This is a genomic window from Methylophaga sp. SB9B (assembly GCF_004832235.1).
In the GTDB taxonomy this organism is placed as follows: Bacteria; Pseudomonadota; Gammaproteobacteria; order Nitrosococcales; family Methylophagaceae; genus Methylophaga; species Methylophaga muralis.
The window spans coordinates 1-51,486 of record NZ_SSXS01000005.1; the positions used below are offsets into that span (position 1 = coordinate 1).

The following is a 51,486-nucleotide window of genomic DNA, read 5'->3' on the forward strand; positions in this document are numbered from 1 at the left end:
GAGCATTACAACCATGTCCGGCCGCATAGCTCACTGAATTACATGCCGCCAGTTGAATACGCTAAACAGGCAGCATAAAGTAGCCAAATCTCATCATGGGACTGGTACTAATTCAGGGGAAAGGTCAATTGTTACTCACAAATACAAGCGCTTCCATTTGAATCGTCTTGTAAAACATATGTAGTGTGAAGCAAATTCATGCGGTAAAACTCTGAATAACATTTTACGATTTATTATTGATCTATGTTCTCTCAGTCAATCTTTCATAAACAGCATGTTTATTGTTTCATTTTAACATTATTGGACATGCTGATTATTATCAGAGCTCATATAGCCTGTATTTATGGGTATGTAATGGACAGCATTATGCAGTGAGCAAGGATTAAACAACCGTTTTACTTTGGGAAGTTTTGAGTAAAAGTTGAGGGTCAGTTATGACCCTCAATAAAGGATGGTGGGCCGTGTAGGACTTGAACCTACGACCAATCGATTATGAGTCGAGTGCTACTAACCATCTGAGCTAACGGCCTTGTTTAAACTTTTTGGTAATATTACCTTACTTTTTGGTAATACTACTATATCTTAACTCTTTGTTTTTAAGTACCTATACAATAAATTGGTAGGTTTAAACTGCCTAAAGGCGCTCTAACCAACTGAGCTATAGGCCCGATTTTGTAATCAGCTGTCGGAATCTAAAAAGCTTCTCAGTTGATCCGAACGTGATGGGTGACGTAATTTACGTAAAGCTTTCGCTTCGATTTGACGAATACGCTCACGGGTAACGTCAAACTGTTTACCGACTTCTTCCAATGTGTGGTCGGTATTCATGTCAATACCAAACCGCATACGCAGTACTTTGGCTTCTCGCTCGGTCAGGCCGTTCAGAACGCCCTGAGTGGCTTCTCTGAGGCCTTCGATGATAGCGGAGTCTGCTGGTGACATAACGTTGATATCTTCAACGAAATCACCCAGATGTGAATCTTCATCGTCACCGATGGGTGTTTCCATAGAAATTGGTTCTTTGGAAATCTTCAGTACTTTTCGTACTTTGTCTTCCGGCATTTCTACGCGTTCTGCCAATTCATCCGGGGTTGGTTCACGGCCCATTTCTTGAAGCATTTGACGGGCAACCCGGTTGAGTTTGTTAATAGTCTCAATCATGTGTACCGGAATACGGATAGTACGCGCCTGGTCAGCTATAGAACGCGTGATAGCCTGACGAATCCACCATGTTGCATAGGTTGAGAACTTGTAACCACGTTGATATTCGAATTTATCAACCGCTTTCATCAAACCAATATTGCCTTCCTGAATCAAATCCAGGAATTGCAGACCACGGTTCGTGTATTTTTTGGCAATCGAGATAACCAAACGTAGATTAGCTTCAACCATTTCTTTTTTGGCACGACGCGCTTTGGCTTCAGCAATCGACATTTGACGGCTGATTTCTTTGATATCTGCAATGGTCAATCCGCGGTCATCAGCAATTTCTGCCAATTTGGATTGTGCCGCCAGAATGTCATCCAGATTCTTCTTGATGGTAGATGAATAGTGCTTTTTAGCCCTAACGAATTTATCGGACCATTCAAGGTTGCTTTCATTTCCCAGGAAGGCATCGATAAAGTCGCGGCGATTCATACCCGCCTGCTCGACAACGATATCCATGATAATTTTTTCTTGTTTACGAACTTCTGTGATGGTTGCTGTCATCAATTCGTTTAAAAACACCAATGTTTTTGGTGTCAATTTGAATTCCATAAACAGGTTACTCGCCTGCTCACGGGCTTCAACCATGGCATCACCTTGTGTTGCCAGGACTTTTTTGTAAGCTTCACGTAATGCGGTAAAACGAGTGCGGGCCTCTTCCGGATCAATTTCACCAGAATCCTCTTCATCATCACTCACGCCACCAACATCATCGTCGTCATCATCGTCGCTATCGCTATCATCACTATCGACGCTGCTGGTCAGATCATCATCTTCATCTTCACTAGCAAGCAGTTCTTCTGGCGCGATAAAGCCCCGAATAAGTTCATTAAGCCTCATTTCACCAGCTTCCACCGCATCGTAGAACTCTAGGAAAGATGAAATGACAGGAGGATAAGTAGACAGCATCAACAGGCTTTCGCGCAGGCCAGCTTCAATGCGTTTAGCGATAACGATCTCGCCTTCACGGGTCAATAACTCAACAGATCCCATTTCACGCATGTACATGCGAACAGGATCGGTGGTACGACCAAACTCACCATCTGAACTTGCTAGAACGGCTGCGGCTTCTTCATCAGAGACTTCGTCGTTTGATGAAACAGCCTCGGCAAGGCGTTCCATCTCATCGGTATCCATGCCATCTTCATGGACCATGATACCCAAGTCACTGAACATACTGACAATATCTTCGACCTGATCCGCATCGACCAAATCTTCTGGAAGGTGGTCATTGATCTCACCGTAAGTGAGATAACCGCGCTCCTTGCCCAGGGCGATAAGTTCTTTAACGCGTGATTGCTGATCTTTCATTCGGCCTCTTTATGCATGGTGACGCTGTTTTTGGCGGTAACACTATATTATAGTGAAAGCACTTCGTTATTGCATCATTTTTGATTACAGAACACTCACTTAAAGGATTTCACTTCCATTTTTTCAGCCTCTGTTAATTGGCTGAGAGGTTTGCTCATCAAATAAGTTAAACGTTCATCTCTTGCTTGCTTGTTTAGACGAGTCACAATCCCTATGAGTTCATGCTCCAGTTGTTCTGGCGACAAATTCAATGGTTGCATCGCGAGCTTTTCCATATAAGGAGCTTGTTGGGTGTCTCGCCAACGCTCCAACAGCTGTGCGGTTTTAAGATGGGGATGCTCACGCATGGTTTCAAGTAGCTGAATTAAAATCGCTAAGCCCGGCATATCCAGCAGACTTAATTTATCTGTATCCGGAACGGCTTCATGCAGTTGCGGATGTTGCAACAGAATCATCACGGCCATGCGCACCGGGGTCATATTGGCCATGGCATTTTGTTTAACGCTTTTAGCTCGTGGTGGCGCTGCTGGCTTTTCCAGATGTTTATTTAACGTGGCAATATTGGTCTTGGCATGGTCTGCCAGCTGCTGCTCCAGCATATCCCGGTATAAACCAGCTGGAATATGCCGTAGATAGGGTTTGGCAATTTCAACCAGCCTGGCACGGCCATCCATTGATTGACTATCCACTCGCGAAAGCAATGTAGCAAAGAAAAATTCGGAATAACTTTGTGCTTGAGCTATACGTTGATGAAAGGCGTCAGCCCCCTGCTCTCTTACCATGGTGTCTGGATCCTGACCTTCCGGCAGAAACATAAATTTCAATTCAAAGTTGCCGCCAAGGATCGGTAAAGCGTTTTCTGCTGCTCGCCAAGCCGCCTCTTTACCTGCACGATCGCCATCAAAACAAAAAACAATTTCCGGCGCGCTACGCGTTAATAGCCGCAAATGTTCGGATGTTGTAGCCGTTCCCAATGTTGCCACGGCATTGTTAATGCCAAACTGCGCCAGGGCGATCACATCCATATACCCTTCAACTATCAGGATCTTTTCCAATCGACGATTGGCTTTACGGGCTTGATACAGGCCATACAGCTCCTGGCCTTTATGAAAGATGGGGGTTTCGGGTGAGTTCAGATATTTTGGTGTGCCATCAGCATCTATAACTCGTCCACCAAAGGCGATAACGCGGCCACGACGGTCACGAATTGGAAACATCAGCCGATCACGAAAACGATCGTAAGTACGCCCCTTGTCATTTTTGATCAGCATTCCGGCTTCGAACAATTGATCCTGGGTTTGCTGATTATTGCCAAAAGTGCGTAAAACGTTGTCCCAGCCGTCCGGTGCCATACCTATATCAAAAGCGGCTACGGTTTCGGGACTCAGACCACGTTGTTGAATATAGTCCTGAAAGGGTTGGCGCTGTGGATGGTTTTGTAGTTGATGCACGTAATAACGACTGACCTTATCCATCAGATCGTAAAGATTTTGTCTGGCAGGAGTCAGGGAAGCTTGTTGTGTTACCGGTACCTGCATACCAACGGTATCAGCTAGCTCCTGAATAGCTTCAGGAAAGCTGAGCTGATCGTATTCCATCAAGAAGCCGATCGCCGTTCCATGCGCACCACAGCCAAAACAATGATAAAACTGTTTATCAGGGCTGACAGTAAATGAAGGGGTTTTCTCGTTGTGAAAAGGACAACAGGCGTGAAGATTTTTACCTGCTTTTTTCAGCGGTACACGCGCATCGATAATATCAACGATATCGACTCGTGAGAGCAATTCGTCAATAAATTGTGGAGGGATTTGTCCGGCCATAAATCAATTATGGCCGAAGTCTGTCATGAATGTTAACCACGTCTGAAAAAAGACCTGGCATGCTGGCTTAGGAACTGAGCGCGGCCTTAACTTGGCTGCTTACTGCGCCCATATCAGCACGTCCCTGAACTTTTGGACGCAACACATTCATCACCGCACCCATGTCTTTCTGGCTACTAGCACCTGTCTCTTGAATTGCATCAGCAATCGCTGCCTGCAATTCTGCTTCGCTCAAGGCTGTTGGCAAGAATTCTTCAATAATCGCCAATTCAGCTTTTTCGATAACGGCTAAGTCATCTCGGCCAGCTTGCTCAAACTGCGACAAGGCATCTTTACGCTGCTTAGTCATTTTGGTCAGCACAACGATGATGTCATCGTCTGACATATCCTGGCGATTATCGACTTCAACTTGCTTGATGGCAGCGGTGATTTGGCGCAATGTACCGAGACGATCTCTGTCTTTGGCGCGCATTGCGTCTTTTACGCTATCTTGAATTCGAGTTTTAAGCGGACTGGCTTCTTGAGGCATTAGAATGAGATTCTAATCAGCAATTAGTACATGCGAACGCGGCTAGCGTTTTCACGAGACAGTTTCTTTTGGTGACGTTTAACAGCGGCAGCTGCAGCACGTTTACGAACCGTAGTTGGTTTTTCGTAAGCTTCGCGGGCACGAGCTTCAGCAACCGTACCGGCTTTTTCACAAGCACGTTTGAAACGACGTAAAGCTACGTCAAATGGTTCGTTTTCTTTAACCTTAACAGATGGCATTCAATACATTCCTAAACAGACAATGACGGAAAAGCCCTTAATTGTACGAGATCTATTTAGGAAAGAAAATACTAAATGCTAATTAGTTGGATGAGACCAGCCCCAGCAAGGCATAATAATCGGCATTAATTTAATGCAGTCAGAATAAATTTATGCGTGTTTTAGGAATTGAATCATCTTGCGATGAAACCGGTATTGCACTCTATGATACTGAAAAAGGGCTGTTAGCTCACGCGCTTTTCAGTCAGATAGAGATGCATGCTGAATATGGTGGCGTGGTGCCAGAACTAGCTTCCCGCGATCATATTCAGAAGGCATTACCCTTAATGCAACAGGTTTTGGATGAGGCCGGACTGCAACGCAATGATATCGATGCGGTTGCCTATACGGCGGGCCCGGGTCTGGTAGGCGCTTTACTAGTTGGCGCCGCAATCGGTCGCAGTTTAGCCTGGGCATTAAACATTCCAGCCTTGCCCATCAATCATATGGAAGGGCATCTTTTATCGCCATTACTGGAAGCCAATCCGCCAGCATTTCCATTTGTTTCTTTATTGATTTCGGGCGGCCATACCTTACTGGTTGATGTTAAGGGCGTTGGTGAATACCAATTAATGGGCGAATCAATCGATGATGCGGTAGGTGAAGCATTCGATAAAACGGCCAAAATGTTAGGGCTGGGTTACCCAGGCGGCCCAGCATTGGCAGCTTTAGCAGAACATGGCCAAGAGGGTGCTTATGTCTTTCCTAGACCAATGACTAATCGTCCGGGTTTGGATTTCAGTTTCAGTGGTCTGAAAACATTTGCTTTAAACACCTGGCATAACAGCGATCAAAGTGAACAGGCGAAAGCCGATATTGCGCTGGCTTTTCAAACAGCCGCGGTGGAAACCTTGGTGATTAAATGCCGCCGGGCATTAAAACAAAGTGGCCATAAACGTCTGGTGGTAGCTGGTGGTGTCAGTGCTAACAAGTCTTTGCGAGCAGCTTTAGATGCAATACCTAAAGTTCAGGTTTATTACCCGCAGTTACAGTTCTGCAGTGATAATGGGGCGATGATCGCTTTTGCTGGAGCTATGCGTGATCAAGCTATGGTTATGGAAACCGAAGCCACTTTTAATGTGCGTTCGCGTTGGCCTTTGGACGAATTAACGGCCCCTGTCTCAGCCTGATTTTTTCTCTTCACCTGCCATTAAGCGCTGGATATTTCCGCGATGTCGCCACAGCAGCAGTATGGCAATGACCAAAATAATCCAGCGGGCAAATGCTGTATCAATCAACCAGATCGCATAAACCGGAGTCAGGGCAGCGGCCGTAATGGCTGATAATGACGAAATCCGGCTAATCACAAACACCATAATCCAAGTCAATAAGGCTGCGCCAGCCAATGCAGGTGAAAGGGCAAGAAATGCACCCAATGCCGTTGCGACACCTTTGCCGCCTTTAAACTGGAAAAAAATGGGGTATAAATGCCCAAGAAATGCGAAGAAAGCGATTAAGGTCAGGATATTGATATCAAAACCTAACATCCGTCCAATTAACACTGGAATGACGCCTTTTAAAACATCTATCAGTAATACTAATGCTGCGAGTTTTTTACTACCCATACGCAGAACATTGGTCGCCCCAGGATTGCCTGAACCTTGAGTCCGGGGATCCGGTAATCCAGCAATTTTGCATAGTATTACAGCGCTCGACAGTGAGCCAATTAGATAGGCGCCGAGTAGTGCAAGCAGCGCGATGGCAGTTAATTCAGGCATGTTATGATGCGACCTTTTAAAATGTAGCGGTATTATTCAGTACCATTACTACTTTTGCCAACATTGAAGCGACATCATGGATAAAATTTTTCTTAATGATCTCAAAGTAGACACCATTATTGGTATTTATGATTGGGAGCGTGAAACCCTGCAAACCCTGCGTTTTGATTTGGAAATGGACTGGGATATCCGTCATGCAGCTAAATCAGATGATATTTCAAATACGTTGGATTATGGCGCTGTAGCCAATGTCTTGGTGGAATTTGTTGCCAACAGCCGTTATCTGTTAATAGAAAGATTGGCAGAAGAGGTAGCACAATTGTTGTTGAAAACCTTTGCTATTCCAAAGCTCAAATTGACCTTGACCAAACCGGTCAAATTGCATGGTCAGAATTACGCACAAATTGTTATTGAGCGCTCTAACGGATGATGCAACGGCAAGGCTATCTGCTTGGACTGGGCTCTAATATTAGTCCGCAGGATAATATGGCTGCCATGGTGACTGCCTTAGTAAGAGAATTTGGTGAACTTAATATCAGCCGCGTACTGAAAATCCCGCCAGTCGGAATGAATAGCTATCGCGATTTTTTAAATACGATAATTTTTGTTGAAACCGACTTGCCCCAAAGTGAACTTAAGGTGTTTTGCAATCAAATAGAAACCCAGTTAGGTCGGGATCGTGACGACCCATTAAGCAAAACTAAAGATCGACCTGCCGATATCGATATTCTCTGCTCACTTAAATTGCCTGACGAAGCTGAAATTACCGTGAGCAGTGTGACTGACGAATATTTTCTTTATCCGATCATTCGTGAGCTATTAGGTTATTTGACTGAAACTGCCGAAGTAACACCACCTGAAGGCGTTTTAATCAAGACATCGCACCTAAGCTTTGGAGAGACGGCGACCACCATCTACTGGAATGGTAGCGCCAGTAATAAAGGGGTTTTCTAGCAAACTTTTGATGGCAAGATAAACTGGCTCAGCACCACCTTCTCGGGCCAATGGGGTTTCAGCCAACATTTTCTGCCGAACCTCTTGACTATGTGATTCGGTAAATAATACCGGCCCCGGCGCCACTGAATTCACTTTGATATTTGGCGCAAGTTTTTTGGCAGAAACCACAGTTAGGTTATGTAACCCCGCTTTAGTTGTGCCGTAGATATCAAACCTCGGGGTGGGGTTTTCTACGTTGATATCAGTGATGTGAATAATATCCGCCGGATCATCTCCCGGGCCTTTTAAAGTCGCAGATAACGCCTGATTGATAAGAAACGGCGCTAACATGTGCACGGTAAAAAAGTGCTGATATTGTTCAGCAGCTTGGTTTAGATCTTCTGACGTCGGAGTAAAAGCTGACGCATTGTGCACAATGCCTCGATACGATTGACTTAACTGCTGCAATTGCTCAATAAACACCATAATGCTACTGGTGTCCTGCAGGTCAGCCTGGATAGTCTGTATGCCTAAATGCCTTAGTTTTTGGACATCATCGGTTTCAGTACGGTAATGTGCCAATACCTCATAACCATCCTGTTTTAGCCTGGAGGCAATATGAAATCCAACCCGCCGTCCGGCTCCTGTTACTAAAATGGGATTATCCACTGAAATTTCCGACTAAATGAAACACACCGCCACGTTACCTGTACCTGACCCTATAGCGCAACAGCATAGCGCTCAGCTGTTGCAACTGATTTATCAGACCATCGAAGATCGCAATGGCTGGCTGAGCTTTGCAGAATTTATGCAATTGGCTTTATACCAAACTGGATTGGGTTATTACAGTAATGGCTTGAGCAAAATTGGCAAAGCAGGGGATTTTATAACAGCACCAGAAATCACTCCGTTGTTTTCCAAGGCGCTGGGCAATCATATTGCTGATGTGCTTAAACAAATCCCTGAAGCTGATTGCCTGGAATTTGGCGCAGGGAGCGGTCAGATGGCCTTCGATCTATTGTTATATTTGGCTGAAATTGATTGTTTACCAAAGCAGTATTACATTATTGAAGCGAGTGCCTACTTACGTGAAATACAGCGTCATAAATTGAAAGAACAATCAGGTGACATATCAAGCTTAGTCATCTGGCTGGATCAATTACCTGTAGAATTTAATGGTGTAATTATCGCTAATGAAGTCTGCGACGCAATGCCGGTGCATCGGGTACAGTTTGAAAATGAGCAGCTTTTAGAAGTAGGGGTGAGTGTTCATAACGGAGAACTTGCATGGCAGACTCAGCCTATAACCAATCCCGAATTAAAAGCTCGTTGTGAAGAAATTCAGCCGCAGCTGGAGCTGTTTCCATATCAGACCGAAATCGCCTTACAGTCGCCAGCATGGTTGAGCACCATTGCTAATCTGCTGAACCATGGCGCTATCTATCTGATTGACTATGGTTATGAAGCCAAAGATTATTTTCATCCTTTGCGTCATCAAGGCATGTTGCGTTGTCATTATCGTCATCAGGCTCATGATGATCCGCTGGTTTTAGTCGGTTTACAGGATATTACTGCTCATGTGGATTTCACCGCGCTGGCTGAAACAGCCCTTGCTGAAGGGCTGCAGGTAGAAGGTTATCAAAGACAAAGCGATTTTCTGCTGGCTGGTGAGATTCTTAATCTTAGTCAGAATAATGCAAATCAAGCCTTTCAGCAGTTGCAGCAAGCTGCAGCATTGAAACGTTTATTGTTGCCAGAACAAATGGGGGAATTGTTTAAAGTGCTTAGCCTGTCAAAAAAGGTTGAGATGCCACGCTCAAAATCCGCTGACCTTCGTTATCGTCTGTAATTGCTCAATAAAAAAGGCGCCGAAGCGCCTAATTTATATAACCCGAATAGGGATTATTGTTTTTCTTCAAGCTGCTGTTTGAGCTGCTCAAGCTGCTCTGACATTTCAAACAGGACTTCTTTGATGTTTGCCACATCGTCAGTCAAATTATCTGTTTGACGTTTAGTTCTGGCAATTTCTTCACGCATTTCAGGTGTTAATGCACCGGTATCCTGACCTTTACGTTCGGCAGCAGTTGCCAATACTGTCGGAATATCAATAATTAACCAGTCTGAACGCTCTGAGCCATCAACTTCATAATAAGACTGCCCATTATCAAGCACTACCTGCGTAGCAGGTCTGGAATCGCTTCTGCGGCTGCCCGGCAACAATGGATTCACCCGACGATCAATATCCTGACCGGTAATTTGGTCTTTATCGCGGTATTCCTGATGTACCAAACCAAAGATAATATTCAGACGACCATTACTATCAATGAACACACGACCACTGTTGGTTTTACGCTCTGCCGCAATTGCGCCGGCATGAACACCTAAAGTGACAAAAGTAATATCTTCATTCGGTTGAGCGCGACTTAAGCCTTGGGCCAGTGTTGAACTCAAGATCTGCAATTCACCTGGCGAGAACAAAGGAACCTGTTGTGTTCTCAATAATACCCGCTGATTGACATACAACGAAGACAGCACTTCTCGCATTTCATCAGAATTTATTGGTAATGGATGCTGGTTGGTACCAGGTTGATCCCGCTCGACCAATCGCACGTATTGCAGATTTGACTCCCACAGTTTCGGACCACTTTGTGACATGACGACTTCATTATCATTGGATGATTTTTTACTGAATGGGTTGCCACAGGCAGACAAGCCGACAGTCATTGCCATACTGAGTGCAATGATGCTGCTGTATTTCACAATGCCTTGCATATAAATTTCCTCAATTAATTCGTATCACGTTTATCCGACTACCGGAGACTCTGCTTTTTGTTCACGACATAATAATGCCTGAACTGATTTGCGCGGATCGTACCCTTCAAACAAGATTTTGCATACCTGCTCGACAATTGGCATCTCAATACCTGCCTGCTGAGCGCGTAATAAAACCTCTCTTGCAGCATGCATCCCTTCAACCGTTTTCCCAACCTTTACAACGGCCTCATCAACGGTAAGCCCTGAGCCAATAGCCAAACCCAATTGACGATTACGACTTTGATTATCAGTGCAGGTCAAAATCAAATCACCCATCCCAGACAAGCCAAACATAGTTTCCGGTTCAGCTCCTAACACACTGGCCAAACGCATGATTTCTGCCATACCGCGGGTGAGTAAAGCGGCTCGCGCATTCGCCCCATAACCCAACCCATCACAAATACCAGCGGCGATAGCCAATACATTTTTCACCGTACCGCCGATCTGTACCCCCAACAGGTCATTGGTGGTATAGGCCCTTAAAGCCGGACCATGAAGTGCATTTGCCAAAGCCTTGGCAAACTCACTGTCCCGCGAAGCCACTGTTAATGCCGTTGGTAACCCTGCAGCTACTTCTGCGGCAAAAGAGGGTCCAGAAACGACTGCCAGCGAATGTCCGACGCCCAGAATTTCAATCGCCGTATCATGCAGAAATTGCCCGGTTTGCGGCGTTAAACCTTTTGTTGCCCAGCTAAGTGGGATGTTTTTTGGCAGAAAAGGTTTAATTTTGTTTAAGGTTTCACTAAACGCCGCACTGGGTACCGAAACCATTACATGCTGGCAATGGGTCAATGCCTTTGCCAAATCCATTTCAATTTTTAAGGACTCTGGCAGAGTAATTTCTGGCAAATAACGACTGTTCATTCGCTCTGTCGCTATTCGCGAAAGCTGTTCCTTATCCCGTCCCCATAACCAGACTTCATGACCATTTCTCGCCATAGCTATAGCCAGTGCCGTTCCCCAGGCACCGGCACCAATGACTAAGGTGGGCATTAAAGTTGAAGCGTTCATTACTGTTTGTTCAAAAATTAATGCGTGGCTTGTGCTGCTTCCATTTGCTGACGAGCTTGATCAATTTGATGTCTGTATACCGCATCGAAATTAACTGGCGCCAACACTAACTGCGGGAAACCGCCTTTAATGACCACGTCTGAAATCACTTCACGAGCAAACGGGAAAATCGTATTCGGGCAGTAGCTGCCAATTAAAGGACCCATTTCTTCTTTGTTGTAACCGGTCAAGGTGAAAATACCAGCCTGTTTCACTTCTGCCAGAAACGCCACTTGATCATTAACTTTAGCGGTAACGGTAACAATCAGAATAATTTCATGGGTGTCTTCATCAAGACGGTTGTATTCATTACCTAACTGCAGATCCAGTTTTGGCTTCCATTCTTCACGGAAAATTGCTGGAGAATTCGGTGTTTCAAAAGAAATATCTTTGGTATAGATTTTCTGAATGATGAACTTAGGTTGTTGTTCTTCTGTTGCTGCTGCATTTTCTTCAGCCATGATTTTCCCTCTCGTTAAAGTTTAATTATTTGTTAATAAAGCATCGAGCTGGCCTGACCGGTCGATATCGACCAAATCGGTATAACCACCTACCGCTTTACCATTAATGAATATTTGTGGAACCGTACGGCGCTGACTTTTTTGCATCATTTCTTCACGTTTTTCAGGATGCTGATCCACCCGGATCTCATCGTAAACAACACCTTTACGATCCAACAGTTGCTTAGCCATAACGCAATACGGGCAATGGCCAGAAGAATAAATGATGACTTTGTTCATATCAGCACGTTCCAGGTCTTAACTGAACAGCGGCAATTTGGCATCTCGCCAAGCGTGTAAGCCGCCAGACAGTACATGAATATTGGTATAGCCACGAGTCTTAAACTGCTTGGCTGCAGATTTGGCGCGTTGACCACTGTCACACACCAGCACTAAAGGTTGTTCTTTCTTTTTCAATGGCTTCAGATTCGCATCAATATCCGCCAGTGGCACATTTACCGAATCGACAATATGTGAACTCTCAAACGCCGCTTTATCACGAACATCCACAAAACAGCCTTTTTGCTGATTTACCAGATTGACCGCCGTCGTTACGTCGATGGTATTAAAACCACTGAGTTTGCGTGTTAATGAATCGGAAAAAACCAACCACAACAATACGACAAACAAGCTGGACAGTATCCAGTGGTTAATAATAAATTCGCCCAGATTTTCCATTAAACAACCCTAAAATTATGAATAATTGATGTATCTTATTTTGCGCAGAACAGTTCACACATCATACTGATCAGCCTTAACAGACGATCATCTTTAACACGATAAAAGATCCTATTCGCATCTCGTCTGGCAGCTAAAATGTTTTTTTCTTTTAATTTGGCAAGGTGCTGAGAGACATTACTTTGCGTGGTGCCTACATGATCTACGATATCCTGCACAGACAATTCTTTATCCCCCAAAGTACAAAGAATTTTCAAGCGCAAAGGATTCGACATTGCTTTCAGCGCAAAGGCAGCGCGCTCAATATCTTCATCAAGAGCCTGCGCCTTCATGTTTCCAGCCTGTGAGATGATGTTCGTCAATGCGATGGCAACTGTAATTGATTACAAAAGCCCATATAATACACAGCATTGTTGTTGATTTGCAGTGCTCACTGTTTTTGGCAAGCAAAGATGACGTCGCAACCTGTGATTAAAGGATAAATCCATGAACCACATGCACCGCCCACTTGCACTAATCATTCTTGATGGTTGGGGTTATAGTGAAGACCCTCAACATAATGCCATTATGGCTGCCCATACGCCTGTTTGGGATCATTTGTGGAATGATTACCCGCACACATTGATCAATGCTTCTGGCGCTGGCGTAGGCTTGCCCGGAGATCAAATGGGAAACTCGGAAGTGGGGCATCTCAATATTGGTGCAGGTCGCGTGGTGTATCAGGAATTCACCCGCATCAGCCGCGCAATCCGTACCGGTTCATTTTTTAGCAATCAAACTCTGACAGATGTTGTGGATGATGTGGTCCGCAATGACAAAGCGTTGCATATCTTAGGTTTGTTGTCTGATGGCGGGGTACATAGTCACGAAAGCCACATTCACGCAATGGTCAAGCTCGCCGCAGATCGTGGCGCCAAAAAAATCTATTTACATGCATTTCTGGATGGTCGTGATACGTCGCCCAAGTCAGCTCTACAATTTGTCGAAAATATGCAAGCAAGTTTTAACGAAACTGGCGAAGGACGCTTTGCCAGTGTGATTGGTCGTTACTATGCAATGGATCGTGACAAGCGCTGGGATAGAGTCCAGCAGGCTTATGGATTGATTACCAATGCCAATGCTCTTTATCAGGCAGACAATGCTTTGCAAGCCATCAATGATGCTTATGATCGCGGTGAAACCGACGAATTTGTTAAAGCCACGCAAATTGGTGAAGCGGTGCCAATTGAAGATGGCGACAGCATCGTCTTCATGAACTTCCGTGCGGACCGAGCACGTGAACTGACCCAGACGTTTATTGATCCGGACTTTAATGATTTCGTAAAACCACGAACACCAAAATTGTCTCAATTTGTCACACTAACTGAGTATAAAAAGGATTTTGTGGTTCCGGTAGCGTTCCCGCCGGAAAAACTCAATAACCTGTTGGGTGAGTGTATTTCTGCCGTTGGTTTAAAACAGTTACGCATTGCCGAAACCGAAAAGTATGCGCATGTCACTTTCTTTTTTAATGGTGGCCGAGATGCTCCCTATGAAGGCGAAGATCGGATTTTGGTCCCATCCCCTAAAGTCGATACCTACGATTTACAACCCGAGATGAACGCACCAGAAGTGGCCGAAAAGTTAGTCAAAGCCATTCATAGCAACCAATATGATGTGATTATCTGTAATTTTGCCAATGCCGATATGGTTGGACATACCGGAAACTTTGACGCAACCGTTAAAGCCATCGAAACATTGGATAATTGTCTGGGCAAAATCTGGTCTGCATTGAAAGAAAGCGGTGGAGAAATGTTGGTTACTGCAGATCACGGCAATGCTGAAAAAATGCTTGATCATGAAAAAGGTCAAGCTCATACCGCACACACCAGCAATCTGGTGCCTTTGATTTATGCTGGCCGTCCTGCAGCATGTATGGAGCAAGGTGGGTTATCCGATATTGCCCCCACCATGCTAGACCTGTTGGGCCTGCCGATACCGGCGGAAATGAATAATCACCTTTTGGTGAAACTACTCTGAACTCGCAAGCTATGATTCGTGGTTTAATTCTGTTTTTATGGTTGTTTTTGCCTTTAAACCTCGCTGCTGAGCCTTCATCCGCAAAAAAGTTGGAGGCCGTTCGAGGTGAGATCTCAACACTCGACAAGAATTTAAATCTCAATAAAAAAACCCAGGCAGAGTTGCAACAGCAGTTAAAAAAACAAAGTCTCAAAGTTTCAGAAATCAATCGCGAGTTAAACAAGTTAAAACAGTCGATTGCCGTTAAAGATGATGAATTACTCAATCTTCAACTTGAACAAGGGCAAACTGAGCAACAACAGGCTCAACAGCTGGAAGCCTTGAATGAACAGATCCGTTCTGCGTTTATGAATGCGCAACCTAGCTACTTGAAGATATTATTGTCTGAACAATCTCCCGAACGAGTCAGTCGTAGCAACACTTATTACCGTTATTTCCACACAGCCCGTCAGCAGCAAATCGAAGCTTTACAAACCACACTGCTGAATCTGACTGAACAGGAAAAAGCCATTTATGCCGTCAAGAAGAATCTGAGCGATCTAGAGCAGCAACAACTGGCACAACAAGAAGCTTTAAAACAACAAACTGCAGAACGAGAAAGCACCCTTGCAGCATTGAATAAGAAAATCTCTGGACAAGATGCTCAGCTATCAGCGCTAAGGCAAGAAGAGAAAGATTTACAGTCATTATTAGACGCACTTGCAAAAAAAGCAGCGCAAAGACCACCACCTGCTGCAGCGGTGAAACCAAATGCACGGTTTTCGGGTCTGAGTGGGAAGTTACAATGGCCTTTAACAGGAAAAATCCTGGCAAGCTATGGTAGCCAACGTAATCTTGATAAACTCAGTTGGAAAGGCATACTGATAGCATCCGATAAAGGTACGTCAGTCAAAGCAAGTGCAGATGGGCGGGTGGTGTTTGCAGACTGGATGAAAGGTTTTGGTTTGTTAATCATCATCGACCATGGCGAACAATTCATGACACTTTATGGCAACAATGATAGCTTGCTTAAAAACACCGGAGATACGGTAAAAGCAGGGGATGTGATCGCACAAAGTGGTGATCAGGGTGTCAGACAAATCGCTGGATTATATTTTGAAGTACGTCATAAAGGCAGTCCGACTAATCCTATACAATGGCTGCGCAAGCAAGGTTAACTAGAAATAAGGAATGAAGTTCATATGCGCTTTTTGAAACGTGATTTTGCGCTGGTAACAGCGGGTGTCATTATCGGCATCACATTGATTTTTGGCCAAATGGTGTTAGCCGATAAGAACCCTGTTGTTAAGCCTGACTTGCCAATCGATGATTTGAGAGCTTTCTCGGAAATCTTTGGCCGCATTAAAAGCAGTTATGTCGAGCCAGTAGAAGACAAAACCTTATTGGAAAATGCCATTCGCGGCATGCTTTCCGGACTGGATCCACATTCAGCTTATCTTGACCTGAGTGAGTTTAAAGATCTCCGTGAAGGCACTTCAGGCCAATTCGGCGGACTGGGTATTGAAGTCTCAATGGAAGATGGTTTTGTGAAAGTCGTTGCACCTATTGACGAAACCCCCGCGGCTGAAGCAGGCGTTAAATCAGGTGATTTAATCGTTCGGTTGGACGATACGCCGGTCAAAGGTTTAAGCCTTAACGAGGCTGTCGATATCATGCGCGGTGAACCTGGTAGTAAAATTTTGTTGACCATCATTCGTGAAGGGGCAGATAAGCCTCTACAACTTGAACTGACTCGCGCTATCATCAAAGTGAAAAGTGTTCGTTCAGAAACACTGGAATCTGGGTATGGTTACTTACGAATCAGTACCTTCCAATCGCCGACGGGTCAAAACCTGCGTGATGCGGTAAATCAATTGAAAACTGATAATGGTGGAAAATTAAAGGGTTTAGTGCTGGATTTACGTAATAATCCGGGCGGTGTTTTAGATGCCGCGGTAGAAGTATCTGATGCTTTCCTTAATAAAGGTTTGATTGTTTACACTGAAGGTCGCCTTCAAGATTCAGATCAAAAATTCCATGCCAAACCCGGAGATATGTTGAATGGTGCCCCGATTGTGGTGCTGGTCAATGGCGGATCGGCCTCAGCCTCTGAAATTGTGGCTGGTGCACTGCAAGATCACCAACGTGCAGTGATACTGGGTACTAAAACCTTTGGTAAAGGCTCCGTGCAAACGGTTATGCCTTTAACCAACGATACCGCGGTGAAAATGACCACTGCGCGCTATTACACCCCGTCAGGCCGCTCAATCCAGGCTGATGGTATTGAACCAGATATCAAGTTGGATGCCCTGCAAATCAGTGCAGCCGAAGATAACGGTTTCCAGCCGCTGCGTGAAGCGGACTTGAGCCGTCATCTGGAAAATGGCTTACTTGAGCAACTCAATGAGGCCACGCCTAAAGAAGAAGCTACAGACGAAGAAGAAAAACAGCCTTTAGCGTTACGTGATTATCCATTGTCACAAGCATTGAATCTGCTGAAAGGTATGCATATTTTGAGCAAGCGTTAATCCAGGTTTCATGACCACTGTACTGATACCTCTGGCAGAAGGCTGCGAAGAACTCGAAGCAGTAACCTTGATAGATGTACTGCGTCGAGCAGAGATTCAGGTGGTTACGGCAAGTTTGTCCGAACATCAGCAAATTACCGCCAGTCGGGGTGTCAGGTTAGTAGCAGACACCACGCTGGCTCAAGTAATCGATGACGAATTTGATATGTTGGTGTTGCCAGGCGGACAACCTGGCACAAATAATCTCGATGCGGATCCACGTATTCACGTTTTGGTTAAACGTTTATATCAAGGAGGTAACTGGATTGGTGCCATTTGTGCCGCACCAATGGTTTTAGCGCATGCTGGTTTACTTGATGGGCGTAAAGTGAGCTGCTATCCCGGCGTTCTTGCGCCTAAAGAATGGCCAGAACTTCAATTCAGTAATGATGCTGTCGTTTGCGATAATAAAGTCATCACCTCTCGTGGGCCGGGAACCGCCATGGCTTTTGCCTTGATGATTATCGAAAAATTAATGGATGAAACAACCCGCAGCCAAGTTGAAGCGGGCCTCGTTATTCGCTAAAACGGAAACAGCATGAATTCACTTGATGAATCAGAATTGTCGATATTACTGGTTGAGCCATCTTCGGTTCAGCTGAAAATTATCATGCGTGAATTACGTCAGGCTGGCGTAGAAAAAATTGATGGAGTTCACGACGGCGCTCAAGCCATTGTCGCCATGCAAAAATATCCTCCCGATCTAGTGATCAGCGCTATGTATCTGCCAGATATGACGGCGACCGAATTACTGGCTTCAATACGCCGCCTGGATAATCTTGAAAATACCCATTTCATGCTGATATCCAGCGAGTCAAATATTGAAACCCTCGAGCCTTTGCGCCAATCTGGTGTTGTTGCGATTCTGCCTAAACCTTTCGCTCACGCGAATCTGCAACGAGCCATCCGTACGACTCTGCAACACATTGACCCTGCCGAAATCGAACTGCAGAATTATGAAGTCGATCAGTTGGAAGTCCTTCTGGTTGATGACAGTTTGGTATCTCGCAACCACCTTTGTCGTGTGTTTCAAAACATGGGAATAAATCAGATTCATCAGGCTGAAAATGGCATTGAAGCGATTGAAAAACTTAAACAACAAACGTTTGATTTGGTTGTGACTGATCTAAATATGCCGAAGATGGATGGTCAGGCTCTGGTCGAACATATCCGTAGTGAAATGGGCAATACCTTTGTTCCTATTTTAGTAGTAACAAGCGAGCAAAATCAGACCAGACTTGGCCAAGTGGAGCAGGCGGGTGTATCCGCTATTCTTGATAAACCATTTGAACCACAGTCTATTCGCGAGATTTTGTACCGTGTGCTGGACGAGCGTACCTAGCTTTAGCGAGTAGGTAGTATCCTGGATTGTTTGCCGAGTGTTATAAATCGTTGCAAATAGCCGACCTCTGCATCCGACTCTCTAATAGCAGCAAACAGTTTTTTAGCTAGGCCTTTTCTGCCAAGACGTATCGCTTTAACCGGCAGGGTCTGACAAAACTCCAGTGCCAACCAATTTGGTAACACCGTTACACCTCTTTGTAATGCCACCATTTGCACCATGATATCCATAGATTGCATAGCTTTGGTTCGCGGATGAATACCCGCTGGCATTAAAAACTGGGTAAAAACATCCAGCCGCTCATGAGCGACCGGAAAAGTCAGTAGTAACTCATTCTGCAATGCTGAGGCCTCAATATAATTATGCTGGGCTAATGGGTGATTTTCTTCCACCAGCAGCACCAACTCATAATCAAACATCGGCTGATAAAGCACTCCAATCTGATTCACCGCATCCGGTGTCACCAGCAAATCAATATGATGATTTAACAAACCTTCCATACCGGAAAACTGGAATTGATGCACGATATCCACATCCATCTGCGGCATTTCCCGCAGGTAATCTGCCAATATTTTTTTCAGCCACTCATAACAGGGATGACATTCCACACCAATACGCAGTATTCCTGCACGACCTTCAGCGTAAGCCTGCAGGGTTTGCTCGGTTTGCTCCAAAACCGGTAAAACCTGCTGAGCCACTTGCAACATCAATTCACCGGCTTGGGTCAGTCTTAATTTTCGTCCATCCCGCTGCCACAAACTCACTTCCAGTTTTTGTTCGAGATAGCGAATTTGATGCGATAACGCTGATTGGGTAACAAATAAAGCATTGGCTGCCGCCGTTAAACTACCGTTTTCTGCCAAAGCCTGAATAATGCGTAAGTGCGCGCGCTCAATCATGTATGAATATATCTCATCAATTAGTTAATAATCATCATTATTACTCATCAATCACGCTGATTACAATGGGCGACTTTAAAACCGATTGAGAGGATATCGAATGGTCAGCACACATAATCTTGGCTTTCCACGTATTGGCCGACAACGCGAGTTAAAGTTTGCTTTGGAACAATTCTGGCGTGGCGAAACAAATGCTGAGACATTACAAGAAACCGGCAAAAGCTTACGTTTACATCATTGGGCAGTTCAAGCCGAACTGGACTGGCAACCGGTAGGTGACTTCTCGTTTTATGATCATGTATTGGATACCAGCCAGCTGCTGGGCAATCTGCCAGCACGCGTAGACAAAAATGCTGATACGTTAAGCCAATACTTCCAAGCTTCAAGGGGTCAGGCTGGCACTAACTGCTGCAATCATCAAATCGCTGCGGCAGAAATGACCAAATGGTTTGATACCAATTACCATTATCTGGTGCCCGAATTTACTGCTGAAACTGACTTTACGGCACATCCTGAACGCTTGCTAAAACAAATCAAAGAAGCTCAAACAGCAGGTCATCAGGCCAAAGCTGTTCTGCTCGGTCCGGTTAGTTATTTATGGCTGGGAAAAAGTAAAGATGAAAGTAACAAACTGGCATTATTAGAAAAAATATTGCCTATTTATGCTGAAATTCTTGGTCAGTTAGCAGCTAACGGTGTTGAATGGGTGCAGATTGACGAACCGATTCTGGTCACTGAGCTTTCTTTAGAGTGGCAGCAGGCTTTGCAAACAGCCTATTTTTCGTTGGCCAAGTCCCCAATAAAACTTTTATTGACGACTTATTTCGGTCAGCTTCAGCAAAACCTGCAACTGGCCTGTGAACTTCCTACCGCAGGTTTACATATTGATGCTATCAACGCAGCAAATGAAATTACGCAGGTTGTTGATTGGTTGCCATCACATAAAGTCTTATCGCTGGGAATTATCAACGGTAGAAATATCTGGAAAACTGATCTCAACCAGGCGCTTGATCTGTTAGAGCCGCTGCATAAACGGCTGGTTGATCGCTTATGGCTGGCACCAAGCTGTTCATTGCTCCATGTACCGATTGATTTAGCATCCGAGCAGAATCTGGATACTGAGGTACGCGATTGGTTAGCATTTGCTGTCCAAAAGCTCGATGAACTTCAACTGTTAGCCAAAGCGCTCAATAGCGGCAGAGAAAGCGTTGCTGAACAACTAGCTGAAAATAGACAGGCTATTCAACGTCGTCAGCAGTCCATTCGTGTTCATAATCCTGCAGTTAAACAACGTTGTGAGGCTATTCAACCCGAGCAGGCTCTACGCCAAAGTGACTATGCTCAACGTGCCAAGATCCAACAAGCCGATCTGCAATTACCCGCATTTCCAACCACCACCATCGGCTCATTCCCACAAACGAATTTGATTCGTCAGGCTCGTAAACAATATCGTCTGGGTTTAATTGGTGATGCTGACTATAAACAGCAGATGCAAGCAGAAATTCGTTATGCCATCGACAAGCAACTTGATCTTGATTTGGACGTCTTGGTGCATGGTGAAGCAGAGCGTAATGACATGGTCGAATATTTCGGCCAACAACTGCAAGGATTTGCCTTTACCGATAGTGGCTGGGTGCAGTCCTATGGTTCACGTTGCGTCAAACCGCCCATTATCTTTGGTGATGTATCTCGTCCTAGACCGATGACAATAGAGTGGATCCGCTATGCACAATCACTGACCGACAAGCCGGTTAAAGGCATGTTGACAGGGCCAGTGACTATTCTTAACTGGTCTTTTGTTCGTGACGATCAACCGCGCAGTGAAACTTGTAAACAGATTTCGCTAGCGATTCGTGATGAAGTAATTGATTTAGAAAATTCTGGGGTGAAAATCATTCAGATCGATGAAGCGGCATTACGTGAAGGTTTACCTTTACGGCAATCTCAGTGGCAGGAATATTTAGACTGGGCGGTGGAAAGTTTCAAGATCACTGCAAATGGCGTCACCGATAAGACGCAGATCCATACCCATATGTGCTATTCCGAGTTTAATGACATTATCGAAGCCATTGCGGCAATGGATGCCGATGTCATCACCATTGAAACCTCACGTTCGCAGATGGAATTATTGGATGTGTTTCGTGACTTTGACTATCCAAATGCCATTGGGCCGGGTGTTTATGATATTCACAGCCCGAATATTCCCCCTGAACAATGGATGGTTGATTTGTTAAAACTAGCCGCTAAGCGGATTGATAAACAGCAATTGTGGGTTAATCCAGACTGCGGATTGAAGACACGCCGCTGGGAGGAGGTTGAACCCGCACTGAAAGCGATGGTTTCAGCGGCTAAATTATTGCGAGATCAACTTACAGCTTAAATAGAAAAGTCGGGTAGGGGAACTGTCCTCTACCCGGTTTTAGCTTTTGGCATGCTCGCGTTCATTTGAAACTGGATCTGTTTAGCTAAATTCGGATCCAGGAGATTGGTACGGGTGTGTTGATGGCATATCGCACTACGAAAACCTAAATAATCCGCATCCAATGGTCTTAGCTGCTGAATATTTTCGATTCTCAAGGCACCTGCCAAACCACATAGTAATTCTGCCGATTTCGCTTCAAATACAAATTTGTTTAATGACTGGATGGATAAATGGTTGAGTAATCCAAGGCCATTCTTTGTGGCTGTGTCCAGCATCACACCGGCATAACCGGTTTTTTTCAATAATGGAATCAAATTGTGCTGTGGTAGTTGATCGGCAAATAAAACCGCTATTACCGGTGTTTGCAAATCTTTAATGCTACCTTCCAGTTGCTCTATACAACGCACGAGCCCTGGCTCGTCAAATAAACCGACTTTAACAAAATCAACTCCGGTCTCCGCCATATCATGAATAGCCGCTGAAATGACTTCGGCCTGCATGGCTAAATCACCGACAGTGGCACTGCACAGGCACCGCTTATTCACCCATTGAACAATATCAGCTACAGTTTGGTGCGTTAATGCCCCCAGAGCGCCTTGTGAAGGGTTTTTCATGTCCAGGATATCTGGTAACTGCTCAACCAGTGTTTGAGCCTCCTCTAGCGACTGTACGCTGGCTAACCACCTAGACATGATGTAATTCGATTCCTACTTGTTCAACTCTTTCCATTAACCAGCTCCAGGCTTCCAGCTCCCTTTCTCCGGCGGTTTTATCAATTGCAATTGTGAGATAAGCGATTTCATCACGAATTTTCTGCTCAGATAACATGTCCAGACGGCTGACTAGGATAGCGGCTTCAATTACGGCATTTTGCGCACGATTAAAGCCTCTGAAAGGCTTATGATTAACATCACAGATCACGGCAGCATAAAAACAGGCACGAGGATCGGTATCATCCAGTCGAACAACTTCCAGCTCAATATGCGATAACGCATCGGATATGTATTCACCCTCGATCTGTTGGCACAAAGAAGTTGGCCAATCTCGACGTCCGGTTAATGCTCCGGCAAATATTCGGACATCATCGACGAAATTGATCGAACATTGGCCATGCCGCATTAGGTTATCGTAGGTAGAAGAGGGCTTGAATGGTTTAATATGAAAGTGACCATTCACTTCTGATATTCCCATTGGTGCTGAATGGGGCTTACCATTCTCAGCCAAAGTAGTAACGATCACTTCATGTATCTTGCTGGTCAGCCGTGCCACAAGCGCGCTCCTTTTTTATTGGTGTTTCAGCTTCGGCGGTTCCACATGCACGCTGACTGCGTTTTTTCATCGTCGTGCCTTCCGCTTTTTGTTCATTCAGATCTTCCTGTTCCAGATCAACGGCACACCCCCATTGCAAATCTTCATCCTGGGTATAACGTTTGCCTAACTGCCAGGCAATCTGTGCACGAGCGAGTTCCACACCTAGATAAAAGGCGTGGCCCGGATCATCTTTAACTTGTAATTGCGGGTAAAAGGCAAAAGGATCGGTATCTTGTATCAGTCCATCGCGGTTAAAAACATAAACACCTTTGGGCGCTATCTTTATCCGATAATTCGGATCTTTAATGTTTTCAGATAGCTGAATAATTTCCTGCTCCGTATCGGTAAAGGGTCGGCGGTCATGACTCACCAATAAATCCGCCGTAATGTCACGAGGCAAGCTATTGTCATCACGAGCAGCAAACATCATACGTCTGGCAATATCGGCTTCTTTTATCGCTCGACGTGCATGCGGGCTGACTTCGGTGGCTAATACATTGGTTATTTTCAACTCCGAAATAATGCCAAACAGCAGGGCATTAATTCCACTGGTATCGGCATCGGTTAATTCAGTGAGATTGCCAACGCCCATCATCATTGGTGCCTCGGGATATTTTTGTCTGAGCGTATGGTAGCGAACAATTGATTCGGTCAAACCAAAGTGAATGGGATCAAGAATCGGATCGGCAATCCAGGGTTTGCCGATTTTATCCATTGCTTCCATAGCGCGTTCCAGTGATGCCAGAGAACCTGGTTCTGCCGGAACTAAAATTGGGATTGCGTCTGTTTCTTTAGCAAGATCGATAGTGTCTTCGGTCAGACTTAGCAGATAATCCGCTCCTGCCTTAGCCGCTCTCCTTAAGTCATCCAGAGAAAGTGAGTCCACACTAACTTTGAATCCATCCTGATGTAATGCGGCAATAGCTTCTTCCATTAACGGGAATTTTTCTTCTGGAAGGCAGCCAATATCAATCACATTTGCACCAGATTCACGATAATAGCGGGCACGCTCTAAAATGCCCTCAATATCACGTTGTGGCGCATCAACAATCTCAGCAAAGATATTCACGTCATAACGACTGAGATCAGGGATTTTACGGGCCTTGCCGAAAAACAATGGCAAGTCCTTTATTTCATCTGGACCACGCACTACTTCAAGTCCTAACAGTTTACTCAATTCAGCTAAATCTCCCCGACAACGACCAGGCACAATAATCTGTTTACAACCTGCGTAATCTTCCGGTTTCAAACGCCGGGCAATCATTTTATCGGTCATTAATGCAGCAACTGATAATCCTAATTGATGCACCCTATAGTCAAATGGCAGTGGCGCCATTTCCTGCAATACTTTTTCAACACTCGGTTGAGCAAGTTTACCGGTAAGAAACAGAATGGTTTCAGCCATGATCGGCGTTAACTTGTTCCAGACGTTTTTTCAGAGTTTCGTATAAGGCTTCTGCGGAATCCACAACGGTTGTAGCTTCAAAGCTTCGCAATTTTTCGGTGTGTGCCAGATCAATTGCTCTGGGCCATAAACGTACCATACGGTCAGGTGCCGGTGTGTCAACTTCGGGAATCGCATCACAAGCCAATACTATGCTTGGGACACGACATTTGCCTGCCTGCGCGTATACGTTTGTAACCAATGTATCGGATAACCCCATCACCATTTTCGCCACGGTATTTGAAGTCGCTGGTGCAACAACCAAGGTATGGTAATCACCACGATAGAATAACCCGACAGGCGGCGAACTGGCAGCGCGATCCCGATAGACATGTCCGTCTTTAGTTAACGCTTTGGGATCATGGCCATACATGCGGATAACTTCTTCTCCCGCCCGGCTGTAAAACAAGTCCACGTCGGGCAAATCACGAATGATTTCCAGACATTCATCGAGATAATGACCTGATCCAGTAATTGCCCAGGCCAATTTTGGCTTTTCAGGCCTTGATTGCATTATTCTATCTCACTGTATTTTAATTAATGAATTTTGCCAGACTCTGGCTTAGTAGTAAAAATTAGATAGGTTGTGGTTATTTTTATCAGTTAAAATTAACCACAATTTTGCAACGGATTGATGGGAGTCGCATATCTATGTCAGAAGCAGTACCAAAAATAGTTGTTGTTGGTGGTGGAGCAGGTGGCCTGGAATTGGTTACTAAACTTGGCAAGAAACTGGGTAAGAAAAAGAAAGCCCAAGTGACTCTGGTTGATAACACGCATACTCATATCTGGAAACCGCTGCTGCATGAAGTAGCTGCCGGCACACTTGATTCTCATGAAGACGAAATTGAATATCTCAGCCAAGCCATGTGCAGTGGCTTTCGATTCCGTCTCGGTAAAATGGATGGTTTGGATCGCCAGAATAAAAAAATTATGGTGGCTCCAACCTATAACGAGGATGGACTGGAAATTATTCCACGTCGTACCTTTGATTATGATTATTTGATTATCTCTGTAGGCAGTGTCAGTCATGATTTTGGTATCAAAGGCGTGCGTGATCATTGCCTGTTTTTAGATACTACTAAACAAGCTGAATTTTTTCAGAATCAATTGCTGGAATCATACTTACGCGCTCACACTCAAGGTCGTCCATTGGACGAAGGTCAATTGAATATTGCAATCGTTGGCGCCGGTGCAACCGGTGTTGAACTTTGTGCGCAGCTTTATGAAGTTTCTCATTTACTGAATGCTTATGGTTTAGACGAAGTTAAACCTCAAGATGTCAAACTGTCATTGATTGAAGCCGCCGATCGGATTTTGCCTGGTTTGCCCGAAAATATTTCTGCAGCAGCCCATGAAGAGCTGAATGAATTAGGCGTGCAGATTTTGGCTGGTGAACGGGTTATCGAAGTGACTGAAACAGCCATCAAAACCCAAAGTGGGCGAGATATTCCCGCAGCAATCAAAGTTTGGGCTGCAGGCATTAAAGCACCTGAATTTTTAAAAGATATTGATGGGTTAGAAACTAACTGGATGAACCAGCTGGTGGTAAAACAAACTCTGCAAACCACTTTTGATGATGATATCTATGCCATTGGCGACTGCTGTGCTTGTAAGTGGGTTGGCCAGGATCAGAATGTACCGCCACGTGCCCAAGCCGCTCATCAGATGGCCTCACTGGTGTATAAATCCATTATCAATCGTATGAAAGATAAAGAGTTGCCTGAATATCATTACCATGATTATGGCTCACTGGTGTCGTTAGGTCGTTATGGTACTGTTGGTAATTTGATGGGTAACCTGAGCAAAGGCAGTATGAAAGTTGAAGGCCTTATGGCTCGTTTAATGTATTTATCGTTATATAAAATGCACCAAGTTGCGCTATTCGGACCATTCAGGGTAATGATGTTATCGCTTTCTCATCTGTTCCGTCGTAGTGTTCATCCAAAGATCAAACTTCATTAATCGTTATATTTCTATCAAAAAGCCCTTTAAGGGCCTTTTTTGTATTACTTTCACTTGTATGAGTTATTTCCATAAAGACATCCTGCTGGTCACCTCAGTGCCTTTCAGCCGATGTTTCAATGCCGCTCCAATGTGTAGAACTAATACGGCGATAAACAGATACGCTAAGATTTGATGAATATCTGTAAATGTTTCTCTTGCCACAGCATCGGCCTCCGCTAACCGAGGAAGCGTGATGCCCCAAAGTTTTGTGTCGTATTTGCTATACATTGATTGTAAATAGCCAGTGATCGGCATCGCAATCATCAATCCATACAATAAATAATGTACCAAGCTAGACACCCGTTGTTGCCAGGTGGGGATGCTGGCGGGGAGTGGAGGGGCTTTATGGGTTAAACGCCAGACAATTCGTAAAATAACAAATGCAGCGACGGTTATGCCCATTGATTTATGTAATAAGAACCAAAAGGCGCGTACGCTTTCTTCATCGGGAGGAAGTTCAGATTGCATCGGTAATCCAACCATCCATAAACCCAAGCCCAGCATGAAAAATATCATCGCCGCTATTATCCAATGCAGAATTATCTGGACTTGATCATAGCGAGCGTCATTCATCGACATTTTTTTCTCCTGAATATTAAACAAAAGGCCACTCAGATTTCCTGAATGACCTTTTTGTGACCGTTATCTGCGGGAAGAATTCCCTATTGTTAAATATCCAGATTCGATGCCTGAAGTGCGTGTGTTTCAATAAATTCTCTACGCGGCTCAACATTGTCGCCCATTAAGGTGTTAAATGTTTCATCCGCAGTAATCGCATCAGATATCCGTACCTGTAATAAACGGCGTTTGGATTTATCCATTGTAGTTTCCCACAATTGTTCTGGATTCATTTCACCCAAGCCTTTATATCGTTGCACATGTTGACCACGACGCGCTTCAGCCATTAACCATTTAACTGCTTGTGCGAAATGCTGAACACTTTCATTTCTTTCGCCACGTTCTATTCTTGCACCATCACCGAACAAGCCATTGATTTTGTTAGAGAAAGACATGATTTTTTGGTATTCAGTGCTGGCAAAAAACTCTCCTGGCACATGGAAATCATTACTGATGCCGTGACGTGTGAAACTGATATTCACATGAGGCATTGGTTCTTTATCATGTTTTTGTAGGCCCAACACAAAAAATGTACCTGTCGGCATTATTGCGTTCATGCGTTGTTCAATGGATTTTAACCATTCAGCCATTGCAGCGTTGTCTGTAAACTCTGGAATTGCCGACTGGTAAATCAACTCATCCAAAAATGCCGGATAATAATGATTGGCTAAACGAGCGATGATTGCTCGAATAGTTTGATACTCATTCACTAACAGAGCCAGTGCGCTGCCTTCTATGGGAACGGCATCTGCAGTGGGGTAGAGCACGGCATTTGTTAACGCAACTTCCGTCAGATATCGCTCCATTTCAGCATCATCTTTTACGTAACGTTCCTGTTTGCCTTTTTTGATTTTATACAAAGGAGGTTGAGCAATGTATACATGACCACGTTCAATCAATTCCGGCATTTGTCTATAGAAAAACGTCAGTAATAAAGTACGGATATGCGATCCGTCGACGTCCGCATCGGTCATGATAATGATGTGGTGGTAGCGAAGTTTTTCCGGATCATATTCATCGCGGCCAATGCCACAACCCAATGCTGTTATTAATGTTCCAACTTCTGCTGAACCTATCATTTTGTCAAAACGAGCGCGCTCAACGTTTAAGATTTTTCCTTTGAGCGGCAAAATCGCCTGCGTTCTTCTATCACGGCCTTGTTTGGCGCTGCCACCGGCCGAGTCACCTTCCACTAAGAATAATTCTGATTGGGCAGGGTCTCTTTCTTGGCAATCTGCTAATTTACCAGGCAATCCGGCAATATCCAGAACACCCTTACGTCGGGTTAATTCGCGAGCCTTACGAGCTGCATCTCGAGCACGAGCCGCATCGATCATTTTGTTCGCAATCAGCTTGGCTTCGCTAGGATTCTCAATCAGAAAATCCTGAAAATGTTCATTTACCAAAGATTCGACAATGGTACGGACTTCGGATGAAACTAATTTATCTTTGGTTTGCGATGAAAACTTAGGATCTGGCACTTTTACAGATAAAACTGCTGTAAGCCCTTCACGCGCATCATCACCACTGGTAACGACTTTTGATTTTTTCGCCAAGCCTTCGCTTTCGATATATTGGTTTAAGCTTCTGGTTAAAGCTGCTCTAAAACCTGCTAAGTGGGTACCACCATCACGTTGTGGAATATTGTTGGTGAAACAGTAAATATTCTCTTGATATGAATCATTCCATTGCATGGCTAATTCAACGACAACATCATCACGCGTACCACTGATGTTTATTACATGCTCGTGAACAAACGTTTTGTTTTTATTTAAATGCGTAACAAACGCTCTTATGCCACCTTCATAATGGAATACTTCTGTCTTTTCATCACGCTCATCGGTAAGAACAATTCTGACCCCGGAGTTCAAGAATGCAAGTTCACGGATCCGCTTGGCAAGTATTTTGTAATCGTAAGTGATTTGAGTGAAGGTTTCTTCGCTCGGCCAAAATTGAATTTTTGTGCCTGTTGCTTCAGTTTCTTCAAATGCTTTTAGTGGGGCATCCGGTACGCCGTGTGTGTAAGTCTGTTTGTGCATGAAACCATTACGTTTGATTTCCATCGTTAATTTTTTGGATAACGCATTGACAACGGAAATACCTACACCATGAAGTCCGCCTGAAACTTTATACGAGTTATCATCAAACTTACCACCGGCATGCAGGACTGTCATGATAACTTCTGCGGCAGAAACGCCTTCGCCTTCATGCATATCAACAGGAATTCCACGACCGTTATCCTCAACAGAAACTGAGTCATCCGGGTGTATGCGCACATTTATTTCTGTGCAGTAACCAGCTAAAGATTCATCAATGGAATTATCTAAGACCTCGAACACCATGTGGTGTAACCCAGTACCATCGTCTGTGTCACCGATATACATACCCGGTCTTTTTCTGACGGCGTCTAATCCCTTTAGAACTTTAATGTTGGAAGAATCGTAACTATTGTTTTCAGTGGTCATAAATTAATCCATTTACTGCAAGGCAATGCACAAACGTTCATTCTACTATGTATCGATGCCGGTTGACAGCTCGACTATGCTTGGCAGATTTCACCACGTTTCACGTGGAACATTATGTCTTTTTCATTGGTATTTATTGAGCGATTAAGCTCAGGATTTGTTGTTGTAATGAATGATTGTATACCTAAACGCTTAATGCTTTTCATGGCCAATACTTGGTGTTCAGCATCAAGTTCTGAACTTATATCATCTATTAACAATACACTTTTTTGTTGGGTTTTCTCTCGCAACAAGGAGATTTGAGCTAGGCTGATCGCTAAAAAAAACATCTTCTGTTGTCCACGTGAACACATCTCTGCTGGATCCTGTCCATTTATTTTGATTGACCAATCAGCTGCATGGGGTCCGGATCGTGTATAGCCAAGAGCAGTATCCCTGGAAATAGTTGAATGCAAAACATCCGAAAACTGTGAATCTTTTGGCCAACCTGTCGAGTAACGTATCTCAAATTTTGCATTGCTATACTCAGCGCAAAGCAAGTTAAACCACTTAATAAACTCAGCTAATAAAGTTGTTAAATAGTCATCACGATAGAGTGTTATTTTCAATCCGTGTTCAATAAGCGACGAGTCCCAGAGTCTGACTTCATTGATTGGTTTTGAATTACGCAAAGCCGCATTACGTTGAGAGAGTATTTTTTTATATGCCTGCCAATGAAACATGAACTCTTGTTCCACGTGAAACAATCCCCAGTCGATAACTTTTCGCCGAAAGCCTGGACCAAGATCAAAAAACTGGTGACAATTTGCTGGTATGTATTGAAGCGGGAGATGACTGGCTAAGTCTGAAAGTTTTTTCAGTGGCGCATTGTTTAAACGAATTTGTGTTCCAAGTATTGAAGAAATTTGCATCCCAACTGGAATGCCAGGGTGAATTCTAGCAAAAATCTGCGTCTGTTTTTCGTCAGTTTGAATGACATGCTTTAAATTTCGTGTTCGGAACGAGCGTCCCATAGCCAGTAAATAAACCGCTTCCAAAACACTGGTCTTACCGGAACCATTTTCGCCAATCAATAAATTTATTCCTGAGGCAGGATAAAAAACTGACTTCTGGATATTTCGAAACTGGGAAAGGGAGATTTCGGTAATCACTTAAATAACAATAAGAGTTGTTCGTTTTATGATTTGGCTTTAAAGAGAGAGGATATACATATACAGTTCCGACAAACTGCTGCTACAAGCAAGATCAGAATCTGTAATCACTCACGCTCAATCAAGATGTTTGTTATTCGATTTCAAGCATCTCAAAATCTTCTTTACCTACACCACATTCTGGGCATTCCCAATCATCCGGAATGTCATCCCATGAGGTGCCCGGCGGAATTCCTTCTTCAGGTAAACCTTTGGCTTCGTCATAGATAAACCCACACACCAAACATTGCCACTTACGCATCATATCTCCAGCCAACTGTTTAAAATTATTTGTACATCTTACATCAAACTGCTTTTTAGTTGGCTCAGGAATTGTTGTTTAAACTATGCTAAATTACAGCGAGCAAATCATTTTTATCTTAATAAGTGGTTAAACCGATAATGAGACTTCCTACCTTACGCCAACTTCAATATCTCACTGCAGTGATCGAAGAGAAACATTTCGGTCGTGCGGCAGAAAAATGCCATGTGACCCAATCAACATTAAGTGCAGGTATACAAGACTTAGAAGACTTATTAGAAGTAGGGTTATTAGAACGCACCAATCGAAAAGTGCTCACCACACCTATCGGTGAGGAGGTTGCGGAAAGAGCGCGACAAATATTGTCATTAAGTGATGATTTAGTTGATTTGGCACAAGCCGAAAAAAACCCATTAGCTGGCAGAATTAGGATTGGTGTTATCCCAACCATAAGTCCTTTTTTGTTACCACGTGTTCTACCACGTATTCGTAAGCAGCTACCGCAATTAGAGCTGCTTCTGATAGAAGATCAGTCTGAAAGATTGTTAGTACAGGTTGAAAATGGTGATATTGATGTTGCGATTTTAGCCTTTCCATTCAATACACGAAATCTGAATTATCGCGTTATCGCTGAAGAGCCTTTTTGGGTTGCCCTGCCTAAGGATCACGCACTATGCGGCAATGAATACATTCAACCACATCAGTTACCGATAAATGAATTATTACTGCTGGCAGAAGGCCATTGTATGCGTGAACATGCTATCAGTGCATGCCAACTACCAGCATCTGCACAACGACGAAGTGTTCAGGCCACCAGCCTTTATACCTTAATAGAAATGGTCGCCAGTGGTCTAGGCATTACCTTGATACCGCATATGGCCATTAACTCGGATATGGTAAGACATGCAGATATTTGCCTTCGCCCTTTAAAACGAGACAGTCTGGCAAAACGCGAGATTGGCTTGGTATGGCGCCCCAGTTTCCGAAGAACCAGTACTTTGGAACAATTATCATCCAGCTTCACTGCTGCAATGGAAGAAAGCCTCTAACCTTTGCTCGCGTATTCAGCACGAATTTGAATAAAACTTTGCCTAATCAATACCGAGGTGAACGGTGCCTGGAATCGGGCAGTCAGTTTAGCTTTTGGATTAACCAAAAAAACGGCATAACCTAGATCTTGATGGGCAAAAGCTCGACTTCTGGTGAAAAAAGCCGGCAACGAATTTTTATCAGTTGCGGCAGCAGCAACAGTAATGACCTGTGCAGTCAGATCATGAGATTGGCTAACCGCCAATAATTCTGATGCTTGTAGGCCTGACCTATCAACCAGCACGATTTGCACAGCACGATTTGCCAGCCCGGCTTTTAGATTAGCCAAGACTTTAAAAATGGCTTCACAATCGTAGCAATCAGCTGAGGTAAAGAAAATAAAGCTCCATTTTCCGACCAAAGCATCATTGGTAAAGACCGAGTTATCAGCGTTATGAGCAAGAAACTGCGGGATTTCCAGATTGGGCTCAAACATCGTTAGCATTGCACCGGGTTCTGCTGGCGATTCAAACGGTTGTTGTTCCTGACTCATCGATAAAAAAAACAGCAGTAATAAAGCAACCAAGCCAAGATATGTCAGCAAAAAACGCTTAGAATGAACATTTTTAAACATATTCTGCATCGTTGCTCCTCCGCAAAACGCTGGCAGGCTTACCCACTAAACAATAAGCGACCATGAAAGAAAAATTGCTTAAGTCTACTCTCGTTGTAAGTTTGATGACTTTTTTATCCCGAATAATGGGATTTGTTCGAGATATTGTTATTGCCCGATTTTTAGGGGCGGGCATGGGTTCCGACGTTTTTTTTGTTGCTTTTAAAATTCCCAATTTCCTAAGGCGCTTGTTTGCAGAAGGAGCCTTTTCCCAAGCCTTTATTCCCGTTTTAGCCGAGTACCGAGAGAAGGGAGATCGAGATCTGCAGCAGCTTATCGCAGCAACCAGCGGTACTTTGGCAGGCATTTTATTTTTCATCACCGCCATCGGGGTCATCGCTGCCCCCATTTTAATTGTTATTTTTGCTCCGGGCTTTATGGATCAGCCTGAAAAGCTGCAGTTGGCAGGAGAGCTATTAAGAATCACTTTCCCTTATATTCTCTTTGTTTCGCTTACCGCTTTAGCCAGCTCAATTCTGAATAGCTTTGGCAAATTTGCCGTACCGGCATTTACCCCGGTATTTTTGAATATTTCGATGATTAGTTGTGCGTTATGGTTAGCGCCGCATTTAGACGAGCCGGTAAAAGCCTTAGCTTGGGGGGTGTTTATCGGCGGGGTAGTGCAATTACTATTTCAAATGCCGTTTTTAATGAAAATAGGCAGCTTACCGAAACCACGCTGGGGATGGAAAGACGAGGGCGTACAAAAAATCTTAAAACTGATGATTCCAGCTATGTTTGGCGTCTCTGTTTCACAAATTAATTTGTTACTCGATACCTTACTGGCTTCCTTTCTAATCACCGGCAGTATTTCCTGGTTATATTATTCTGACCGTTTAGTGGAATTCCCATTAGGCATATTGGGGATAGCACTGGCGACTGTGATATTACCTAACCTTTCCAAAAAACATGCTACCGCTTCAATGCAGGAATTTTCCCACACAATTGACTGGGCTTTACGTTGGGTATTTTTAATCGGCACACCAGCAGCTATAGGATTGATTATTCTGGCTGAACCGTTGTTAGTGACTTTGTTTCAATATGGCGAATTTACCCCTTATGATGCCCATCAGGCCTCTTTGAGCTTAATGGCTTATGGATTAGGTCTATTGCCGTTTATTTTCATTAAAGTGCTGGCGCCAGGCTTTTACGCTCGGCAAGATACCAAAACACCAGTCAAAATCGGCATTATTGCCATGGTCAGCAATATGGTGCTGAATATTATTCTGATGATTTATCTGGCCCATGTAGGGCTTGCCTTAGCAACCGCATTATCGGCCATGCTCAATGCCGGACTGCTGTATTACACCTTACGCAAAAAAGCAGTTTATGAACCTATCGCTGGCTGGGGAATATTCTTTATTCGTACATTTTTGGCCAATGCATCTCTTGTCTTAGTCCTAATGTGGCTAACACCGGCAAATAGTGAATGGATAAGCTGGGATGGCTGGCATCGTTTTGGGATCTTAATGGGGCTGATTACAATCTCAGCAATCATCTATTTTGCTGTTCTAACACTTTGCGGAGTCAGGCTAAAGACTTTAATTAAGCCACATTCCCAGCCATAAAGCTCCTTGAGGAGGGCTTTATGGCTGAAAAAGTGACAGAGAAGCTTAAAAGCGGCGGCCGATACCGATACCATAAACAAACGGATTAATATCTGCATTAATTTTGGCTGAACCAACCGCAGTATTTTTAAAGCGTGCTGTTGTATCAATATCCAGATATTTAATATCAAGATTGACGAACCAGTCTTGGTTAATAGCAATATCCACACCAGCCTGAGCCGCCCAACCCCATGAGCTTTCTAACTTAACTTTGTCGCCTGAGTTGGCAACACCTGAATTGCTCGGCACTTTTTCATCGAAGAAGTAAGTGTAATTGATACCAGCTCCAACGTAAGGACGAATATTAGAATCCGGTAAGAAGTGATACTGAAGAGTCAGTGTGGGTGGCAAAACTTTGGTATCAATAACATCTCTCGATCCAAGAGTACTAGCCACGCCACCTGCAGATTTATGTGTACTAACAGTATGCTCTGAATAACCGAGGATCAATTCAACACCCCAGTTGCGGGTTATCATGTAAGTAATATCCAGCTCTGGCACAGTATCATTATCAACCGTCACGCCTTTACCTAAATTACCTGCAGCTTCTGTCCATAAGGTACCACTGCTGTCATTCGGATTAACATTAATAATACGCCCCCGAATCAACCAGTCACCAGCCTCATAAGCCATAACTGTAGAAATAGGGCTGGCCAGACCAGCGGCCAACAAGATTGAGGAAATCAGGGGAATTTTTTTCATAATGTGACTCCGATAATGTTCTGATGTAATGCACAGTTTCAGATCATACGGAGTACCTGGATTAAGACATTGATCCAGGTCAATAAAAATGTTGCTAAAGCACTACGATTTTATCCGCAATGTTGTTTTAATGCCGCAAGGTCGAGCAGCGTGACCTCTTTACCTTGCGTTGTTAATAACTGCTGCTCTTGCAACTGTGTAAATAAACGACTGACCGTTTCGATTGCTAGGCCCAGATGATTCGCGATATCACCTCGCGACATCGTCAATTGAAATGACATTGCCGAATAACCGCGCTCGCTGAAACGTTGAGAAAGTGACAACAGAAAACTAATCAATTTTTCCTGGGCGGTTTTTTTACCCAAAGAAAGTAACAAATTTTTATCTGCGGACAACTCTTTGCTCAACCGGGTCATCAACTGATTTTGTAACTCCGGAATCGTGGCACTGAATTCCTGCAAACGCTCATAAGGTAATTCGCAAACACTACTGGCTTCAAGTGCACGAGCTGTCGATAAATAGCGCTGTTGATAAATGGCATCCATCCCAATAAACTCACCGGGGAAATAGAAGCTAGTGACTTGTTCACGACCATCTGCCGCTGAAATAGTAGTTTTGAACGAACCAGACCGCACTACAAAAATGGTCTTGAAGGTTGAGGCTGGCTCAAACAGAATTTGATGGCGTTTAAAACCGGCACTGCGTTTGATGATTTCATCCAGCTTGGATAAGTCATCCCGATGCAGACCTAAAGGCAGGCATAGTCGGTATAAAGCACATGACTGACAGGCTAACTGATGATGATGTTCAACCTTTGCAAGGTCCTGAAACAACGGTGTTATCATCTGGGCTTGTGTCATTTTATTATCCATAAAAAAGTCACTGACCATGATAACGCTTCAAACCCTGCACTGAAACAGTTATTATCTGTTTTTATTTCAGTTTTCAGGAAAGCAAATGACCGCTCGTAGCGCCACTGTTGCGCGTAACACGCTCGAAACACAAATTGAAGTTTCCATCAATCTGGATGGCAGCGGAAAATTTCAATCCGAAACCGGTGTGCCATTCCTCGATCACATGTTGGAACAAATTGCCCGACACGGCTTATTTGATCTACAAATCAAAGCAAATGGTGATCTGCACATTGATGCTCATCACACCGTTGAAGATGTCGGCATCACTATCGGTCAAGCATTAAAACAAGCTCTTGGCGACAAGAAAGGCGTTATTCGTTACGGTCATTCCTATGTGCCGCTGGATGAAGCTTTATCTCGGGTGGTATTGGACTTGTCCGGCCGTCCAGGCTTTGAGTTTGACGTGACCTTTACCCGCGACAAAATTGGTGAGTTTGACGTTGATCTGTTTTATGAGTTCTTTCAGGGCCTAGTCAACCATGCTGGCATTACGCTGCATATCGATAACCTTAAAGGTCGTAACGCGCACCATATCGCTGAAACCATCTTTAAAGCGTTTGGACGGGCATTACGTATGGCCGTTACCTTGGATGAGCGCGCATTACAACAATTGCCATCCACTAAAGGTGCGTTGTAATCGGGTTATCGATTTAATCATTTTCACTTTCTAGCCTAGGTTTTTGTTTTATGCGTCGCGTTGCAGTTATTGATTACGGCATGGGTAATTTACGCTCAGTCTCCAAAGCGTTGGAAGCCGTAGCAGATAACCACACCCAAATTATTGTTACCGCGGATCCGGCCGATATTCGTTCGGCTGATCACATTGTATTTCCCGGTGTGGGCGCTATTCGGGATTGCATGGCTGAACTCAAAAAACTCGAACTAGACAAAATTATCGTTGAAGTAGCCAAACAAAAACCGTTCCTCGGCATTTGTCTTGGCATGCAAGCTTTATTAACTCATAGTCAGGAAAACCAGGGCTCTGATGGTTTAAATATCATCGGTGGTGATGTGGTGTATTTTGACAAAGCAGTAGAACAGGGACTAAAAGTGCCCCATATGGGTTGGAATCAAGTTGAACAGACTTATGCTCATCCTTTATGGCAGGATATTGAACAAAACAGTCGTTTTTACTTTGTTCACAGTTTTTATGTTAAACCTGTAGATGAAGGGAAAGTGTCGGGCCGCAGTCATTACGCATTACCGTTTGCAGCGGCACTGGCACAAGAAAACCTGTTTGCCGTACAGTTTCACCCTGAAAAGAGCCAGCATGCCGGCTTGCAGTTATTGAAAAATTTTATTAACTGGGACGGTCAGTCCTGACAAATTGTTTGATGGAGAAAGCGTTATGTTATTAATCCCTGCCATTGATCTTAAAGAGGGTCACTGCGTTCGATTGCGTCAGGGACGCATGGAAGATAACACTGTATTTTCAGAAGATCCGCTGGCCGTAGCGACCAGATGGGTTGAAGCCGGTGCCAAACGATTGCACATGGTGGATCTGGACGGTGCTTTTGCGGGTAATCCTGTTAACGCTGATGTTATTCATCGAATCTGTGCTGCTTTTCCTGATTTGGATGTTCAGGTGGGGGGCGGCATTCGTGATGAAGATACCATTCAAACTTATCTTGATGCGGGTGTTCGTTACGTGATTATTGGCACCAAAGCCATTAATGCACCGCATTTTGTTGGCGACGTTTGTGCCGAGTTTCCGGGCCATATCATCGTCGGGCTGGATGCTAAAGATGGCAAAGTTGCCATTGATGGCTGGTCTAAATTATCCAATCATGATGTTATCGATATCGCTCAACAATTTGAGCAGGATGGGGTTGAGGCTATTATTTATACTGACATCAGCCGTGACGGCATGATGCAAGGTGTAAATCTGCAATCTACCCGTGATTTAGCCCGTGCCATCAATATCCCGGTAATTGCCTCTGGCGGTGTTACTAACTATGACGATATCAAAGCTCTCTGCCATTACGAGTCTGAAGGTGTTATGGGCGCTATTATTGGCCGGGCCATCTATGAAGGCACCATCGATTTGGCTGAAGGACAGGCATTGGCTGATCGTCTGAACCCACCTCTGCAATTCTGATATGGCACTGGCAAAACGCATCATTCCCTGTCTTGATGTCGATGCTGGACGCGTTGTTAAAGGCGTTCAGTTCGTCGATATCCGTGATGCCGGCGATCCGGTTGAAATCGCCAAACGATATGATGAACAAGGGGCAGATGAACTGACCTTTCTGGATATTACGGCGACTCATCATAATCGCGACACTATGGAAGATGTTGTGAAAGCCGTTGCTTCTCAGGTCTTCATTCCTCTTACTGTTGGTGGCGGCATTCGCACCGTGGCGGACATCCGTCGGATGTTGAATGCCGGTGCTGATAAAGTCGGTATTAATTCCGCAGCGGTTAAAAACCCTGATTTTGTTCGCGAAGCCGCAGAAAAATTCGGCTCACAATGCATCGTTGTGGCAATTGATGCCAAACGTGTTTCTGCTGAAGGTGAAACACCACGATGGGAAATTTTTACCCATGGTGGTCGAGAAGCAACCGGCATCGATGCGGTTGAATGGGCCAAAAAAATGGTTGAACTGGGTGCCGGTGAGATCCTGTTAACCAGTATGGATAGAGATGGCACTAAATCTGGATTTGATCTTGAACTGACCCGCGCGGTCAGTGATGCGGTAGTGGTACCGGTGATTGCCTCCGGTGGAGTCGGTAAATTGCAGGATCTGACTGATGGTATCAAGTTAGGTCATGCTGATGCAGTACTGGCTGCCAGCATTTTTCATTTTGGTGAACATACGGTCGGTGAAGCCAAACAACAAATGGCACAACAAGGTATTGAGGTCCGCTTATGAACGCATGGCTGGATCAAGTGAATTGGGGCAGTGATGGTTTAGCCCCGTTATCACACAAGAGTTTTCAACCAAGCAAGTACTTACTTTAGCCTGGATGAACAGAGAGTCTTTACAGCTCACTGCAGATACCGGCCACGCGGTGTACTGGTCACGTTCACGCCAAAAGTTGTGGCATAAAGGTGAACAGTCCGGCCATCAGCAAATCATTAAATCAATACGTATTGACTGTGATCAAGATGCCATCTTGCTTGAAGTTGAACAGTTGGGTGGCATTGCTTGTCATACTGGCCGCCACCATTGTTTTTTCCTACAACTGCAAAACGGTGAATGGCAACCAACAGAACCCGTACTGAAAAATCCGGATGAAATTTATCAATGAGTGATACATTGCAAAAGCTGATGCAGGTGCTGAATCAGCGTAAAAATGCCGATGCTGAGAGCTCTTATGTCGCCAGCCTATACACCGCTGGCACTGATAAAATTCTCAAAAAACTTGGCGAAGAAGCCACCGAAACAATTATCGCGGGAAAGGCTGGCGACAAAGATCAAATCGTTTACGAAACTGCAGACCTTTGGTTTCACTCAATGGTTTTACTGGCGCATAATGATATCGACGTTGATAACGTGTTAAAGGAATTGGATCGCCGATTCGGATTGTCCGGACATGATGAAAAAGCCAGTAGGAGCAAAAAATGACCGACTGTATTTTCTGTAAAATTATTGCCGGTGAAATTCCATCCTCAAAGGTTTATGAGGATGAATTGATTTATGTGTTCAAAGATATAAACCCAAAAGCCGATGTACATTTGTTGGTGATTCCAAAACAACATATTGCTCGACTGGATCATCTGGATCAGACTCATCAGACGCTCATTGCACACATGTTCCTCAAGCTTCCAGAGCTGGCAAAGTCGCAGGGCCTGGAAACCGGTTTCCGTACCATTATTAATACTGGCCCCGGTGGTGGGCAGGAAGTCGATCATTTACATATTCATTTGCTGGGCGGTAAAAACCTGCCTGGCTTTCATTAGGAGCGCATCATGGGGTTTGGTGGAATCAGTGTATGGCAACTATTGATTGTTCTAGTCATTGTCATCTTGCTTTTCGGTACTAAAAAACTGCGTTCTTTGGGTGGCGATCTTGGCAGTGCCATTCGTAGCTTCAAATCATCAGTTCGTGAAGGCGAAGATGAGAAAAAAGATGAAACTGGTAATTTGAAACATGACAATGAAGCAGAGCAGCATAAACAGCAACACGAAGAACACGACTCAACTAAACGCTAACCATTGTGTTTGATATAGGTTTTTGGGAACTGTTACTGATTGCCGTAGTGGCATTGGTGGTCGTCGGTCCTGAAAGGCTGCCGAAACTGGTTAGAGTCTGTGGTTTATGGCTTGGCCGGGCCAATGCATCACTTCAAGCCGTCAAAAATGATATCGCTAAAGAACTTCGAGCAGAAGAAATTAAACAAGCATTCCAAAAACCCGATGATTTACCCGATTTGAATGAAATCATTGATCTTGATGAACCAATAAAATCTAAACCAAACTCAGACAAACCGTTAGGCGAGTCGTCAGATAAAAAACAGGCCGATGATGGAAAATAGTGAACAACAACCACTTATTTCTCATCTGGTTGAGCTTCGAGATCGCCTGCTGAGAGGGATTCTGGCCATATTAATCGTTGCGATTTGCCTGTTACCGTTCGCTAATGATTTATACCTTATTCTTTCTGCACCTTTGCTTGAGCATCTGCCAGAAACCAGCTCCATGATTGCTACCGAAGTGGCTTCCCCATTTTTAACACCGTTTAAATTAACTCTAACGGTTGCCATTATGCTGGCCATGCCTGTCTTGCTTTACCAGTTATGGGCTTTTATTGCCCCCGGCCTTTATAAACATGAACGTCGTATTGTTTTTCCATTGATGTTTGCCAGTACGCTGTTATTTATTTTAGGAATATTATTCGCGTACTTTGTGGTGTTTCCATTGGTATTTGGATTTTTAACTCAGGCCGCACCTGAGGGTGTCGCGGTGATGACAGATATCAGCAGTTATCTGGATTTTGTTTTGAAGCTATTTTTTGCTTTTGGGCTGGCATTTGAAGTACCCATCGCGACGCTTTTGCTGATCTGGACTGGGATCTCAACTCGAGAAAGTCTTGCTCAAAAACGTCCTTACGTAATTGTCGGCGCGTTTGTTATTGGAATGCTGCTGACACCACCAGATGTGATTTCTCAGACGTTGTTAGCCGTACCAATCTGGTTATTATTTGAATTGGGTTTGCTGGTTTCCAGGTTTATCCCTAAAAACCGAGAAAAACCTGAAATAACAGATTAGTCTCGGTAGCGCATTCTGGTTCCATGTTGCAGCGAAAGCGTGATTTCCTCAGCCGTTAATGGCGTCGGAAAGTAAACCCCCGATATTTTTGCACCATGAATGCTGGCTCCACGAAGACTGATCGCTTGACTGAAATCAATGCCACGTAAATCAGCCTGGCGGAAATAACTGTTACTGAAATCCAGTCCGCTGGCGATTAATCCCTGAAGATTAAGATGGCGAAAATCACAGCTAGTTAAATCGACTTTTTCGCCTTGGGCAATTCGATGATTAAACTCCTCCATCTTTCCATCACGTAACAATTGATAAAGTGGATCTTGAGTGATTTTTGGCTCTGCCATCTTAAACCTCAAACAGTAATATCAATTGTGCCACCCGGATTTTCTATATCAAAACCAGTCGCTTCACTCTGCGTCGCTTCATTGACGACAGCAACGTTTTGCAAACTTGTTGGCTCTTGTTCCTGAGCAACCGTTGTTGATGCTGTTTCACTATTCTGCTGCACCGGCGTCTGACGTCCTACCAATAAAGCTTGTGAAGATAAAGGATTAGTCAATGTAGGCTGACCACTGAAAGGGGCAATACCTGGAATTTCCATTTTGCTGCTCCTATTAAAAAACTAGATTTATAGCTTACTCCGATCATTGCACAAATGTAAACGCAGGTTATTGAAAAACCATGTGTTTTCTCTCACTTTTAAGCAATATCGGCAAATACTCTTCTTCGCCCGTTTTTATGCTATCGTTAAGCTGACCTCATACTGAGAGGGAGCAGGTCATGCGATTGGCTAAACAGGTGATTTTGCTATTGGTGATTACCAGCTTATTTGCTTGCGAAAGGCAAATCGAAAAACCTCTGCGAGTCGGAACTATTCCATGGGCTGGTTTTGAAATACTCTATTTAGCACGTGATCTGGCGTATTACGACACTGCTCAGATCCAACTCAAAGAGTTAACTTCTACAACCGATATCCTAAATGCTTTTCGACAAGGCCAATTAGATGCCATTGCTGTGACGCTTGACGAAGCGTTAAGGCTAGCTGAAAACCAATCTGATTTAAAAATTATTCTGATTTTTAATATCTCTGATGGCGCCGACAAGTTAATCGTAACTCCTTCCATCACATCTCTTGCAGAACTCAAAGGTAAACGTATTGCAGTAGAGCAAAGCGGCGTGGGTGCCTATATGATGTCTCAAATTTTACAAATGGCTAACTTAAGCCCGAATGACATCATTATTATTCCTTCTACCGTCAATCAGCATCCTATTATGTTAAGTAACGGAGAGGTGGATGCCGTTATCAGCTTTGATCCCATTGCTTATCAACTGCAAAAGCAGGGATACATCAACCTGATGGATAGTCGTATGTTGTCGGGTCAAATTGTCGACGTTTTAGTCACCAGAGATATTGCTTTACAACAGCAACGCAAAAACCTTCAGCAATTACTGGAAGGCTACTGGAAAGCTCGAAAATACATGGCGGATAACCCCACAGATGCGATAAGCAGAATTGCCCCGCGTTTAGGTTTGACCAGCGAAGAACTGGTGCTGTTATATGAAAATCTGATTTTGCCTGAGCGTGAACATCAACAAACTATATTTAATCAACAGCTGGAAAGTATTATTGAACCAATGAACACGCTGATGATAGAAACTGGCCTGTTAAAAAATGCGATTGATAGCAAACAATTACTGGTACATGACTTTTTGGATTAATGCATGCATCCAATCCAGACCTATCGCCTGACATTTTGGTTACCGCTTACCGTAACCGTGTTATTTCTCGGTATTTTATTGTTTTTTTCTATTCATGAATATCAACACCGGCTTCATGATATAAAACAAGCCTCTAAAATCCAGCTTCATGAATCGGGATTGCAACTGGGCCATAGTATCGAATATGCCATTGCCAATAATGATTTCCAGCATGCCAGAAGCAGTGTGGCGCGCTTTTCTTTACGTAGTGATGCTCAACTGGCGATATTAATTGATAGCAACAATGTAATTGAATCTGCTTCCTACTTTATCTGGCAGAATCAACCTGCTGACAAAGTGCTTGATGAAAAACTAATGCACTATGTAGAACAAGCACGCTCAGCCCAAAAAATCATTGATGATGACAATGATAAAAACGGCTTATTGACACTGATTTTGCCATTACTGGAGTCAGATCAAAGTCGTGTACTGGTTTTACAAAGCACTATTAACCATAAGTTGCAACGAGCCAGAACAGAAGCGATTACTGCAATTCTTCCTATGATCTTACTAATGGTTTTGGGAAACCTTTTTTTAATTGCCCTTATTCGTAAATTGGTTACAACCCCGTTAAAGGCTTTACAAAACCTCTCACAGCAAATTCAAAACCAACAGTTTGATCTGACAAATCCACTTTCAGGAAATACCGAGCAGGCTCAAATAGGTAAGACATTGGTTGATGCCGCCCAACAATTACAATCTCATATCAGTATTTTGACGGAAAACGAACAGCGTTTAAGAATTACCCTGGAATCAATTGGCGATGCCGTTATTGTTACCGATGCCTCAGGCAAAATTACCCGAATGAACCGTGCTGCCAGTGAACTAACCGCTTGGCATGAAAAAGAGGCTATCGGCCAACCCTTACCGAACGTATTTGATATTTATCAGGCTGATACCGGTGAAAAAATGACCAATCCGGTGGAACTGGTGATTCAGAAAGGTGAAGTGGTTGAATTATCTAACCATACTGTCCTGTTGGCCCGTAATGGTCAGCGTTATCACATATCGGATAGTGCAGCGCCAATTCGAGTAGATCATCTTCGTCAAACCGAAATTCTCGGTGTAATTCTGGTTTTTACCAATGTCACCCACCAATACCGGCTGCGTCAAGAACTACGTCAATCTGTAGATTTTTAAAAATTTGACTGACGATAAGCCCATGTGTCACTTATATTCTTGACGTAAAACAAGCGACCCCACCAGAATTTCTGCTTAGCTATATCAGTGAGTCTGTTAGCCATTATTCAGGCTATGACGCTGAATATTGGTTAAGTAACCCACAGGCTTGGCAGCAATGCATCCACCCGAATGACCTGAATAAAGTCCGCAAAACCTTATTCACTGTTTTGCAAACCAGCAAACCAATTACTAACCAGTTTCGTTTTCGCCACCGTGACGGGCACTACATCACAGTTCAAGACCACCTTTCCGCCGTAAGGAATGAACAGACTTTAATGTTACAAATTGTCGGCGTAGCTCTGGATGTCACGGAACAAAAACAGACCGCTGAACAAAATGCGTTATTTGGCGAAATTCTTGAGCGCTCTTTAAATGAGATATATGTGTTTGACACACAGACGCTTAAATTTATTCAAGTAAATCACGGGGCAAAATCCAACCTCGGCTACACCACCGAAGAATTACAGCAAATGACACCGGTTGATCTAAAAAAAGACTACAACCAAGCCTCTTTTAAAGCATTGGTTTCACCACTGTTAAATGGTGAAACCGCAAGAATGATCTTTGAGACCAATCATTGTCGTAAAGATGGAAGCCGCTATGATGTTCATGTGGATTTACAGACTGCAGATTATGGCGAAAGATTAGTGTTTGTTGCGATTATTGAAGATATTAGTGAACGTAAACTGGCGCAAAAAAACCTGCAACAAGAACGCTCTTTATTAAGAAGTATTATTGATTCATCGCCTGATTTAATTTTTTGCAAAGATGATCAAGGAAAATACATTCGTTGCAATAAGGCCGTGATGGCTTTTCTGGGGGCGGATGAAGCAGAGATTATTGGCAAAACCGATTTTGATTTTTATCCGGAAAAACAAGCGCGTAATTACCGGCACAGTGACCAACTCACGCTACAACATGGCACTAGTCAATTTTATGAAGAACAAAAAAATGCCGCTGATGGACAACTGGTGTTTTTTGAAACGCTGAAAACACCGTTTAAAAATGAGTATGGTGAAACCATCGGTGTTCTCGGTATCAGCCGTGATATCAGCCGCCAGCATGAAACAGAAAAAGAATTACGATTGGCCAGTCTGGTATTTAACAATAGTAACGAAGGCATCATTATTACTGACCAGGATAATGTCATCATTACTGTTAATCCGGCTTTTATCGCTATGACCGGCTTCACACCGGAAGAGGCCGTTGGTAAAAACCCATCAATACTCAGCTCGGGAACTCACGATCAGTATTTTTATGAACAAATGTGGGCCCAACTGGAACAAGAAGGTTCCTGGTCCGGAGAAGTACAAAATCGACGCAAAAATGGTGAAACCTATCCACAATGGCTCTCCATTAACCGCGTTGAAAATACCCAACAAAACACGCATAACTATGTCGCCATCATGTCGGACATCAGCAAATACCGTGAGGCAGAAGAGCAGATTAATTTCCTGGCATACCATGATGTATTAACCAGTTTACCCAACCGCGCTTTACTTAAAGATCGTATAGGACAGGCACTGATTTCCGCAGAGCGTCATCAGCAAAAACTGGCTCTACTGTATATGGATTTGGATCGGTTTAAATTCATCAATGACAGTCTTGGTCACGCGATAGGCGACAAATTACTGGTAAAAGTTGCCGAGAGATTAAGTGAGCAGGTACGGGAAGAAGACACCATCTGTCGAACCGGGGGAGATGAGTTCATTATTTTACTGCCCGATACGGATGCAGATGGTGCAGGCCATGTGGCACAAAAATTAGTCGAAAATATTACTACTTTGTTTGAGATTGACGGTAATCAGTTATTTGTAACCTTATCGATAGGCATCAGCATTTATCCTGATAATGGTGTGGATGCGGAAAGTCTAAATAAACATGCTGATACGGCGATGTATCGAGCAAAACAGGCGGGACGTAATCAATATCAATTTTTTACCACTGAAATGCATTCGCAAATTGTTTATAAACTGGAATTAGAGCACGCCTTGCGGTTCGCTTTGAGCCGTGACGAGCTGTCGTTGGTTTATCAACCTTTACTGGATATCAATCTGAATAAGATTACCGGTGCTGAAGCATTATTACGCTGGAAACATCCTGAGCTAGGAATGATTTCGCCACTGGATTTTATTCCAATTGCCGAAGAAACCGGCATGATTAATCCAATTGGTCAGTGGATTTTGCATACAGCAATAGCGCAATGTAAACAATGGATAGAGGCAGGCCATGATTTAGTTATTGCAATAAACCTCTCCGCCGTACAATTCAATAATCCGTTATTGGTCAGCATGATTAATTCCATTCTGGATGAATATCAATTAGCAGCGAATAATCTGGAGCTGGAAATTACTGAATCCGTCGCGATGATTAATATTGATTTAACCATTAAACAACTCAAAGCACTGTCTGAAGCCGGAATCCGTCTCTCACTTGATGACTTTGGTACGGGTTATTTCTCATTGAATTACCTGAAAAAATTTCCCATCAACAAACTCAAAATTGATCAAAGTTTTGTGTTTGACATGCTAATTGATGAAGACGATGAAGCCATTGTTGATGCGGTGATAACCTTGGCCCGTTCATTAGGGCTAAAAACTCTGGCAGAAGGTGTAGAAACACCAGAGCATTTACAAGCACTAAAAAACAAAGGATGTGATTTTATGCAAGGCTTTTTGTTCAGCCGCCCCATTCCGGCTGAACAATTTATTAGCTTGTTAAATCACCCACCCCTGAGTAATTTAGGCGTAGACTGACATTTAAATAGGTAATGGAGCCGAACATGCAACAACAAAAAATTGACCAGATCGAAGTCTTATTACAATTTGATCCTAGCAATACGCTGCAAGGTATAAAAATTCACCATTCAACAGCGCGTGAAGGTCTGGTTGAAGCGGCACAACAATTATTTGATAACGGCTTAATAAGCCAACCAGACGGTGGTTATCTGACCGATCTGGGTCATGAAACCGCTGAACATCTGCATACCGCTATACAGTTGATGTCGCCGCCGAATTAGACGCGCTGGTAAACCTCGAAACTATAGGCATAGTCGTTTTTTTCATCGGCCGGGTGCGATTCCTGGCTGATTAATTGCCACTGCGTTTGATCCCATTCCGGGAACCAGGTATCACCTTCTAATTCAGCATGAACTCGTGTGAGATAAAGTTTATCGACGATATCGAACATCTGCTCAAACAATGAAGAACCTCCGATAACCATTATCTCATCGGCATTTGCAGCAAGCTTTAGTGCGTCCTCAATCGAATTTGCTACATCACATCCTTCAGCTTGATAATCCACTAACGAACTCACCACAATATTTTGCCGACCGGGTAAAGCTCTACCAATTGATTCGTGGGTTTTACGGCCCATTAAAATCGGTTTTCCCATGGTGATCCTGCGAAAATATTGCAAATCTGCAGATAGTCGCCATGGCAGATCATTATCGCGTCCAATTAATCCCTGTTCATCCATTGCCACTACAAACGCCGTTTTCATTGCACACCTCATTGATTAACTACACATAGCATAGCATCGCTTAATTTTTATCCGGTATTATCCATTCAAAGGTAAATCAATCGGATAGGTGAAACATGTTGAATATGCTGGGATCGCTGATAGGCGGCTTAGGTTTGTTTATGTTGGGTATGTGGTTGATGACTGACGGCCTGAAACAAATTGCCGGGGACAAGCTCAATCAAATACTGCAAAGTTGGACCAACACCCGTTTACGCGGACTCAGTGCAGGTTTTTTGCTCACCGCACTTATTCAACATTCTGGTGCAGTCACGCTGGCAACGATTGGTTTTGCTAATGCCGGCATTATCAGCTTGCGCAGAGCGATGTGGATTGTATTTGGCAGTAACGTGGGGACGACCGTTACTGGTTGGTTGGTTGTGCTGGTAGGTTTCAATCTGAGTATAGAAAAATTTGCCTTGCCGTTAATTGGTATCGGTATGGCGATGCGTTTATTAGGCAGTAATCGTGGTTATGCCAATATTGGTCTGGCATTAACCGGTTTTGGTCTGCTTTTTATGGGTATAGCCGCTTTAAAAACGACTTTTACCGGTGCCGACAGCTTGTTTGATTTGCACTTTTCCAGCGGCTTATTGGCTGTTGATATTGTGATTTTTGCTTTCGCGGGATTGATCCTGACGACTTTGCTGCAATCTTCCAGTCTTACTTTGACTCTGGCCTTAACCTCACTTGCTGGCGGAATAATTGGCTTATTGCCAGCTGCTGCCATTGTCATTGGCAGTAACCTGGGCTCCACTACAACCTCAATATTTTCCGTTATCGGTAGTCAGCCAGTGGCAAAACGTATTGTTGCCAGCCACGTTATTTTTAATCTGTTAACCGCTATGGTCAGTCTTATTCTGCTGGTTCCATTAATCTGGCTTATCCATTGGTTTCAACAATTAATTGTTAATGATGTGCAATTTACAACAACGCTGGTTTTATTCCATACCGTATTTAATCTATTGGGTGTTGCCCTTATCTGGAAGCTGGCCGATCCAATGGAAAAATGGTTGAAAACCAAGTTTTCTGCCGTTGATGAAACGATTGCCGAAGCTAAATATCTTGATAAAACCACCTTAAAAATCCCAAATTTAGCACTTACTTCTATACGTCTTGAATTAATCAGACTGAATCAACATGTCTTAAAAATGGCAACTCACTGCATTCATAAAAACCGTTCGGTGAGTTGGTTAAAAGAGCAACATAAATTCACTGAGCAAAATGTTTTTAAAATTGGTGAATTCAGTCGTCAACTTTACCAGCAACATATTAACGAGCAGATAGCTGAGAAAACTGCTGATTTGATACGGGTATCACAATATTGTGATGCTATCTCTTCGCTAACGGTCGGTATTGCTGAAAATCGTGCATTATCCAGTCAGCCAATTGAAGCTGAATTACAACAACAGCTAGCTCATTTTAATGTGGATTGTTTAATGCTGCTTGATACCGCTGCATTAGATAAACCCAATCCAGTCGTGTCAAATCAACTAAATACTTTGGAAAAAACTTATCTGTCTTTAAAGTCGTTATTGTTACGCCGTGGTGCTGAAGGGAGGCTATCAATTGCGCGTATGGATAAAGAATTAGAAGCCATATCTCAACTAAGACGACTCTGTCAGCAAGCTGTAAAAGCCACTCTATTTTTTGAAACCAGCCAACCTGATCCGCCTATTAATAACCTGGTAAAACAAGCTTAATAACTACGGTATGCTTTGCTTATAAAACAGATCATAAGCTGTGGATAAAATTACCTGTGGATAAGTCATGTAGTTATCCACAAGAGATCGATCCCGCAACGGTAAAGTTATGCACAATTAGATGGTTACTTAAATAACTGAATAAAAAGACTTTTTAGGATTAGTACAGCTATACACAGGACTAAAGCATTAACATCATTAAAAAGATCTCTTTTATTCTATTTAGTATTGATTAATGAGCTGCATCGTCGAAATCGCCTTATCCTGTCCCTTACGCCAGACCTTTGATTATCTAAGTGATGATCCTGCCGAGAATTGGCAAATCGGTATGCGTGCTTCCGTATCCTTTGGCAGCAGACAATTGATCGGAATTGTCGTTGCTATAAAACCGATAGCTGAAAAGGCCGTTGATAAATTAAAAAAAATTGATCAGCAAATAGACAAACAATCATTTCTACCCAACGAAATAATGCAGTTGGTGCAATGGGTGAGTCGTTATTACCATCATCCAGTCGGTGAGTGTTTTCAAACTGCTTTACCAAAAAGACTACGCCTTGGCGATCCTGATGAAATGCAGACTGAAACCTATTGGATCTTGCATCAGCAACCAGACTCAACCAGTAAAACTGGCAAAAAACAGCAGCAGATCATAGATTTACTGGAAGACTATCCTGAAGGTCTAAGCGAAAAAGCACTTCGAGTTCAATTAGGTAATGTAAAAAGTAGCTTGTCAGCTCTGGTGCAACAAAATGTAGTTGCTGCCAGACAATATGTTGCCTTACCGGTACCTTGTTTAGAGTTACAGCAACAAGTTTTATTAAATAACCAACAAAAACAATCTATTGAAACTATTCTGGGTAGCAAAGGACAGTTTGCAACCTTCTTGTTACAAGGTATTACAGGTAGTGGTAAAACAGAGGTTTATATTGAAGCTTGTCGTGAGTTTGTAGAAAACCAACAGCAAGTTTTGGTGTTAATTCCTGAAATAGGCTTAACCACACAGTTTGTTGAACGGTTCAGGCATTCGTTGAATGCCAACATTGTGGTTATCAATTCATCCGTTTCAGATAATGATCGTAAACAGGCTTGGTTACTGGCTAGAGCTGGTAAAGCCGACATTATTATTGGTACTCGATCAGCCGTTTTTACCCCAATGATAAATCCAGGTTTAATTATTATCGATGAAGAACATGACAGCTCGTATAAACAACAAGACGGACTGCGTTATCATGCTCGAAATGTCGCATTGATGCGTGCAAAAAGCTTGAATATTCCGATCGTGCTTGGCAGTGCAACACCCTCGTTAGAAACACTTTATCAAGTCAAACAACAACGTTATCAATTGCTGGAATTAACCGAACGTGCTGGAGGGGCAAGCTTACCCAAGGTTGCACTATTAGCAGCGCAAAATGCTAGTGAAAATAATGGTTTAAGCTCTAGTTTAATAAAAGCGATTGAAAAACACATCAAACAAAATCATCAAGTTTTATTGTTTATCAATCGCCGTGGATTTGCCCCGGTATTAATGTGTCATCAATGCCATTGGCAGGCTAACTGCAGAAGTTGTGATGCCAAAATGGTAGTACATCAGCATCAAAATCGACTGTTTTGTCATCATTGCGGCTTGATACAAATATTGCCAAAAAATTGTCCTGAATGTGGCAATACAGAATTGAAAAGTTATGGTGTAGGTACTGAAAAAATCGAACAAGCTCTGACGGCGATTTTTAAAGATGTACCCGTTTTACGAATAGATCGTGATAGTACTCAACGGGTTAATTCGTTTGCCAATATGGTTAAACAAATAAATCAAGGCCATGCCGCT

56 protein-coding genes, 1 tRNA gene and 1 pseudogene are annotated in these 51,486 nt (G+C 43.6%); 30 read left to right on the forward strand and 28 right to left on the reverse strand.

Going from position 1 to position 51,486, the window contains the following annotated elements:
• On the forward strand, positions 1-78 hold a 78-nt coding region (locus E8Q33_RS16700), incomplete at its 5' end, for an integrase core domain-containing protein (protein WP_136553694.1).
• Between the two features lie 374 nt (positions 79-452).
• On the opposite strand, the gene E8Q33_RS06555 is transcribed toward E8Q33_RS16700, so the two are convergent.
• From E8Q33_RS06555 to rpsU, 5 genes are all read right to left on the reverse strand, one after another.
• A tRNA-Ile gene (locus tag E8Q33_RS06555) sits at positions 453-530 on the reverse strand.
• Positions 531-678: 148 nt separating this feature from the next.
• A complete protein-coding gene (gene rpoD / locus E8Q33_RS06560) occupies positions 679-2,517 on the reverse strand; it encodes an RNA polymerase sigma factor RpoD (protein ID WP_136553725.1) in 1,839 nt (612 codons plus the stop codon).
• A 95-nt stretch (positions 2,518-2,612) separates the two neighbouring features.
• Entirely contained in the window at positions 2,613-4,337 is a 1,725-nt protein-coding gene (dnaG, locus tag E8Q33_RS06565) for a DNA primase (RefSeq protein WP_136553727.1), read from the reverse strand.
• 67 nt (positions 4,338-4,404) lie between these two features.
• Positions 4,405-4,866, reverse strand: a complete 462-nt coding sequence (locus E8Q33_RS06570) for a GatB/YqeY domain-containing protein (protein ID WP_069294918.1) — start codon at positions 4,864-4,866, stop codon at positions 4,405-4,407.
• A gap of 23 nt (positions 4,867-4,889) precedes the next feature.
• Complete coding sequence (gene rpsU / locus E8Q33_RS06575) at positions 4,890-5,105, reverse strand: 30S ribosomal protein S21 (RefSeq protein ID WP_014705573.1); 216 nt, start codon at positions 5,103-5,105, stop codon at positions 4,890-4,892.
• A 152-nt stretch (positions 5,106-5,257) separates the two neighbouring features.
• Between rpsU and tsaD the strand changes: the two genes are divergently transcribed.
• Positions 5,258-6,274 carry a tRNA (adenosine(37)-N6)-threonylcarbamoyltransferase complex transferase subunit TsaD gene (gene tsaD / locus E8Q33_RS06580; protein ID WP_136553729.1) on the forward strand — a complete coding sequence of 339 codons (1,017 nt, stop codon included), beginning with the start codon at positions 5,258-5,260 and terminating at the stop codon, positions 6,272-6,274.
• Here tsaD and plsY read toward each other — a convergent pair.
• Positions 6,266-6,862 carry a glycerol-3-phosphate 1-O-acyltransferase PlsY gene (gene plsY / locus E8Q33_RS06585; protein WP_136553731.1) on the reverse strand — a complete coding sequence of 199 codons (597 nt, stop codon included), beginning with the start codon at positions 6,860-6,862 and terminating at the stop codon, positions 6,266-6,268. The genes tsaD and plsY overlap by 9 nt on opposite strands.
• Before the next feature lie 76 nt (positions 6,863-6,938).
• On the opposite strand from plsY, the gene folB reads away from it, so the two are divergent.
• On the forward strand, positions 6,939-7,292 hold the full coding sequence (gene folB, locus E8Q33_RS06590; protein WP_136553733.1) for a dihydroneopterin aldolase: 354 nt from the start codon (positions 6,939-6,941) through the stop codon (positions 7,290-7,292).
• Entirely contained in the window at positions 7,289-7,816 is a 528-nt protein-coding gene (locus tag E8Q33_RS06595) for a 2-amino-4-hydroxy-6-hydroxymethyldihydropteridine diphosphokinase (RefSeq protein ID WP_084002802.1), read from the forward strand. Before folB ends, E8Q33_RS06595 begins: the two co-directional genes overlap by 4 nt.
• Here E8Q33_RS06595 and E8Q33_RS06600 read toward each other — a convergent pair.
• The gene (locus E8Q33_RS06600) at positions 7,748-8,467 is read right to left on the reverse strand and encodes an SDR family oxidoreductase (protein ID WP_136553735.1); all 720 of its coding nucleotides are present in this window, start codon (positions 8,465-8,467) and stop codon (positions 7,748-7,750) included. The genes E8Q33_RS06595 and E8Q33_RS06600 overlap by 69 nt on opposite strands.
• Positions 8,468-8,483: 16 nt before the next feature.
• Here E8Q33_RS06600 and E8Q33_RS06605 point away from each other — a divergent pair, with 16 nt between their 5' ends.
• A complete protein-coding gene (locus E8Q33_RS06605) occupies positions 8,484-9,647 on the forward strand; it encodes a class I SAM-dependent methyltransferase (protein ID WP_136553737.1) in 1,164 nt (387 codons plus the stop codon).
• Positions 9,648-9,700: 53 nt separating this feature from the next.
• Here the strand turns inward: E8Q33_RS06605 and E8Q33_RS06610 are convergent, their stop codons facing one another.
• The 6 genes from E8Q33_RS06610 to E8Q33_RS06635 are packed head-to-tail and all read right to left on the reverse strand — an operon-like array spanning position 9,701 to position 13,172.
• A complete protein-coding gene (locus E8Q33_RS06610) occupies positions 9,701-10,570 on the reverse strand; it encodes a hypothetical protein (RefSeq protein ID WP_069294911.1) in 870 nt (289 codons plus the stop codon).
• Between the two features lie 30 nt (positions 10,571-10,600).
• On the reverse strand, positions 10,601-11,623 hold the full coding sequence (locus tag E8Q33_RS06615; protein WP_136553739.1) for an NAD(P)H-dependent glycerol-3-phosphate dehydrogenase: 1,023 nt from the start codon (positions 11,621-11,623) through the stop codon (positions 10,601-10,603).
• Between the two features lie 17 nt (positions 11,624-11,640).
• Complete coding sequence (secB, locus tag E8Q33_RS06620; protein WP_136553741.1) at positions 11,641-12,123, reverse strand: protein-export chaperone SecB; 483 nt, start codon at positions 12,121-12,123, stop codon at positions 11,641-11,643.
• Between the two features lie 21 nt (positions 12,124-12,144).
• Positions 12,145-12,402, reverse strand: a complete 258-nt coding sequence (grxC, locus tag E8Q33_RS06625; protein WP_069294908.1) for a glutaredoxin 3 — start codon at positions 12,400-12,402, stop codon at positions 12,145-12,147.
• A gap of 18 nt (positions 12,403-12,420) precedes the next feature.
• The gene (locus E8Q33_RS06630; protein ID WP_069294907.1) at positions 12,421-12,840 is read right to left on the reverse strand and encodes a rhodanese-like domain-containing protein; all 420 of its coding nucleotides are present in this window, start codon (positions 12,838-12,840) and stop codon (positions 12,421-12,423) included.
• Positions 12,841-12,875: 35 nt separating this feature from the next.
• Positions 12,876-13,172, reverse strand: a complete 297-nt coding sequence (locus E8Q33_RS06635; protein ID WP_069294906.1) for a helix-turn-helix transcriptional regulator — start codon at positions 13,170-13,172, stop codon at positions 12,876-12,878.
• A gap of 154 nt (positions 13,173-13,326) precedes the next feature.
• Between E8Q33_RS06635 and gpmI the strand changes: the two genes are divergently transcribed.
• From gpmI to E8Q33_RS06660, 5 genes are read left to right on the forward strand one after another with little or no spacing between them, the layout of a single operon-like run.
• Entirely contained in the window at positions 13,327-14,859 is a 1,533-nt protein-coding gene (gene gpmI, locus E8Q33_RS06640) for a 2,3-bisphosphoglycerate-independent phosphoglycerate mutase (RefSeq protein WP_136553743.1), read from the forward strand.
• A gap of 11 nt (positions 14,860-14,870) precedes the next feature.
• Complete coding sequence (locus E8Q33_RS06645) at positions 14,871-16,016, forward strand: murein hydrolase activator EnvC (protein WP_247869962.1); 1,146 nt, start codon at positions 14,871-14,873, stop codon at positions 16,014-16,016.
• A gap of 24 nt (positions 16,017-16,040) precedes the next feature.
• Entirely contained in the window at positions 16,041-17,366 is a 1,326-nt protein-coding gene (locus tag E8Q33_RS06650) for a S41 family peptidase (RefSeq protein ID WP_069294903.1), read from the forward strand.
• Positions 17,367-17,376: 10 nt separating this feature from the next.
• Entirely contained in the window at positions 17,377-17,931 is a 555-nt protein-coding gene (locus E8Q33_RS06655; protein WP_136553745.1) for a DJ-1 family glyoxalase III, read from the forward strand.
• Positions 17,932-17,943: 12 nt separating this feature from the next.
• Positions 17,944-18,747: a response regulator gene (locus E8Q33_RS06660; RefSeq protein ID WP_136553747.1), complete on the forward strand. Its 804-nt coding sequence runs from the start codon at positions 17,944-17,946 to the stop codon at positions 18,745-18,747.
• A 2-nt stretch (positions 18,748-18,749) separates the two neighbouring features.
• Here E8Q33_RS06660 and E8Q33_RS06665 read toward each other — a convergent pair whose 3' ends face one another.
• Positions 18,750-19,646 carry a LysR family transcriptional regulator gene (locus E8Q33_RS06665; RefSeq protein ID WP_136553749.1) on the reverse strand — a complete coding sequence of 299 codons (897 nt, stop codon included), beginning with the start codon at positions 19,644-19,646 and terminating at the stop codon, positions 18,750-18,752.
• Between the two features lie 100 nt (positions 19,647-19,746).
• Here E8Q33_RS06665 and metE point away from each other — a divergent pair, with 100 nt between their 5' ends.
• Complete coding sequence (gene metE, locus E8Q33_RS06670) at positions 19,747-22,026, forward strand: 5-methyltetrahydropteroyltriglutamate--homocysteine S-methyltransferase (RefSeq protein ID WP_136553751.1); 2,280 nt, start codon at positions 19,747-19,749, stop codon at positions 22,024-22,026.
• Between the two features lie 29 nt (positions 22,027-22,055).
• Here the strand turns inward: metE and E8Q33_RS06675 are convergent, their stop codons facing one another.
• From E8Q33_RS06675 to E8Q33_RS06690, 4 genes are read right to left on the reverse strand one after another with little or no spacing between them, the layout of a single operon-like run.
• Positions 22,056-22,760 carry a (5-formylfuran-3-yl)methyl phosphate synthase gene (locus E8Q33_RS06675; protein ID WP_136553753.1) on the reverse strand — a complete coding sequence of 235 codons (705 nt, stop codon included), beginning with the start codon at positions 22,758-22,760 and terminating at the stop codon, positions 22,056-22,058.
• A complete protein-coding gene (locus E8Q33_RS06680; RefSeq protein ID WP_136553754.1) occupies positions 22,753-23,337 on the reverse strand; it encodes a DUF447 domain-containing protein in 585 nt (194 codons plus the stop codon). The genes E8Q33_RS06675 and E8Q33_RS06680 overlap by 8 nt, the downstream gene beginning before the upstream one ends.
• Positions 23,309-24,784, reverse strand: a complete 1,476-nt coding sequence (locus tag E8Q33_RS06685) for a DUF6513 domain-containing protein (protein WP_136553756.1) — start codon at positions 24,782-24,784, stop codon at positions 23,309-23,311. The genes E8Q33_RS06680 and E8Q33_RS06685 overlap by 29 nt, the downstream gene beginning before the upstream one ends.
• Positions 24,777-25,337, reverse strand: a complete 561-nt coding sequence (locus tag E8Q33_RS06690; protein ID WP_069294896.1) for a flavoprotein — start codon at positions 25,335-25,337, stop codon at positions 24,777-24,779. Before E8Q33_RS06690 ends, E8Q33_RS06685 begins: the two co-directional genes overlap by 8 nt.
• A gap of 137 nt (positions 25,338-25,474) precedes the next feature.
• Here E8Q33_RS06690 and E8Q33_RS06695 point away from each other — a divergent pair, with 137 nt between their 5' ends.
• Positions 25,475-26,788: an NAD(P)/FAD-dependent oxidoreductase gene (locus tag E8Q33_RS06695; protein ID WP_069294895.1), complete on the forward strand. Its 1,314-nt coding sequence runs from the start codon at positions 25,475-25,477 to the stop codon at positions 26,786-26,788.
• A 63-nt stretch (positions 26,789-26,851) separates the two neighbouring features.
• Here E8Q33_RS06695 and E8Q33_RS06700 read toward each other — a convergent pair whose 3' ends face one another.
• The 4 genes from E8Q33_RS06700 to E8Q33_RS06715 form a co-directional block, all read right to left on the reverse strand.
• Complete coding sequence (locus tag E8Q33_RS06700) at positions 26,852-27,409, reverse strand: cytochrome b (RefSeq protein WP_136553758.1); 558 nt, start codon at positions 27,407-27,409, stop codon at positions 26,852-26,854.
• Positions 27,410-27,498: 89 nt separating this feature from the next.
• On the reverse strand, positions 27,499-29,913 hold the full coding sequence (gene gyrB, locus E8Q33_RS06705; RefSeq protein ID WP_136553760.1) for a DNA topoisomerase (ATP-hydrolyzing) subunit B: 2,415 nt from the start codon (positions 29,911-29,913) through the stop codon (positions 27,499-27,501).
• Positions 29,914-29,987: 74 nt separating this feature from the next.
• Entirely contained in the window at positions 29,988-31,064 is a 1,077-nt protein-coding gene (recF, locus tag E8Q33_RS06710) for a DNA replication/repair protein RecF (protein WP_136553762.1), read from the reverse strand.
• Between the two features lie 133 nt (positions 31,065-31,197).
• A complete protein-coding gene (locus tag E8Q33_RS06715; protein ID WP_136553946.1) occupies positions 31,198-31,365 on the reverse strand; it encodes a rubredoxin in 168 nt (55 codons plus the stop codon).
• Positions 31,366-31,505: 140 nt separating this feature from the next.
• Between E8Q33_RS06715 and E8Q33_RS06720 the strand changes: the two genes are divergently transcribed.
• The gene (locus E8Q33_RS06720; protein WP_069294890.1) at positions 31,506-32,414 is read left to right on the forward strand and encodes a hydrogen peroxide-inducible genes activator; all 909 of its coding nucleotides are present in this window, start codon (positions 31,506-31,508) and stop codon (positions 32,412-32,414) included.
• On the opposite strand, the gene E8Q33_RS06725 is transcribed toward E8Q33_RS06720, so the two are convergent.
• On the reverse strand, positions 32,411-33,037 hold the full coding sequence (locus E8Q33_RS06725) for a hypothetical protein (protein WP_136553764.1): 627 nt from the start codon (positions 33,035-33,037) through the stop codon (positions 32,411-32,413). The genes E8Q33_RS06720 and E8Q33_RS06725 overlap by 4 nt on opposite strands.
• A 53-nt stretch (positions 33,038-33,090) precedes the next feature.
• Between E8Q33_RS06725 and murJ the strand changes: the two genes are divergently transcribed.
• A complete protein-coding gene (murJ, locus tag E8Q33_RS06730; protein ID WP_136553766.1) occupies positions 33,091-34,635 on the forward strand; it encodes a murein biosynthesis integral membrane protein MurJ in 1,545 nt (514 codons plus the stop codon).
• 45 nt (positions 34,636-34,680) lie between these two features.
• Here the strand turns inward: murJ and E8Q33_RS06735 are convergent, their stop codons facing one another.
• Both E8Q33_RS06735 and fnr read right to left on the reverse strand, forming a co-directional pair.
• Complete coding sequence (locus E8Q33_RS06735) at positions 34,681-35,376, reverse strand: OmpW family protein (protein ID WP_136553767.1); 696 nt, start codon at positions 35,374-35,376, stop codon at positions 34,681-34,683.
• Between the two features lie 110 nt (positions 35,377-35,486).
• A complete protein-coding gene (fnr, locus tag E8Q33_RS06740; protein ID WP_069294938.1) occupies positions 35,487-36,236 on the reverse strand; it encodes a fumarate/nitrate reduction transcriptional regulator Fnr in 750 nt (249 codons plus the stop codon).
• Positions 36,237-36,333: 97 nt separating this feature from the next.
• On the opposite strand from fnr, the gene hisB reads away from it, so the two are divergent.
• From hisB to tatC, 10 genes and pseudogenes are all read left to right on the forward strand, one after another.
• Positions 36,334-36,927, forward strand: a complete 594-nt coding sequence (hisB, locus tag E8Q33_RS06745) for an imidazoleglycerol-phosphate dehydratase HisB (RefSeq protein WP_136553769.1) — start codon at positions 36,334-36,336, stop codon at positions 36,925-36,927.
• A gap of 50 nt (positions 36,928-36,977) precedes the next feature.
• Positions 36,978-37,613, forward strand: coding sequence for an imidazole glycerol phosphate synthase subunit HisH (hisH, locus tag E8Q33_RS06750; RefSeq protein WP_069294886.1), 636 nt, complete (start codon positions 36,978-36,980; stop codon positions 37,611-37,613).
• Between the two features lie 25 nt (positions 37,614-37,638).
• Positions 37,639-38,388: a 1-(5-phosphoribosyl)-5-[(5-phosphoribosylamino)methylideneamino]imidazole-4-carboxamide isomerase gene (gene hisA / locus E8Q33_RS06755; RefSeq protein ID WP_069294885.1), complete on the forward strand. Its 750-nt coding sequence runs from the start codon at positions 37,639-37,641 to the stop codon at positions 38,386-38,388.
• Position 38,389: 1 nt separating this feature from the next.
• Positions 38,390-39,163, forward strand: a complete 774-nt coding sequence (gene hisF, locus E8Q33_RS06760; RefSeq protein ID WP_069294884.1) for an imidazole glycerol phosphate synthase subunit HisF — start codon at positions 38,390-38,392, stop codon at positions 39,161-39,163.
• Positions 39,160-39,542 (forward strand): annotated as a pseudogene (gene hisI, locus E8Q33_RS06765) (phosphoribosyl-AMP cyclohydrolase). Before hisF ends, hisI begins: the two are co-directional and overlap by 4 nt.
• The gene (locus tag E8Q33_RS06770; RefSeq protein ID WP_069294882.1) at positions 39,539-39,859 is read left to right on the forward strand and encodes a phosphoribosyl-ATP diphosphatase; all 321 of its coding nucleotides are present in this window, start codon (positions 39,539-39,541) and stop codon (positions 39,857-39,859) included. Before hisI ends, E8Q33_RS06770 begins: the two are co-directional and overlap by 4 nt.
• Entirely contained in the window at positions 39,856-40,194 is a 339-nt protein-coding gene (locus E8Q33_RS06775; protein WP_069294881.1) for a histidine triad nucleotide-binding protein, read from the forward strand. Before E8Q33_RS06770 ends, E8Q33_RS06775 begins: the two co-directional genes overlap by 4 nt.
• A 9-nt stretch (positions 40,195-40,203) precedes the next feature.
• Complete coding sequence (gene tatA / locus E8Q33_RS06780) at positions 40,204-40,446, forward strand: twin-arginine translocase TatA/TatE family subunit (RefSeq protein ID WP_069294880.1); 243 nt, start codon at positions 40,204-40,206, stop codon at positions 40,444-40,446.
• Between the two features lie 5 nt (positions 40,447-40,451).
• Positions 40,452-40,769 (forward strand): Sec-independent protein translocase protein TatB, encoded by a 318-nt coding sequence (tatB, locus tag E8Q33_RS06785; protein WP_069294879.1) that lies wholly within the window; start codon positions 40,452-40,454, stop codon positions 40,767-40,769.
• Complete coding sequence (gene tatC, locus E8Q33_RS06790; protein WP_069294937.1) at positions 40,759-41,502, forward strand: twin-arginine translocase subunit TatC; 744 nt, start codon at positions 40,759-40,761, stop codon at positions 41,500-41,502. Before tatB ends, tatC begins: the two co-directional genes overlap by 11 nt.
• Here the strand turns inward: tatC and E8Q33_RS06795 are convergent.
• Together E8Q33_RS06795 and E8Q33_RS06800 are read right to left on the reverse strand one after the other, a co-directional pair.
• Entirely contained in the window at positions 41,499-41,843 is a 345-nt protein-coding gene (locus tag E8Q33_RS06795) for a pentapeptide repeat-containing protein (protein ID WP_069294878.1), read from the reverse strand. The genes tatC and E8Q33_RS06795 overlap by 4 nt on opposite strands.
• A gap of 8 nt (positions 41,844-41,851) precedes the next feature.
• Complete coding sequence (locus E8Q33_RS06800; RefSeq protein ID WP_069294877.1) at positions 41,852-42,100, reverse strand: hypothetical protein; 249 nt, start codon at positions 42,098-42,100, stop codon at positions 41,852-41,854.
• 179 nt (positions 42,101-42,279) lie between these two features.
• Here E8Q33_RS06800 and E8Q33_RS06805 point away from each other — a divergent pair, with 179 nt between their 5' ends.
• From E8Q33_RS06805 to E8Q33_RS06820, 4 genes are all read left to right on the forward strand, one after another.
• Positions 42,280-43,218, forward strand: coding sequence for an ABC transporter substrate-binding protein (locus tag E8Q33_RS06805; protein ID WP_136553771.1), 939 nt, complete (start codon positions 42,280-42,282; stop codon positions 43,216-43,218).
• 3 nt (positions 43,219-43,221) lie between these two features.
• Positions 43,222-44,397 (forward strand): PAS domain-containing protein, encoded by a 1,176-nt coding sequence (locus E8Q33_RS06810; protein WP_136553773.1) that lies wholly within the window; start codon positions 43,222-43,224, stop codon positions 44,395-44,397.
• An 83-nt stretch (positions 44,398-44,480) separates the two neighbouring features.
• Positions 44,481-47,195, forward strand: coding sequence for an EAL domain-containing protein (locus E8Q33_RS06815; RefSeq protein ID WP_256369447.1), 2,715 nt, complete (start codon positions 44,481-44,483; stop codon positions 47,193-47,195).
• A gap of 26 nt (positions 47,196-47,221) precedes the next feature.
• Positions 47,222-47,458 carry a TIGR02647 family protein gene (locus E8Q33_RS06820; protein ID WP_069294874.1) on the forward strand — a complete coding sequence of 79 codons (237 nt, stop codon included), beginning with the start codon at positions 47,222-47,224 and terminating at the stop codon, positions 47,456-47,458.
• On the opposite strand, the gene folA is transcribed toward E8Q33_RS06820, so the two are convergent.
• Positions 47,455-47,940 carry a type 3 dihydrofolate reductase gene (gene folA / locus E8Q33_RS06825; RefSeq protein ID WP_136553777.1) on the reverse strand — a complete coding sequence of 162 codons (486 nt, stop codon included), beginning with the start codon at positions 47,938-47,940 and terminating at the stop codon, positions 47,455-47,457. The two genes, E8Q33_RS06820 and folA, sit on opposite strands and share 4 nt — an antisense overlap.
• 95 nt (positions 47,941-48,035) lie before the next feature.
• Between folA and E8Q33_RS06830 the strand changes: the two genes are divergently transcribed.
• Both E8Q33_RS06830 and priA read left to right on the forward strand, forming a co-directional pair.
• A complete protein-coding gene (locus E8Q33_RS06830) occupies positions 48,036-49,661 on the forward strand; it encodes a Na/Pi cotransporter family protein (protein WP_069294872.1) in 1,626 nt (541 codons plus the stop codon).
• A 235-nt stretch (positions 49,662-49,896) separates the two neighbouring features.
• Positions 49,897-51,486 (forward strand): primosomal protein N' (gene priA / locus E8Q33_RS06835; protein ID WP_136553948.1); only part of this gene is annotated, 1,590 nt, incomplete at its 3' end.

Excerpts from the sequence above, each read along its gene's own strand:
- E8Q33_RS06610 (WP_069294911.1), bottom strand. The coding sequence starts at position 10,570 with ATGCAAGGCATTGTGAAATACAGCAGCATCATTGCACTCAGTATGGCA.
- plsY (WP_136553731.1), bottom strand. The coding sequence starts at position 6,862 with ATGCCTGAATTAACTGCCATCGCGCTGCTTGCACTACTCGGCGCCTAT.
- E8Q33_RS06700 (WP_136553758.1), bottom strand. The coding sequence starts at position 27,409 with ATGTCGATGAATGACGCTCGCTATGATCAAGTCCAGATAATTCTGCAT.
- E8Q33_RS06810 (WP_136553773.1), top strand. The coding sequence starts at position 43,222 with ATGCATCCAATCCAGACCTATCGCCTGACATTTTGGTTACCGCTTACC.
- hisA (WP_069294885.1), top strand. The coding sequence starts at position 37,639 with ATGTTATTAATCCCTGCCATTGATCTTAAAGAGGGTCACTGCGTTCGA.
- tsaD (WP_136553729.1), top strand. The coding sequence starts at position 5,258 with ATGCGTGTTTTAGGAATTGAATCATCTTGCGATGAAACCGGTATTGCA.
- E8Q33_RS06830 (WP_069294872.1), top strand. The coding sequence starts at position 48,036 with ATGTTGAATATGCTGGGATCGCTGATAGGCGGCTTAGGTTTGTTTATG.
- E8Q33_RS06650 (WP_069294903.1), top strand. The coding sequence starts at position 16,041 with ATGCGCTTTTTGAAACGTGATTTTGCGCTGGTAACAGCGGGTGTCATT.
- E8Q33_RS06570 (WP_069294918.1), bottom strand. The coding sequence starts at position 4,866 with ATGCCTCAAGAAGCCAGTCCGCTTAAAACTCGAATTCAAGATAGCGTA.
- fnr (WP_069294938.1), bottom strand. The coding sequence starts at position 36,236 with ATGACACAAGCCCAGATGATAACACCGTTGTTTCAGGACCTTGCAAAG.
- E8Q33_RS06735 (WP_136553767.1), bottom strand. The coding sequence starts at position 35,376 with ATGAAAAAAATTCCCCTGATTTCCTCAATCTTGTTGGCCGCTGGTCTG.
- E8Q33_RS06775 (WP_069294881.1), top strand. The coding sequence starts at position 39,856 with ATGACCGACTGTATTTTCTGTAAAATTATTGCCGGTGAAATTCCATCC.
- E8Q33_RS06660 (WP_136553747.1), top strand. The coding sequence starts at position 17,944 with ATGAATTCACTTGATGAATCAGAATTGTCGATATTACTGGTTGAGCCA.
- E8Q33_RS06805 (WP_136553771.1), top strand. The coding sequence starts at position 42,280 with ATGCGATTGGCTAAACAGGTGATTTTGCTATTGGTGATTACCAGCTTA.
- E8Q33_RS06635 (WP_069294906.1), bottom strand. The coding sequence starts at position 13,172 with ATGAAGGCGCAGGCTCTTGATGAAGATATTGAGCGCGCTGCCTTTGCG.
- metE (WP_136553751.1), top strand. The coding sequence starts at position 19,747 with ATGGTCAGCACACATAATCTTGGCTTTCCACGTATTGGCCGACAACGC.
- dnaG (WP_136553727.1), bottom strand. The coding sequence starts at position 4,337 with ATGGCCGGACAAATCCCTCCACAATTTATTGACGAATTGCTCTCACGA.
- rpoD (WP_136553725.1), bottom strand. The coding sequence starts at position 2,517 with ATGAAAGATCAGCAATCACGCGTTAAAGAACTTATCGCCCTGGGCAAG.
- gpmI (WP_136553743.1), top strand. The coding sequence starts at position 13,327 with ATGAACCACATGCACCGCCCACTTGCACTAATCATTCTTGATGGTTGG.
- E8Q33_RS06770 (WP_069294882.1), top strand. The coding sequence starts at position 39,539 with ATGAGTGATACATTGCAAAAGCTGATGCAGGTGCTGAATCAGCGTAAA.
- hisB (WP_136553769.1), top strand. The coding sequence starts at position 36,334 with ATGACCGCTCGTAGCGCCACTGTTGCGCGTAACACGCTCGAAACACAA.
- rpsU (WP_014705573.1), bottom strand. The coding sequence starts at position 5,105 with ATGCCATCTGTTAAGGTTAAAGAAAACGAACCATTTGACGTAGCTTTA.
- E8Q33_RS06720 (WP_069294890.1), top strand. The coding sequence starts at position 31,506 with ATGAGACTTCCTACCTTACGCCAACTTCAATATCTCACTGCAGTGATC.
- E8Q33_RS06595 (WP_084002802.1), top strand. The coding sequence starts at position 7,289 with ATGATGCAACGGCAAGGCTATCTGCTTGGACTGGGCTCTAATATTAGT.
- gyrB (WP_136553760.1), bottom strand. The coding sequence starts at position 29,913 with ATGACCACTGAAAACAATAGTTACGATTCTTCCAACATTAAAGTTCTA.
- hisH (WP_069294886.1), top strand. The coding sequence starts at position 36,978 with ATGCGTCGCGTTGCAGTTATTGATTACGGCATGGGTAATTTACGCTCA.
- E8Q33_RS06605 (WP_136553737.1), top strand. The coding sequence starts at position 8,484 with ATGAAACACACCGCCACGTTACCTGTACCTGACCCTATAGCGCAACAG.
- folB (WP_136553733.1), top strand. The coding sequence starts at position 6,939 with ATGGATAAAATTTTTCTTAATGATCTCAAAGTAGACACCATTATTGGT.
- E8Q33_RS06725 (WP_136553764.1), bottom strand. The coding sequence starts at position 33,037 with ATGCAGAATATGTTTAAAAATGTTCATTCTAAGCGTTTTTTGCTGACA.
- grxC (WP_069294908.1), bottom strand. The coding sequence starts at position 12,402 with ATGAACAAAGTCATCATTTATTCTTCTGGCCATTGCCCGTATTGCGTT.
- E8Q33_RS06630 (WP_069294907.1), bottom strand. The coding sequence starts at position 12,840 with ATGGAAAATCTGGGCGAATTTATTATTAACCACTGGATACTGTCCAGC.
- E8Q33_RS06615 (WP_136553739.1), bottom strand. The coding sequence starts at position 11,623 with ATGAACGCTTCAACTTTAATGCCCACCTTAGTCATTGGTGCCGGTGCC.
- E8Q33_RS06795 (WP_069294878.1), bottom strand. The coding sequence starts at position 41,843 with ATGGCAGAGCCAAAAATCACTCAAGATCCACTTTATCAATTGTTACGT.
- E8Q33_RS06800 (WP_069294877.1), bottom strand. The coding sequence starts at position 42,100 with ATGGAAATTCCAGGTATTGCCCCTTTCAGTGGTCAGCCTACATTGACT.
- E8Q33_RS06675 (WP_136553753.1), bottom strand. The coding sequence starts at position 22,760 with ATGTCTAGGTGGTTAGCCAGCGTACAGTCGCTAGAGGAGGCTCAAACA.
- murJ (WP_136553766.1), top strand. The coding sequence starts at position 33,091 with ATGAAAGAAAAATTGCTTAAGTCTACTCTCGTTGTAAGTTTGATGACT.
- tatC (WP_069294937.1), top strand. The coding sequence starts at position 40,759 with ATGGAAAATAGTGAACAACAACCACTTATTTCTCATCTGGTTGAGCTT.
- E8Q33_RS06665 (WP_136553749.1), bottom strand. The coding sequence starts at position 19,646 with ATGATTGAGCGCGCGCACTTACGCATTATTCAGGCTTTGGCAGAAAAC.
- E8Q33_RS06820 (WP_069294874.1), top strand. The coding sequence starts at position 47,222 with ATGCAACAACAAAAAATTGACCAGATCGAAGTCTTATTACAATTTGAT.
- secB (WP_136553741.1), bottom strand. The coding sequence starts at position 12,123 with ATGGCTGAAGAAAATGCAGCAGCAACAGAAGAACAACAACCTAAGTTC.
- E8Q33_RS06715 (WP_136553946.1), bottom strand. The coding sequence starts at position 31,365 with ATGCGTAAGTGGCAATGTTTGGTGTGTGGGTTTATCTATGACGAAGCC.
- E8Q33_RS06695 (WP_069294895.1), top strand. The coding sequence starts at position 25,475 with ATGTCAGAAGCAGTACCAAAAATAGTTGTTGTTGGTGGTGGAGCAGGT.
- E8Q33_RS06655 (WP_136553745.1), top strand. The coding sequence starts at position 17,377 with ATGACCACTGTACTGATACCTCTGGCAGAAGGCTGCGAAGAACTCGAA.
- hisF (WP_069294884.1), top strand. The coding sequence starts at position 38,390 with ATGGCACTGGCAAAACGCATCATTCCCTGTCTTGATGTCGATGCTGGA.
- E8Q33_RS06690 (WP_069294896.1), bottom strand. The coding sequence starts at position 25,337 with ATGCAATCAAGGCCTGAAAAGCCAAAATTGGCCTGGGCAATTACTGGA.
- E8Q33_RS06685 (WP_136553756.1), bottom strand. The coding sequence starts at position 24,784 with ATGGCTGAAACCATTCTGTTTCTTACCGGTAAACTTGCTCAACCGAGT.
- tatA (WP_069294880.1), top strand. The coding sequence starts at position 40,204 with ATGGGGTTTGGTGGAATCAGTGTATGGCAACTATTGATTGTTCTAGTC.
- E8Q33_RS06645 (WP_247869962.1), top strand. The coding sequence starts at position 14,871 with ATGATTCGTGGTTTAATTCTGTTTTTATGGTTGTTTTTGCCTTTAAAC.
- folA (WP_136553777.1), bottom strand. The coding sequence starts at position 47,940 with ATGAAAACGGCGTTTGTAGTGGCAATGGATGAACAGGGATTAATTGGA.